Origin of the sequence: Roseovarius sp. MMSF_3281, assembly GCF_030733685.1 — a bacterium.
Classification (GTDB): Bacteria; Pseudomonadota; Alphaproteobacteria; order Rhodobacterales; family Rhodobacteraceae; genus Roseovarius.
Genome location: NZ_JASHIM010000003.1, coordinates 112283 through 168870 on the forward strand (window position 1 = coordinate 112283; position 56588 = coordinate 168870).

Annotated in this window: 56 protein-coding genes and 1 tRNA gene (2 of these 57 running past the window's edge); 27 read left to right on the forward strand and 30 right to left on the reverse strand. The window is 61.6% G+C overall.

Going from position 1 to position 56588, the window contains the following annotated elements; translation table 11 throughout:
• The 13 genes from RBB32_RS05595 to RBB32_RS05655 all read left to right on the forward strand — a co-directional run.
• Positions 1–535, forward strand: partial view of an FMN-dependent NADH-azoreductase gene (locus RBB32_RS05595; RefSeq protein ID WP_306151707.1) — the 3' portion only. It extends 53 nt beyond the left edge of the window; the window shows 535 of its 588 coding nt (coding positions 54–588); the start codon falls outside the window, past its left edge; the stop codon is at positions 533–535.
• 222 nt (positions 536–757) lie between these two features.
• Positions 758–2242: a signal recognition particle protein gene (gene ffh / locus RBB32_RS05600; RefSeq protein ID WP_306151708.1), complete on the forward strand. Its 1485-nt coding sequence runs from the start codon at positions 758–760 to the stop codon at positions 2240–2242.
• A 99-nt stretch (positions 2243–2341) separates the two neighbouring features.
• Entirely contained in the window at positions 2342–2893 is a 552-nt protein-coding gene (locus tag RBB32_RS05605; protein WP_306151709.1) for a GNAT family N-acetyltransferase, read from the forward strand.
• Entirely contained in the window at positions 2893–3498 is a 606-nt protein-coding gene (locus tag RBB32_RS05610) for a GNAT family N-acetyltransferase (RefSeq protein WP_306151710.1), read from the forward strand. The genes RBB32_RS05605 and RBB32_RS05610 overlap by 1 nt, the downstream gene beginning before the upstream one ends.
• Before the next feature lie 131 nt (positions 3499–3629).
• Entirely contained in the window at positions 3630–3929 is a 300-nt protein-coding gene (locus RBB32_RS05615) for a chorismate mutase (protein ID WP_306151711.1), read from the forward strand.
• 48 nt (positions 3930–3977) lie between these two features.
• On the forward strand, positions 3978–4382 hold the full coding sequence (rpsP, locus tag RBB32_RS05620) for a 30S ribosomal protein S16 (protein ID WP_306151712.1): 405 nt from the start codon (positions 3978–3980) through the stop codon (positions 4380–4382).
• A gap of 18 nt (positions 4383–4400) precedes the next feature.
• A complete protein-coding gene (gene bluB, locus RBB32_RS05625; protein ID WP_306151713.1) occupies positions 4401–5030 on the forward strand; it encodes a 5,6-dimethylbenzimidazole synthase in 630 nt (209 codons plus the stop codon).
• Between the two features lies 1 nt (position 5031).
• Positions 5032–5175: a hypothetical protein gene (locus tag RBB32_RS05630; RefSeq protein WP_306151714.1), complete on the forward strand. Its 144-nt coding sequence runs from the start codon at positions 5032–5034 to the stop codon at positions 5173–5175.
• The gene (rimM, locus tag RBB32_RS05635; protein ID WP_306151716.1) at positions 5172–5696 is read left to right on the forward strand and encodes a ribosome maturation factor RimM; all 525 of its coding nucleotides are present in this window, start codon (positions 5172–5174) and stop codon (positions 5694–5696) included. The genes RBB32_RS05630 and rimM overlap by 4 nt, the downstream gene beginning before the upstream one ends.
• Positions 5693–6490, forward strand: coding sequence for a tRNA (guanosine(37)-N1)-methyltransferase TrmD (trmD, locus tag RBB32_RS05640; RefSeq protein WP_306151717.1), 798 nt, complete (start codon positions 5693–5695; stop codon positions 6488–6490). Before rimM ends, trmD begins: the two co-directional genes overlap by 4 nt.
• Positions 6491–6765: 275 nt before the next feature.
• A complete protein-coding gene (gene rplS / locus RBB32_RS05645; RefSeq protein WP_306151718.1) occupies positions 6766–7149 on the forward strand; it encodes a 50S ribosomal protein L19 in 384 nt (127 codons plus the stop codon).
• A gap of 11 nt (positions 7150–7160) precedes the next feature.
• Complete coding sequence (rpmE, locus tag RBB32_RS05650; protein ID WP_306151720.1) at positions 7161–7382, forward strand: 50S ribosomal protein L31; 222 nt, start codon at positions 7161–7163, stop codon at positions 7380–7382.
• A gap of 230 nt (positions 7383–7612) precedes the next feature.
• Entirely contained in the window at positions 7613–8422 is an 810-nt protein-coding gene (locus RBB32_RS05655) for a division plane positioning ATPase MipZ (protein WP_306151721.1), read from the forward strand.
• Positions 8423–8452: 30 nt separating this feature from the next.
• Here the strand turns inward: RBB32_RS05655 and RBB32_RS05660 are convergent, their stop codons facing one another.
• Both RBB32_RS05660 and RBB32_RS05665 read right to left on the reverse strand, forming a co-directional pair.
• On the reverse strand, positions 8453–9352 hold the full coding sequence (locus RBB32_RS05660; protein WP_306151722.1) for a DMT family transporter: 900 nt from the start codon (positions 9350–9352) through the stop codon (positions 8453–8455).
• A gap of 345 nt (positions 9353–9697) precedes the next feature.
• Positions 9698–10438 (reverse strand): methyltransferase domain-containing protein, encoded by a 741-nt coding sequence (locus tag RBB32_RS05665; protein ID WP_306151850.1) that lies wholly within the window; start codon positions 10436–10438, stop codon positions 9698–9700.
• Between the two features lie 63 nt (positions 10439–10501).
• Between RBB32_RS05665 and gloB the strand changes: the two genes are divergently transcribed.
• The 4 genes from gloB (at position 10502) to RBB32_RS05685 (ending at position 14970) form a co-directional block, all read left to right on the forward strand.
• Positions 10502–11269 (forward strand): hydroxyacylglutathione hydrolase, encoded by a 768-nt coding sequence (gene gloB / locus RBB32_RS05670; RefSeq protein ID WP_306151723.1) that lies wholly within the window; start codon positions 10502–10504, stop codon positions 11267–11269.
• Between the two features lie 157 nt (positions 11270–11426).
• Complete coding sequence (clpA, locus tag RBB32_RS05675; RefSeq protein ID WP_306151724.1) at positions 11427–13760, forward strand: ATP-dependent Clp protease ATP-binding subunit ClpA; 2334 nt, start codon at positions 11427–11429, stop codon at positions 13758–13760.
• Positions 13760–14722 (forward strand): M23 family metallopeptidase, encoded by a 963-nt coding sequence (locus RBB32_RS05680; RefSeq protein WP_306151725.1) that lies wholly within the window; start codon positions 13760–13762, stop codon positions 14720–14722. The genes clpA and RBB32_RS05680 overlap by 1 nt, the downstream gene beginning before the upstream one ends.
• A 125-nt stretch (positions 14723–14847) precedes the next feature.
• Positions 14848–14970: a hypothetical protein gene (locus RBB32_RS05685; protein WP_306151726.1), complete on the forward strand. Its 123-nt coding sequence runs from the start codon at positions 14848–14850 to the stop codon at positions 14968–14970.
• Positions 14971–15082: 112 nt separating this feature from the next.
• Here RBB32_RS05685 and RBB32_RS05690 read toward each other — a convergent pair whose 3' ends face one another.
• The 3 genes from RBB32_RS05690 to RBB32_RS05700 all read right to left on the reverse strand — a co-directional run bounded on the left by RBB32_RS05690 (position 15083) and on the right by RBB32_RS05700 (position 18821).
• Complete coding sequence (locus RBB32_RS05690) at positions 15083–16978, reverse strand: peptidoglycan -binding protein (RefSeq protein WP_306151727.1); 1896 nt, start codon at positions 16976–16978, stop codon at positions 15083–15085.
• 3 nt (positions 16979–16981) lie between these two features.
• The gene (locus RBB32_RS05695) at positions 16982–18220 is read right to left on the reverse strand and encodes a biopolymer transporter ExbB (protein WP_306151728.1); all 1239 of its coding nucleotides are present in this window, start codon (positions 18218–18220) and stop codon (positions 16982–16984) included.
• Between the two features lie 70 nt (positions 18221–18290).
• Positions 18291–18821, reverse strand: a complete 531-nt coding sequence (locus RBB32_RS05700; RefSeq protein WP_306151729.1) for a gamma-glutamylcyclotransferase — start codon at positions 18819–18821, stop codon at positions 18291–18293.
• A 69-nt stretch (positions 18822–18890) separates the two neighbouring features.
• Between RBB32_RS05700 and RBB32_RS05705 the strand changes: the two genes are divergently transcribed.
• A complete protein-coding gene (locus RBB32_RS05705) occupies positions 18891–19898 on the forward strand; it encodes a DUF2125 domain-containing protein (RefSeq protein WP_306151730.1) in 1008 nt (335 codons plus the stop codon).
• 126 nt (positions 19899–20024) lie between these two features.
• On the opposite strand, the gene RBB32_RS05710 is transcribed toward RBB32_RS05705, so the two are convergent.
• The 8 genes from RBB32_RS05710 to RBB32_RS05745 form a co-directional block, all read right to left on the reverse strand.
• Complete coding sequence (locus RBB32_RS05710; protein WP_306151731.1) at positions 20025–20630, reverse strand: extensin family protein; 606 nt, start codon at positions 20628–20630, stop codon at positions 20025–20027.
• Positions 20631–20633: 3 nt separating this feature from the next.
• On the reverse strand, positions 20634–21557 hold the full coding sequence (locus tag RBB32_RS05715) for a prephenate/arogenate dehydrogenase family protein (protein WP_306151732.1): 924 nt from the start codon (positions 21555–21557) through the stop codon (positions 20634–20636).
• Entirely contained in the window at positions 21554–22639 is a 1086-nt protein-coding gene (gene hisC, locus RBB32_RS05720; protein WP_306151733.1) for a histidinol-phosphate transaminase, read from the reverse strand. The genes RBB32_RS05715 and hisC overlap by 4 nt, the downstream gene beginning before the upstream one ends.
• A gap of 116 nt (positions 22640–22755) precedes the next feature.
• The gene (locus RBB32_RS05725; protein ID WP_306151734.1) at positions 22756–23382 is read right to left on the reverse strand and encodes a hypothetical protein; all 627 of its coding nucleotides are present in this window, start codon (positions 23380–23382) and stop codon (positions 22756–22758) included.
• Positions 23383–23531: 149 nt separating this feature from the next.
• Positions 23532–24152 carry a 30S ribosomal protein S4 gene (rpsD, locus tag RBB32_RS05730; RefSeq protein ID WP_306151735.1) on the reverse strand — a complete coding sequence of 207 codons (621 nt, stop codon included), beginning with the start codon at positions 24150–24152 and terminating at the stop codon, positions 23532–23534.
• 256 nt (positions 24153–24408) lie between these two features.
• Entirely contained in the window at positions 24409–25473 is a 1065-nt protein-coding gene (locus RBB32_RS05735; RefSeq protein WP_306151736.1) for a Hint domain-containing protein, read from the reverse strand.
• Between the two features lie 90 nt (positions 25474–25563).
• Complete coding sequence (locus tag RBB32_RS05740) at positions 25564–26496, reverse strand: lipid A-modifier LpxR family protein (protein WP_306151737.1); 933 nt, start codon at positions 26494–26496, stop codon at positions 25564–25566.
• 115 nt (positions 26497–26611) lie between these two features.
• The gene (locus RBB32_RS05745; protein ID WP_306151738.1) at positions 26612–27754 is read right to left on the reverse strand and encodes a Xaa-Pro peptidase family protein; all 1143 of its coding nucleotides are present in this window, start codon (positions 27752–27754) and stop codon (positions 26612–26614) included.
• Positions 27755–27894: 140 nt separating this feature from the next.
• On the opposite strand from RBB32_RS05745, the gene RBB32_RS05750 reads away from it, so the two are divergent.
• Both RBB32_RS05750 and RBB32_RS05755 read left to right on the forward strand, forming a co-directional pair.
• On the forward strand, positions 27895–28671 hold the full coding sequence (locus tag RBB32_RS05750) for an arylmalonate decarboxylase (RefSeq protein WP_306151739.1): 777 nt from the start codon (positions 27895–27897) through the stop codon (positions 28669–28671).
• A 300-nt stretch (positions 28672–28971) separates the two neighbouring features.
• Complete coding sequence (locus tag RBB32_RS05755) at positions 28972–29157, forward strand: hypothetical protein (RefSeq protein ID WP_306151740.1); 186 nt, start codon at positions 28972–28974, stop codon at positions 29155–29157.
• Positions 29158–29159: 2 nt separating this feature from the next.
• Here the strand turns inward: RBB32_RS05755 and RBB32_RS05760 are convergent, their stop codons facing one another.
• Positions 29160–30023 carry an N-formylglutamate amidohydrolase gene (locus tag RBB32_RS05760; protein WP_306151741.1) on the reverse strand — a complete coding sequence of 288 codons (864 nt, stop codon included), beginning with the start codon at positions 30021–30023 and terminating at the stop codon, positions 29160–29162.
• A gap of 146 nt (positions 30024–30169) precedes the next feature.
• Between RBB32_RS05760 and RBB32_RS05765 the strand changes: the two genes are divergently transcribed.
• The 4 genes from RBB32_RS05765 (at position 30170) to RBB32_RS05780 (ending at position 33778) form a co-directional block, all read left to right on the forward strand.
• A tRNA-Val gene (locus RBB32_RS05765) sits at positions 30170–30244 on the forward strand.
• An 81-nt stretch (positions 30245–30325) separates the two neighbouring features.
• Entirely contained in the window at positions 30326–30451 is a 126-nt protein-coding gene (ykgO, locus tag RBB32_RS05770; RefSeq protein ID WP_008562923.1) for a type B 50S ribosomal protein L36, read from the forward strand.
• A 302-nt stretch (positions 30452–30753) separates the two neighbouring features.
• On the forward strand, positions 30754–32427 hold the full coding sequence (locus RBB32_RS05775) for an alpha/beta hydrolase (RefSeq protein ID WP_306151742.1): 1674 nt from the start codon (positions 30754–30756) through the stop codon (positions 32425–32427).
• A gap of 115 nt (positions 32428–32542) precedes the next feature.
• Positions 32543–33778 (forward strand): FAD-binding oxidoreductase, encoded by a 1236-nt coding sequence (locus tag RBB32_RS05780; RefSeq protein ID WP_306151743.1) that lies wholly within the window; start codon positions 32543–32545, stop codon positions 33776–33778.
• An 18-nt stretch (positions 33779–33796) separates the two neighbouring features.
• Here the strand turns inward: RBB32_RS05780 and RBB32_RS05785 are convergent, their stop codons facing one another.
• The 8 genes from RBB32_RS05785 to RBB32_RS05820 all read right to left on the reverse strand — a co-directional run bounded on the left by RBB32_RS05785 (position 33797) and on the right by RBB32_RS05820 (position 42774).
• Positions 33797–35017, reverse strand: coding sequence for a phenylacetate--CoA ligase family protein (locus RBB32_RS05785; RefSeq protein WP_306151744.1), 1221 nt, complete (start codon positions 35015–35017; stop codon positions 33797–33799).
• 148 nt (positions 35018–35165) lie between these two features.
• The gene (locus tag RBB32_RS05790) at positions 35166–35990 is read right to left on the reverse strand and encodes an ABC transporter ATP-binding protein (RefSeq protein ID WP_306151745.1); all 825 of its coding nucleotides are present in this window, start codon (positions 35988–35990) and stop codon (positions 35166–35168) included.
• Positions 35991–36086: 96 nt separating this feature from the next.
• Positions 36087–37370, reverse strand: coding sequence for an ABC transporter substrate-binding protein (locus RBB32_RS05795; protein WP_306151746.1), 1284 nt, complete (start codon positions 37368–37370; stop codon positions 36087–36089).
• A gap of 88 nt (positions 37371–37458) precedes the next feature.
• Positions 37459–38535: a branched-chain amino acid ABC transporter permease gene (locus RBB32_RS05800; protein WP_306151747.1), complete on the reverse strand. Its 1077-nt coding sequence runs from the start codon at positions 38533–38535 to the stop codon at positions 37459–37461.
• Positions 38535–38792 (reverse strand): hypothetical protein, encoded by a 258-nt coding sequence (locus RBB32_RS05805; RefSeq protein ID WP_306151748.1) that lies wholly within the window; start codon positions 38790–38792, stop codon positions 38535–38537. The genes RBB32_RS05800 and RBB32_RS05805 overlap by 1 nt, the downstream gene beginning before the upstream one ends.
• 2 nt (positions 38793–38794) lie before the next feature.
• The gene (locus tag RBB32_RS05810) at positions 38795–39781 is read right to left on the reverse strand and encodes a branched-chain amino acid ABC transporter permease (RefSeq protein ID WP_306151749.1); all 987 of its coding nucleotides are present in this window, start codon (positions 39779–39781) and stop codon (positions 38795–38797) included.
• 83 nt (positions 39782–39864) lie between these two features.
• Positions 39865–40683: an ABC transporter ATP-binding protein gene (locus RBB32_RS05815; RefSeq protein ID WP_306151750.1), complete on the reverse strand. Its 819-nt coding sequence runs from the start codon at positions 40681–40683 to the stop codon at positions 39865–39867.
• Between the two features lie 99 nt (positions 40684–40782).
• Positions 40783–42774, reverse strand: a complete 1992-nt coding sequence (locus tag RBB32_RS05820; protein ID WP_306151751.1) for an AMP-binding protein — start codon at positions 42772–42774, stop codon at positions 40783–40785.
• A gap of 183 nt (positions 42775–42957) precedes the next feature.
• On the opposite strand from RBB32_RS05820, the gene RBB32_RS05825 reads away from it, so the two are divergent.
• Both RBB32_RS05825 and RBB32_RS05830 read left to right on the forward strand, forming a co-directional pair.
• The gene (locus RBB32_RS05825) at positions 42958–44865 is read left to right on the forward strand and encodes a PAS-domain containing protein (protein WP_306151752.1); all 1908 of its coding nucleotides are present in this window, start codon (positions 42958–42960) and stop codon (positions 44863–44865) included.
• Positions 44862–45563, forward strand: a complete 702-nt coding sequence (locus tag RBB32_RS05830; protein ID WP_306151753.1) for a response regulator transcription factor — start codon at positions 44862–44864, stop codon at positions 45561–45563. Before RBB32_RS05825 ends, RBB32_RS05830 begins: the two co-directional genes overlap by 4 nt.
• Positions 45564–45639: 76 nt before the next feature.
• On the opposite strand, the gene RBB32_RS05835 is transcribed toward RBB32_RS05830, so the two are convergent.
• The 7 genes from RBB32_RS05835 to RBB32_RS05865 form a co-directional block, all read right to left on the reverse strand.
• Positions 45640–47025 (reverse strand): M20 family metallopeptidase, encoded by a 1386-nt coding sequence (locus RBB32_RS05835; RefSeq protein WP_306151754.1) that lies wholly within the window; start codon positions 47023–47025, stop codon positions 45640–45642.
• Positions 47026–47028: 3 nt separating this feature from the next.
• Complete coding sequence (locus tag RBB32_RS05840) at positions 47029–48606, reverse strand: gamma-glutamyltransferase (RefSeq protein WP_306151755.1); 1578 nt, start codon at positions 48604–48606, stop codon at positions 47029–47031.
• Between the two features lies 1 nt (position 48607).
• Positions 48608–49606 carry an ABC transporter ATP-binding protein gene (locus RBB32_RS05845; protein WP_306151756.1) on the reverse strand — a complete coding sequence of 333 codons (999 nt, stop codon included), beginning with the start codon at positions 49604–49606 and terminating at the stop codon, positions 48608–48610.
• Positions 49603–50601: an ABC transporter ATP-binding protein gene (locus tag RBB32_RS05850; RefSeq protein WP_306151757.1), complete on the reverse strand. Its 999-nt coding sequence runs from the start codon at positions 50599–50601 to the stop codon at positions 49603–49605. The genes RBB32_RS05845 and RBB32_RS05850 overlap by 4 nt, the downstream gene beginning before the upstream one ends.
• Before the next feature lie 4 nt (positions 50602–50605).
• Positions 50606–51508, reverse strand: coding sequence for an ABC transporter permease (locus RBB32_RS05855; RefSeq protein WP_306151758.1), 903 nt, complete (start codon positions 51506–51508; stop codon positions 50606–50608).
• A gap of 1 nt (position 51509) precedes the next feature.
• On the reverse strand, positions 51510–52427 hold the full coding sequence (locus tag RBB32_RS05860; RefSeq protein WP_306151759.1) for an ABC transporter permease: 918 nt from the start codon (positions 52425–52427) through the stop codon (positions 51510–51512).
• A 115-nt stretch (positions 52428–52542) separates the two neighbouring features.
• A complete protein-coding gene (locus RBB32_RS05865) occupies positions 52543–54060 on the reverse strand; it encodes an ABC transporter substrate-binding protein (RefSeq protein ID WP_306151760.1) in 1518 nt (505 codons plus the stop codon).
• 172 nt (positions 54061–54232) lie between these two features.
• Between RBB32_RS05865 and RBB32_RS05870 the strand changes: the two genes are divergently transcribed.
• Positions 54233–55042 carry an IclR family transcriptional regulator gene (locus tag RBB32_RS05870; RefSeq protein WP_306151761.1) on the forward strand — a complete coding sequence of 270 codons (810 nt, stop codon included), beginning with the start codon at positions 54233–54235 and terminating at the stop codon, positions 55040–55042.
• Between the two features lie 140 nt (positions 55043–55182).
• Here the strand turns inward: RBB32_RS05870 and fdhF are convergent, their stop codons facing one another.
• Positions 55183–56588 carry the 3' portion of a formate dehydrogenase subunit alpha gene (gene fdhF, locus RBB32_RS05875; protein WP_306151762.1) on the reverse strand. It continues 1375 nt past the right edge of the window, so the window shows 1406 of its 2781 coding nt (coding positions 1376–2781); the start codon falls outside the window, past its right edge; it ends in the stop codon at positions 55183–55185.

Below are 56588 nucleotides of genomic sequence, written 5' to 3' on the forward strand. Positions count from 1 at the left end.
CCGCGACCTGACCGCCCGCATCACCAAGGCGTACCCCGACGCAAAGGTGATTCATCGCGACCTTGCGCAAACCCCGGTGCCGCAAATCACCGAAAGCTGGGTCACCGCCAATTTCACCCCGCCCGAGGACCGCACCGCGGCCCAGGTCGAAACCCTCGCTTTTTCCGAAGAGCTTCTGGCCGAGCTTGAGGCCGCCGATACCATCGTCATCGGCCTGCCGGTCTATAACTTCGCCCCCGCCGCCGCGCTCAAGGCCTGGATCGACAACGTCGCCCGCGTCGGCCGCAGCTTTCGCTACACCGCCGAGGGGCCCGAAGGCCTGCTGAAAGGCAAACGCGCGATCCTCGCCATGGCCTCGGGCGGCACCGGCGTTGGCTCCGAGATCGACTTCGCCACCACCTACATGCGGTTCATCCTTGGCTTCATCGGTATCACCGACGTCACCGTCGTGGCCGCCGATCAGATGGCCATGGATGCCGAATCCAGCCTCAGCCGCGCCAACGACCAGATCGCGCAACTCACCCAAGCCGCCTGAGCGCACCACCGGGCCCGCCCCCACGCGGGCCCGGCTTGACTCCGCCCCTCGCGCACAGTAAAGCCTCCTCAAATCTCCGGAAGTGCGCAAAACTTCCGGTCCCATGGGCACAGGCCCGGGATCGCCCCCCACCAGCGAGTTTCGCCCGTGGGGGCCTTTGTGATTTGAAACATGCTTCCTACCTTGGGGGCAGAACCTGAAACCGGCGAAGGAGGCCGCGACATGTTTGAAAATCTGTCCGAACGCCTGTCCGGTGTCTTCGACCGGCTGACGAAACAGGGCTCGCTCACCGAGGAAGACGTCAAAACCGCCCTGCGCGAGGTGCGCGTCGCCCTGCTTGAGGCCGACGTTTCGCTGCCCGTCGCCCGCGACTTCGTCAAGAAAGTGCAGGAACAGGCCACCGGCCAGGCGGTCACCAAATCGGTCACCCCCGGCCAACAGGTGGTCAAGATCGTCCACGACGCGCTTGTCGAAACCCTCACCGGCGCCGAAGACCCCGGCACCCTGAAAATCGACAACCCGCCGGCCCCCGTTCTCATGGTCGGCCTGCAGGGCGGCGGGAAAACCACCACCACCGCCAAGCTTGCCAAGCGGCTCAAGGAAAAAGACGGCAAGCGCGTGCTGATGGCCTCGCTCGACGTCAACCGCCCCGCGGCCATGGAACAGCTGGCGATCCTGGGCACCCAGATCGGCGTCGATACCCTGCCCATCGTCAAGGGCGAAAACCCGGTGGCCATCGCCAAACGCGCCAAGACGCAGGCCAGCCTCGGGGGCTATGACGTCTACATGCTCGACACCGCCGGTCGCCTGTCGATCGACGAGGAGTTGATGGCACAGGTCGAAGCGGTGCGCGATGTCGCCAACCCGCGCGAAACCCTGCTGGTGGTCGACGGCCTGACAGGTCAGGACGCCGTCAACACCGCCCAGAACTTCGATGACCGGATCGGCATCTCCGGCGTGGTTCTCACCCGGATGGATGGCGACGGGCGCGGCGGTGCCGCCCTTTCCATGCGCGCCGTCACCGGCAAGCCCATCCGCTTCGTCGGCTTGGGCGAGAAAATGGACGCGCTTGAGACGTTTGAGCCGGAGCGTATCGCCGGCCGCATCCTTGGCATGGGCGACATCGTCAGCCTTGTGGAAAAAGCCCAGGAAACCATCGAGGCCGAACAGGCCGAGAAGATGATGAAGCGCTTCCAGAAGGGGCAGTTCAACATGAACGACCTCAAGATGCAGCTGGAACAGATGCAAAAGATGGGCGGCATGGAAGGCGTGATGGGCATGATGCCCGGCATGGGCAAAATGGCCAAGCAGATGGAAGGCGCCGGGATCGACGACAAGATCATTTCGCGCCAGATCGCCCTGATCCAGTCGATGACCAGGAAAGAACGCGTCAACCCCAAGCTCTTGCAAGCCTCGCGCAAGAAACGCATCGCCAAGGGCGCAGGGCTAGAAGTGTCGGAACTCAACAAACTGCTCAAGATGCAGCGGCAGATGGGCGACATGATGAAGAAGATGGGCAAGGGCGGTATGCTCAAACAGGCCATGAAAGGCATGTTCGGCAAGGGCGACCCCTCCCCCGAGGACATGCAGGGCATGGACCCCAAGGCACTGGAACAAGCCGCCAAGCAGATGGGCGGCGGCTTGCCCGGCATGGGCGGCGGCAAGGGCCTCCCCCCCGGCCTCTCCGGTTTCGGCAAGAAGAAATAAGGCCCGGTCGCACCCCATGCTTTCATCTTTCCCCAAATACTCCCGCCGGAGGCTCCCCCGGCCGACACCCGCTCAGGCGGCGGGAAACGGGGTGCGCCCGTGACCGCAAGTCTCTCCATCCCCACGCTTGAGACCAAGCGCCTGATCCTCCGCGACCCCCGCGAAAGCGATTTCGAGGCCGAGCGCGATTTTTACGCCTCGGATGCCTCGCGCTTTGTCGGCGGCCCGCTGCCCGAACAACAGGTCTGGCGCAACCTCGCGATGCTCATGGGCCACTGGGCCTTCCGCGGCTATGGTTTCTGGGGTGTGGAAGACAAGAAAACCGGCACCTATCTGGGCCGCGTCGGCCTGTGGTTCCCGCATGGCTGGATGGAACGCGAAATCGGCTGGACGCTGATGCCCTACGCCACCGGCCAGGGCTATGCCACCGAAGCCGCCGAGACCGCCCGCGCCCATGCCTATGACATCTTGGGTTGGGACACCGCGATCAGCCAGATCGACCCGGCGAACGCTCCCTCCAAGGCCGTCGCCCGCCGCTTGGGCGCCCGCTTTGAACAAATGTACGACGATCCCATTTACGGGCCGGTCGAAATCTGGCGTCACCTTGCGCCCGCCGATCTGGAAAACGGTGGCATGGAGGCCTACGCCTGATGGCCACGCAAAACATCCCCACGCTGGAAACCCGGCGGCTCGTCCTGCGCGGGCCGGAACCGGATGACTACCCCAACTTCAAGGCGACCTTTTCCTCCTATCGTTCGCGTTTCATGGGCGGGCCGCTCAATGCCTACGAGACATGGATGCTCTATGCCGCCGAAATCGGCCATTGGAACATTCGCGGCTTCGGCATGTGGATGATCCACGACAAACAGACCGATGAAACCTACGGCATGGCCGGTGGCTGGTTCCCCGCCAAGTGGCCCGAACGCGAAATCGCCTGGATCATCTGGCCTGAAAAATCCGGGCACGGCTACGCGCTTGAGGCCACCGATGCCGCGCGCACCTATTTCTACGACAAGCTCGGCTGGGATGGCGCGGTCAGCTACATCGACCCCAAGAACCTCGATTCCATCCGTCTGGCCGAACGGCTCGGCGCGGTTAAGGATAAAGAGGCGGCCACGATTGACGGCAACGATGCGGTCTATCGCCACCCCTCGCCCGAAACCCTCAAGTCGGGGCAGATCGCCGACGGGATCGAGCTTGAGATCAGCCATTATTGCGACCCCTTGTTTCAACCGAAAGGGCTCCCGATTGACTGAGTTTCGCCGCCATATCACGCCGCATTCTGTACATTCTGTACAGAGCCACGCCGGACCCGGCCGAATTCTGTACAGAACCCGGGGTCTTTATGTACAATCTGTACAGCGCGGCCTTGCCTTCGGAGGGACCCATGTCTGATGACGCAACCGCCCGCGCCGCGGCCCTGCTCAAGGGGCACCGCGAAAGCATCGACCGCCTTGATGCGATCCTCGTCTATACCCTGGGCGAGCGTTTCAAGCACACCCAGGCCGTGGGGCAACTCAAGGCCGAACACGACCTTCCCCCGTCCGATCCGGCCCGCGAAGAGGCCCAGATCGCGCGGCTCGAAGATCTGGCAACCCGGGCCGACCTGGACCCGGAATTTGCCAAGAAGTTCCTGAACTTCATCATCGCCGAGGTGATCCGACATCACCGCCAACAGCAATCGTAAGCCGGGTATAAATCCGGCTAACCCACGCCATTCAAAGGAGAAATCACAATGGCCATGAAAATCCGCCTTGCCCGTGCAGGTAGCAAAAAGCGCCCCTTCTACCGCATTGTCGCCGCCGACAGCCGCATGCCGCGCGACGGTCGCTTCATCGAGAAACTGGGCACCTACAACCCGCTTCTGCCGAAAGACAGCGAAGAGCGCGTGAAGATGAACATGGAGCGCGTTCAATACTGGCTCGACCAAGGCGCACAGCCCTCGGACCGTATCTCGCGCATGCTGGAAGCCGCCGGTGTTGTCGCCAAGAAAGAGCGTAACAACCCCAACAAAGGCACCCCCGGCAAAAAAGCCCAGGAACGCGCCGAAGAGAAAGCCGCCAAGGCAGCAGAAGCCGCCGAAGCCGCTGCTGCCCCGGCTGAAGACGCGCCCGCCGAAGAGGCCGCCAGCGAAGAGTAAGCTGGTTAAGGTACTGGAATGTCTGACTTTTCACCTGACTTCCAGAACCGCCTTCGGGATCTGATGCGGTGGCGGCGCGACGTGCGCCGCTTCCGCTCGGACCCGGTGGACGAGGACGTGCTTGCCGCCTGCCTCGACACCTTTTGCCTCGCCCCCTCGGTGGGCTTAAGCGAGCCTTGGCGTGTTGTCCGCATCGAAAGTGCCGCGGCCCGCGCAGCCGCGCTTGAGAATTTCAGCCAAGCCAACGACGCGGCCCTTGCCGGATATGATGGCGAAAAAGCCAAACTTTACAGCAGCTTGAAACTTTCCGGCATGCAGGAAGCCCCGGTTCAACTGGCCATTTTCTGCGACGAAAGCACCGGCAAGGGCGCGGGTCTGGGCGCAGGCACAATGCCCGAGATGCGCCGCTATTCCGTCGTCGGGGCCATCACCCAATTCTGGCTTGCCGCCCGGGCCCATGGCCTTGGCGTCGGGTGGGTTTCGATCCTTGACCCCGACCGCCTGAATATAGACCTAAATATCTCGAAAGATTGGGTTTTGGTGGGATACCTATGCGTCGGCTGGCCGGAAGAAACCAGCGAAACACCCGAACTTGAAACAGCCGGCTGGGAAGACCGCCGTGGCCACCTGCCGATCGAGGGCCGCTAGGATGTTCCGAATTGTCCGCCTTGTCGTGCTTTGCCTCATTGCCTTTGTCGCGGGTATCCTCTTTGAACGCCAATCCCACGGCGAACGCTGCATAGCGCAGGGCGGCACCATGAATGGCCCCATCTGCACAGGAGCGGCCCAATGACCGATCAAATCTGCCTTGGTGCAATCGCCGGCGCCTTTGGCGTCAAAGGCGAAGTGCGCCTTAAAAGCTTCACCAGCCATCCCGAAGATGTGGCCGCCTATGGCGCCCTGACCACCGAAGACGGCAGCCGTGAGTTTACCGTCACTCTCAGCGGCCAAACCGCCAAAGGCGCTTTGGTTGTCAGGCTTTCGGATGTGCTGACCAAGGAACAGGCCGACGAATTGCGCGGTGTGCGCCTGTTCGTGCCGCGTGATCGCCTGCCCTCGCTTCCCGATGACGAGTTTTACCATGCCGACCTTATAGGCCTTGAGGTTTTTGATACCGCAGGCGGCAGCCTTGGCCGGGTCAAGGCCGTGCTCAACCACGGGGCGGGGGATTTGCTCGAAGTGCATGGTCCCGCGCTCAAATCCACGGTTCTTCTGCCCTTCACGCGTGAGGCCGTGCCGACCGTCGACCTTGGCCAAGGCAGGATCATCGCCGACCCGCCCGAGGGCCTTTTCCCCGCGCCGGAGGGGTCATGACGGACGCGCCCAAATCCCATGGCCGCAAATCCATCTCGGCCAGCCTGAAACCCCAGGACCTGATGGCGGAAACCCCGCGTCTGGCCAAGGCATGGCGCACACAGATCATCACGCTTTTCCCACAGGCGTTTCCCGGTGTTCTGGGCGAAAGCCTGACCGGGCGCGCCCTAAAGGACGGGCTTTGGCAGCTGGATACCGTTGATTTGCGCCGCTTCGGAGAAGGCAAGCACCGCAATGTCGATGACACGCCTACAGGCGGCGGCGCAGGTATGGTCCTGCGCCCCGATGTCATGGGGCGCGCCATCGACGAGGCCCGCGCCGCCATGCCCCCCGCCGCACCGCTTGTATACCTCAGCCCGCGGGGCCGCCGCTTTGATCAGGCCATGGCGCACAGCCTGTCCCAGACACCCGGCGTCACGTTGATTTGTGGCCGGTTCGAGGGCATGGATGAACGGGTAATCCAACACTACGGCATCCAAGAGGTCAGCCTTGGCGACTTCGTCCTGACCGGCGGGGAAATCGCCGCGCAAGCGTTGCTGGATGCCACCGTGCGCCTGATCCCCGGGGTTCTGGGCAATGCCGACTCGACCGAGGAAGAAAGCTTTTCCGAGGGCCTTCTGGAGCATCCGCAATACACCCGCCCTTCCGAATGGAAGGGCCACAAGATCCCCGATGTCCTGATGTCGGGCCATCACGGCGAGATCGCCAAATGGCGCCACGAGCAGGCCAAGCAGATCACCAAAACCCGCCGCCCCGACCTTTGGGCCGCGTACCAAAAACGCGACGCGGAATAAGGCGCCTCTGCCCTTGCCAGACAGGTAATTTTTGCCTAAAAGCCGTCCATCCCGCTCAGGATTCTGAGTCGGGCGTGTTTTCTGTCGCGCTTATGCCTTCGGGTTTCTTCATCCGAACAGGCAAGACCGCACCGAAACAGGCGACACGAAACAGCAGATAACGCCGATCTGATCTCTGGCGGGCGCGACATGCGGACCCGGACGAAGACCAAGAGCTCTCAGACCGCATCACACCTTTGCGGGCCAAACCGCAAGCAATGTTAGGAGATGATCAGATGGACCTGATCGCACAACTCGAAGCCGAGCAAATCGCAGAGCTCGGCAAGACGATCCCGGATTTCAAAGCCGGGGATACCGTCCGCGTCGGTTTCAAAGTGACCGAAGGTACGCGTACCCGTGTTCAGAACTTCGAAGGCGTCTGCATCAGCCGCAAGAACGGTTCGGGCATCGCCGGTACGTTCACCGTGCGCAAGATTTCCTTCGGTGAAGGCGTGGAACGTGTGTTCCCGCTCTACTCGACCAACATCGACAACATCACCGTGATACGCCGTGGCCGCGTGCGCCGCGCCAAGCTGTACTACCTGCGTTCGCGCCGCGGCAAGTCGGCCCGTATCGCCGAAGACACCACCTACAAGCCCAAGTCCGGCGCATCGGCATAAGGAGCGGCACGATGAGAAAAGACATCCACCCCGACTACCACTTCATCGACGTCAAACTGACCGATGGCACCGTTGTTCAAATGCGCTCGACCTATGGCGCAGAGGGCGACACGCTGTCCCTCGACATCGACCCCTCGGCACACCCAGCATGGACCGGTGGCGGCACCCGCCTGATGGATACCGGCGGCCGCGTGTCGAAGTTCAAAAACAAATACGCCGGTCTGGGCTTCTAATCACCCTTTCCGAAGTAATGCCAAAGGCGCCGTCCCCCCTGGGGCGGCGTCTTTTCGTTTGGCATGGCGGCGCGCAGCAATCGCTTGGCTTCACACCGCATGACGAAACCGACCGGGCCGCGAAGAACCCACCTCAAACGCATCATCTGGGGCTTTCCAATTCAGCACCCGGCATATACTGTAGCGCCACCGTCACGGGCTAACACGTGAGATGAAGGGGTTCGGGGGACATGGCGCATATTATTGTCGTCGGAAACGAAAAGGGCGGCGCGGGCAAATCCACCGTGTCCATGCATGTGGCAACCGCCCTTGCACGCATGGGCCACAAGGTCAGCGCGCTGGACTTGGACCTGCGCCAAAAGACCTTTGGTCGCTATGCCGAGAACCGTCGGAAATTCCTCGAAAAATCCGGGCTTGGACTTGCCAGCCCCTACTATCACGATCTTCCCGAGGTTGACCCCGAGACCCTGAAGCAGGGCGAAAACATCTATGACCGCAGACTTTCTGCCGCCGTGGCCGAATTGGAGCCTGACAGCGACTTCATCGTCATTGACTGTCCCGGCTCGCATACGCGGTTAAGCCAGGTGGCACACAGTCTGGCGGACACCTTGGTAACGCCTCTGAACGACAGCTTCGTCGATTTCGACCTTCTGGCGCATGTGGATGACGACGGAAAAAAGATCATCGGCCCCTCAGTCTATTCCGAAATGGTGTGGAATGCCAGACAGTTACGCGCCCAAGCCGGATTGAGGCCGATTGATTGGGTGGTGGTGCGGAACCGGTTGGGGGCGCAGCAGATGGTTAACAAGAAAAAGATGGGCGACGCGCTGGAAAACCTGGCCAAGCGCATCGGTTTCCGCACCGCGCCCGGTTTCAACGAACGGGTCATCTTCCGTGAGCTGTTCCCGCGTGGCCTGACCCTGCTGGACCTCAAGGACGTGGGCGTGAAGCAGCTCAATATCTCGAACGTGGCCGCGCGGCAGGAATTGCGCGACCTGATCAAGGCCTTGGACCTGCCCGGGGTCGAGGTGGATTTCTAAGCCGCCAAAAAACCTACAGTTTTCAACCTGTTAAACAGGCGGCCCCGTGCGCGGCTGTGGCCGGGTGTGCATCCGGCGGCGTTGCAGAAGCACCCAAAGATTGGACACGAACAGCACCCCGATGACCACAACCCCGCCCAGAAGCGCCCAAGGGCCGGGGTCTTCGCCCACGACATACCAAACAAGGATCGGGGCCAGCACCGATTCGAGCAAAATCAGCAACGCCACCTCGGCGGAACTGATGTAGCGCGGCCCAAGGGTTAATAGGGTGGTCGATCCGGTAATGAAGGCCCCGTGCGCCAAAATCAGGTTCCACTGCGCCTGCCACGCGGGCAGCGGATCGGCCAAGGGCCAGACCACCAATGAGGCCCCGATATAGGCCAGCGGAATGGCCGGAACCATAGATGTTGCGCGCACCTTGCGCACCGCGGTCATCGCGGCGGCAAAGCTGGCCGAGACACAAAGCGCCACCAAATCGCCCGACCAATGGGCGCCGTGGGTCTCGCCCGAGCCCTTGGCGATGATGCCAAGGCCCACGAAAACGCCCATCATCGTTAACACCATGCGGCGGCTGACCGTTTCACCCAGAAACACCCGGCTGAAAATCGCGGCGAAAACCGGCATCGAGGCGATGATGAAGACAACATTGGCAACGCTGGTCCAGGTCACCGCCAAAACGAAACCCGGCGCGGTGGCGGCAATCAGGACGGTGTATATCAGCCCCGGCACACCGGTTTTCAACACCGGCTTGAAACCGCTAACCCCTTGAAAAACCAACAGTCCCAAGAGGATCAAACCGCCCGAAACCACCCCGCGCCAAAAGGTGATCGTGGGCGCGCTGGCCTCGATCAGCCGGACGAAAAGCGAGTCCGGGACGACGAAGAGCACCCCAAGCGTGGTAATCAAAAGGCCTTTGACATGATCGTTCATGGCCCGCATCAGTTCAGGTTTTGGCAAGAAAAGTAAAGACGCCCGAAAAAAGAACCAGCGTACGAGTCGTACGTTTTAACCCCGAATTTCGTACGAAAACCGGGGGGTCGCTGACAACTATCGTACGAGTCGTACGTTTCGTACGAAACTCGGGGCCAAAGCCGCGTTGAAGGAGCACGCTCTCCTCTGCCGTGATCACGCGCAGGTTAACGCGATGGGGGATGAAAACTTAACGACGTGGGCGCAGAGCCAGTACATGATGGACGTGAGAGCCCTTGCCGGACATTGAGATAATGAGCCGCGCGGGGGTAATATCCGCTGTGGGCCGCGCGGGTTTTGAAATCTTCAAACCGGCTTGGCCTCGGGCTTGGGCTTGAGGACGTCCAGCGGCCGCCGCACGGTTTCGCGCAAACCCGGGCCTGAGGGCGCTTGCACCCGCTTGGTCGCCTCGACCATCAGCACCCCGCCCGCCGCCACCGGCGACAGTTGCGTGCCCAGCCGTTCCCACATTCCGGAGGTCTTGCGCCAGAAGCGGCGCGACGATGGCGGTTGATAGAGCGTCGTGCGATGGCGCAACGGCATGAATTGATGCGCTTTGAGCTGATTTTCCAACTGCGATTGCGAATAGGGGCGGCCAAAGCCGAACGGCGTGGCATCGCTGCGCGACCAAAGGCCCGCACGGTTGGGCACGATAAACAGGACCGAGCCGCCGGGGCCAAGCACGCGCCAGCATTCTTCCAGAAGCGGCGAGGGCTGTTCGCTGGTCTCAAGCCCATGCACGACGAGCAGCTTATCGACATGCCCGGTTTCCAAGGGCCAGCGGGTTTCCTCGCAAAGGACCGAGACGTTTTCCATCCCCTGGGGCCAGCCAATCACCCCCTGCGGCCCCGGCATCAACCCGATGATCCGCCGCGCATCGGGCAGGTAGGGGCGCAAGAATGGCACGGCAAAGCCATAGCCCACCACGGTCTGTCCCTGTGCCTCGGGCCACAATCCAAGCACGGCTTCGCGCACGGTTTTCTGGGCCGCACGGCCCAGTTGGCTGCGGTAATAGAAATTCCTGAGGTCTTGCACATCGAGATGCATTGCAGCCGGGCCCATGATCCGTCACTCTTGAACGTAACAATAACCGGCAAATGGGGAAACACCATGACATTAGAGTTTGAGACCGTACCCTGCCTCTCGGACAATTATGCCTACCTGGTGCATGATCCCGCGACCGGGGCGACGGCGGCCGTGGATGTGCCCGAGGCCGCGCCGATCCTTGAGGCGCTGACGCGGCGGGGCTGGACCTTAACGGACGTTTTGCTGACGCATCACCATTGGGATCACGTGGACGGCTTGGCCGAACTTTTGGATGCGGCCCCGGCGCGGGTGATCGGGGCCAAGGCCGATGAACATCGCCTGCCGCCCCTGAACCTGGCGGTGAGTGAAGGCGACAGCGTGACGATCGGTGACGAAACCGGGGTGGTCATGGATGTCTCGGGGCACACCGTGGGCCATATCGCCTTTCATTTCCCCGACTCGAAACTGGCCTTTACCGCCGACAGCCTGATGGCCCTTGGCTGTGGCCGCGTGTTCGAGGGGACCATGCCGCAGATGTGGAAAAGCCTGTCGAAGCTGGCCGCCCTTCCGCCCGAGACAGTGATCTGTTCGGGCCATGAATATACCGCCGCCAATGCAAAATTCGCGCTGAGCATTGATCCGGACAATCCGCGGCTTATATCGAGGGCTGAGGCGGTTGAGGCCGCAAGAACCAAGGGGCAGCCGACCGTGCCTTCGGTCCTTTCCGAAGAATTGGCAACCAATCCGTTCCTGCGCGCCGGTGATCCGGGCCTTCAGGCCGGGCTTGGCATGGCCGGGGCCGACCCCGGGGATGTCTTTGCCGAAATTCGCGCCCGCAAGGACCGGTTTTGACCTGCTGCCTGACGCAAAATGCGCATCCGTCACGAAAAGTGAGCGGGTGTGACCAGAAAATCCTTGAAGCCATGGCAATATCGACCAAACTTTAAGGTTATGAGGCCAAGGTTGGTGGGCACCCGCCCATCGACCCCAGATCAGAAGGAGCACCAAAGTGCCTTCATTCTCGAACACATTGGAGCAAGCAATTCACGCGGCCCTGGCGCTGGCCAATGCGCGGCAGCATGAATTCGCAACACTGGAACATCTGCTTCTGGCGTTGATTGACGAACCCGACGCGGCCCGCGTGATGAAGGCATGCAGCGTCGATACCGAGGAATTGCGCGGCACGCTTGTGGAATTCATCGACGAGGACCTGTCGAACCTCGTGACCGAGATCGAAGGCTCAGAAGCGGTGCCGACGGCGGCCTTCCAGCGGGTTATTCAGCGCGCGGCGATCCATGTGCAAAGCTCGGGCCGGACCGAGGTGACCGGGGCGAATGTGCTGGTCGCGATCTTTGCCGAGCGCGAAAGCAACGCCGCCTATTTCCTGCAAGAACAGGACATGACGCGCTATGACGCGGTGAATTTCATCGCCCATGGCGTGGCCAAGGACCCCGCCTTTGGCGAGGCGCGCCCGGTGCAGGGGGCCGATGGCATGGGCGACGACAACGAAAGTGCCGCGCAAGAGTCGGACGCGGTGGAAGCCGGGGAATCGGCGCTGGCAAAGTATTGCGTGGATTTGAACGAGAAGGCCCGCGCGGGGGACGTGGACCCGCTGATCGGTCGCGACTCGGAGGTGGAGCGCTGTATCCAGGTGCTGTGCCGCAGGCGCAAGAACAACCCGCTTCTGGTGGGCGATCCGGGCGTGGGCAAGACGGCGATTGCCGAGGGGCTGGCGCATAAGATCATCAAGGGGCAAACGCCCGAGGTGCTGTCGAAAACCACGATTTTCAGCCTTGATATGGGCGCGCTGCTGGCCGGCACGCGCTATCGCGGGGATTTCGAGGAGCGTTTGAAGGCCGTGGTGACGGAATTGGAGGATCACCCCGACGCGGTTCTGTTCATCGACGAGATTCACACGGTGATCGGGGCCGGGGCCACATCGGGCGGGGCGATGGATGCCTCGAACCTTTTGAAGCCCGCGTTGCAGGGCGGCAAGCTGCGCTGCATGGGATCGACCACCTTCAAGGAGTTCCGCCAGCATTTCGAGAAGGACCGCGCGCTGAGCCGCCGGTTCCAGAAAATCGACGTGGTCGAACCCACCACCGACGATGCGATCAAGATCCTCAAGGGCCTGAAACCCTATTTCGAGGAGCATCACAGCGTCAAATACACCAATGACGCCATCAAGTCGGCGGTGGACCTTTCGGCGCGTTACATCAACGACCGCAAACTGCCCGACAAGGCGATCGACGTGATCGACGAGGCGGGTGCGGCGCAACACCTGATGGCGGCCTCGAAACGCCGCAAGAGCATCGGGGCCAAGGAAATCGAAGCCGTGGTCGCCAAGATCGCGCGCATCCCGCCGAAGAACGTCAGCAAGGACGACGCCGAGGTTCTGAAAGACTTGGAAACCTCGCTCAAGCGGACGGTCTTCGGGCAGGACACGGCGATCGAGGCGCTGTCGGCCTCGATCAAGCTGGCGCGCGCGGGCCTGCGGGAGCCGGAAAAACCCATCGGCAACTACCTGTTTGCCGGGCCGACGGGCGTGGGCAAAACCGAGGTGGCCAAGCAATTGGCCGACCTTCTGGGCGTGGAACTGCTGCGCTTCGACATGTCGGAGTACATGGAAAAACACGCGGTCAGCCGGTTGATCGGTGCGCCGCCGGGATACGTGGGCTTTGACCAAGGCGGCCTGTTGACCGATGGCGTCGATCAGCACCCGCATTGCGTGCTGCTTCTGGACGAGATCGAAAAGGCGCACCCGGATGTCTTCAACATCCTGTTGCAGGTGATGGACCACGGCAGCCTGACCGACCATAACGGGCGCACGGTGAACTTCCGCAACGTGGTCTTGATCATGACCTCGAACGCGGGCGCGACCGAGCTTGCGAAATCGGCTGTCGGCTTTGGCCGTGAAAGCCGCGAGGGTGAGGATACCGCCGCCATCGAACGGACCTTCACGCCGGAATTCCGCAACCGCCTGGATGCGGTGATCTCCTTCGGGCCGCTACCGAAAGAGGTTATCCTGCAGGTGGTCGAGAAGTTCGTGCTGCAACTTGAAGCGCAACTGATGGATCGCAACGTGACCATCGAGCTGACCAACCCCGCCGCCGAATGGCTGGCCGAAAAGGGCTATGACAGCAAGATGGGCGCACGGCCACTTGGCCGGGTCATCCAAGAGCACATCAAGAAGCCACTGGCCGAGGAACTGCTGTTCGGCAAACTGGCCAAGGGCGGTGTGGTCAAGGTGGGCGTCAAGGACGGCAAGATCGACCTGAAAATGTCGGGCCCCGACCGCCCGCGCCTTTCGGGCAAGAAACCCCCGCTTCTGACCGCGGATTGATGCGGGCGCTTGTCGCGCTGATATTGACGGTCGCCGCCCCGGCGGCGGCCGATCCCCCTGCCCTGAGCCTGCCGATTGACTGCACGCCGGGCAAATCCTGTTACATCGAAGATTACGTTGACGCGCGTCCCGGCGAAGGGCAGCGTGATTATACCTGCGGCCTGAAATCGCGCGACGGGCATCGCGGCACCGATATCGTGCTGTTGTCCTTCGAAGATATGCAACGCGGCGTCGATGTTCTGGCCGCCGCGCCGGGCGTGGTGGATGCCACCCGCGACGGTATGGCCGACGTGGCGGTGACGTCCGAGACCCGCGATGCCATTCGCGGGCGCGAATGTGGCAACGCGGTGCGGATCGACCACGGCGACGGCTGGCAGACGCTTTATTGTCATTTGCAAGACGGCAGTTTGCAGGTGGAAAACGGCACGCGGGTCGAGGCCGGGGATGTTCTGGCGCGCGTGGGCTTGAGCGGGCTGACCAACGTGCCGCATGTGCATCTGAGCGTTTTGAAAGACGGCGAGGTGGTGGACCCTTTCAACCCCGAAACCAGCGAGACCTGTGGCACGGCACAAGGCGATGGCTTGTGGCAGGATGCGCCGGACTATGACCGCGCGGGCCTGTTCACCGCCGGATTTTCCGGCGATGTCCCGAGTTTCGACGCGGTGAAATCGGGCCGTGCGCGGTTTGAAAGCGCGCGGGGTGGGTCGAACCTCGTGCTCTATGGACTCGTGTTTTACGCACAGGCCGGGGACAGGCTGAACTTTGTGATCAGCGGGCCGGAGGGCGAGGTCTTTCGCAACGAAATCGCCCTGGACGCCCCGCAAGAACAGCTTTTCCGCGCCATGGGCCGCAAGGCGCCCGAGGGCGGCTGGCCCGCCGGGGATTACCGGGGATACGTGACCCTATCGCGGGAGGGGCGCATCCTTGCGGTGCGGCATGCGGATGTCGAGGTGATGCGATAGCGACGCGGGGCACGTCGGGACGAAGCGGGCGCTCCATCAAGTGTGACAAGCCGCGACAGCGACGGGCCGCGGCGCGGCGAACCAACCCCGGTTCGGCAGGGCTTTATCCAAGTTACTGGCGCGCGATGAATAATCTGCTTACCAAGGCCGACCCAATCGCCGGGCCGAGGGTGCGGCCCGACGATGGCGCGGCGGCCTTCGGCCTTGAGTCCGCGCCTTGGGTTTCTGCCGAATGCCGTTGTCAGTAAACTCGGGAATGCCCCGCAAGGGCTTGCAAAGGGCGAATTATAACGCGGAAGGGCAAATGCCCTGATTATCGACAGTTGCCCAAAAGCCGCCGCGTCCAGGGCGCGGCGCAGGTTATTTCCCGGTGAATTTCAATTCGATCCGCCGGTTTTGCGCGCGGGCATCCGGCGTGTCGGCACCGTTCACCGGCTGGTACTGACCAAAGCCATTGGCCGAAAGCCGTTCGGGCGGCAGGCCAAGGAAGTTGATCATGTAGCGCACCACCGACAGGGCGCGCGCCTGGCTGAGTTCCCAGTTGTCGGCGAATTCCGCGCCGGCGCGCACCGGCACGTTATCGGTATGACCATCCACTTGCAGCACCCAGTCGATACCCTCGGGAATCTCGCTGATCACGTTGCGCAGGATGTCGGCCACCTTGGCGATTTCACGTTCCCCGCTGGTCGAAAGTTCGGCCTCGCCGGGGGCGAAAAGCACCTCGGAGGAAAAGACGAAACGGTCGCCGACGATGCGCACGCCTTCCTGCGCGCCCAGAAGGTCACGCAGGCGGCCAAAGAATTCCGAGCGGTATTTTTCGAGATTCTGGTTTTGCTCTTCCAGAAGCTTGGCGCGGGCGCGTTCCTCGGCGGCGACACGGGCAAGGGCGGCGTTGAGATCCCGGCCCAGTGATTGAATTTGGACATCCTGCGCCGCTTCGCGCGCCTTGGCATCGTCCAGCAGCGCCTGTAGCTGGCCCAGTTGGTCGCGCAGGGCCGAGACCTGACGGTTGAGCAGGGCCTGCTGTTTCTGGGCCTCGCTGGCGATTTCCTCTTGCTCGGCCAGTTCGGCGCGGGCTTGGGCCAGAAGGGCGGCGCGTTCCTCGGCCTCGGTCATTGTTTCGGCGGCTTGGGCTTCGGCAGCTTCCTTGGCGGCAAGGGCGCGGGTCAGCTGGGCGCGCACCTCCTCGGCCTCAAGGGCCTGGGTTTCGGCGATGGTGCTTTGCGCGACAACTTCGGCAAGGCGCGCCTTGGTGGCGTCCAGTTCGGCGCGCAGGGTTGCAAGATCGGCGTTGGCCTCGCTTGCGCCGGTTTCGGCCTTGCGCAACTCTTCCTCCAAAGCGGCGATGCGGGCGTCGCGGTCGGCAAGGCTTTGGCTGGTTTCCTCCTGGTCCAGAAGGGCGGCGGCCAGCCGGGTATCAAGATCCTCCTGCGCGTCGCGGGCGGCGGCCAGAAGGGTCAGGGTTTCCTCGGCGCGTTTGCGCTGTTCTTCCAGTGCCAGCGTCATCGCGGAGAGTTCGCTATCGGCGTTTTGCAGCTTTTCGCGCAGGGCTTCGGCGGCGGCGGCCTCGGCCAGGCGGGTCTTTTCGGCCTCGGAAAGCTCGGATTCGAGGGTTTCGATCTGGGCGGCCATCTCGTTTTGGGTCTCTTCCGAGGATTGGCGCAGATCGGCCACGAGGGCCTCAAGCGCCTCGCGGCGGGCGGCGGCAAGGCGGGCGGCCTCGGATTGGGCGTCGACCTCCTCGCGCAGGGAGGCAAGGGTAAGTTCCAGCGCCTCTTGCTCGGACAAAAGCGCGTCACGCTCGCCTTCCAGCTCGGCCACCTGGCCAAGGGCGGTGTCACGCTCGGACAACAGGCCCGCGACCTGTTCCTCGAAGCTGGCGATACGAGACTGTGCGGCGCTGAGGGCCTCGGCCTGCTGGGCGGTCTGGTTTTGCAATTGCGCGATCAGGGCGGCCTGTTGCTGTTCGCGTTCGCGGGCATCGCCAAGGGTGCTGGTCAATTCGCCCACCCGGTCGGTGAGCGTGGCGTTGCGATCCTGTTCCAGCCCGAGGGCCTGCGCCAGGGCGGCCACTTCGGCGGACAGTTCATCCAGTTTGCTGGCCTGCCCGGTGATGGTTTCGCGCAGGACGAATTGCACCACCATGAAGATCGTCAGCACGAACATCAGCACCAGCAGAAGGCCGGTCATCGCATCGACGAACCCGGGCCAGATCGAGGCTTGAAACCGTGTGCCTGTGCGCCGCGAAAGGGCCATGGATCAGCCCTCCTGCGTTGGGGGCGTATGGCGCGATGATTGCCCGGTGCCGCGGGCGCGTTGCGGGCCGCCGCCACGCGGCAAGGAGCGGATCGCGGAGGACAGCGCGGCAATATCGGTGCGCAACTCGGTCATGGTTTCCTGACGGCCGGCGCTGATTTCTTCGAGGATGCGCAGCATCTGCACGTCGATCGAGCGCAGGCGCATCCGGCTTTCGGCATCCAACCCGGCCTCGCCCGCGTGTTCGCCTTGGCGTTCCATCAGGTCGATCAGGCGCTCCTGCCCCTCGGCAACGCGGGTCAGCGCGTTGTTCACCGGGTTTGCGTCGCTCATCCGGTGGGTCAGGCGTTCGACGGAATCGGCCAGAACGCCCAGCTTCTCATCGACCATCGAGCGGCTGACATCCGATTGCGTCAGCATCATTTGCAGGCTTTCCATCTGCTCGGCCATGTAATCGACGACCGGGGCCATCGCCGCCGCCTCGCCCGAGGCGTCGCCATCGCTGCCGGCAAAGCCGACGCGGGTGATGGTGGACATCCATTCCTCAAGCTCGCGGTAGAACCGGTTTTGTCCGTGACCCGCGAAAAGCTCCAACAGCCCCACGACAAGCGACCCGGCCAAGCCCAGAAGCGAGGAGGCAAAGGCCACGCCCATGCCGCCAAGCTGTGCCTCAAGCCCGGTCATCAGGCGGTTGAACACCTCGACCCCGCCTTCGCCGTCTTGCGGTGCGAGGCTGCGGATGGTGTCGACCACGGCAGGCACGGTGGTTGCCAAGCCGTAAAAGGTGCCCAACAGCCCCAGGAAGATCAGCATGTTGACGATATAGCGGGTGATCTCGCGCGCCTCGTCGATCCTTTGGGCGACGGAATCGAGGATCGAGCGCGCCGAGGTCTGGGCGATCTGCAGCCGCTGTTTGCCGCGTTGCCGCAAAAGCGAGGCCAAGGGCGCCAGAAGCTGTGGCGCCTTGGTCATCTCGTGGCCCGGGGTTTCGGCGGCGAAACCTTCGATCCAGCGGACCGACCCGATCAGTTGAAAGACCTGCCAGAAACAGGCGACCACCCCGATCAGGAAGACAAAGACGATAAAGCCATTGAGATAGGGGTTTGCCTGAAAGACGGGCAGCACCCTTGGCAGCGCCAAGAAGGCCCCGAAACATGTCAGCCCCAGCACGATCAGCATCAGCATGATCTGGCGGAAGGGATGTGAAAACTTGGGCTCGACCTCACGGTCCGGCTGCGCCATTGGCACGGGCTCCCGGCGGTGGTTTTTTGTTGCGCCAACCCTACGCGTCAAAACTCCTCAAGCCAAGGTTTTATGCGCATAAATGCCGGACACGCGCGGCCAGCCAATCGAGTTCCGCATCACGAATGCCCAACTCGTGCAAATGGGCGGCAGTATTGTAAAGGTATTCGGTATTCGGGCCGCGCCCGCCGACGGCATTTGCGATGATCCGGGCCTGTTCCTCGAGGTCCAGACCACCGCAATATTGCACATGGTCGGCGTCGATCACATAGGTCACCGCCTCGACCACCCGGCCATCGGCCAGTTCGATATCCAGCATCCTTTCCAGATAGGCCGCCGAGACGAGTTCACGCTCGCGCAAATAGTCCAGGGTCGCCGCCTCCTCGCCCTTGGCCACTGAAAGCGCCACGCCGTGACAGCGCGCCCCTTCCATCGCATCGAGCGCCAGCACAAGGCCCGGGTCCTTTTCGGTGCCGCGATGGTGAATCGAGCGCATGCAAAAGCTACGGTGATAATCCGGCAAGGTGGCAATCACCCGCTCCGCGACATTGAACCCCGGATTCCACACCAAAGAGCCATAGCCGAAAACCCACATCGTCATTTTACTGTTCCTTGTGTCATAGAGGCCTTAAACACCAACCCGAGAGAGCAGAAAAGGGGGCCTGCGCCCATGCGTTTACTGGGGACACTTTTGATCGCGGTTGTCGCGCTCTGGTCGGGGTACTGGTTCATCGGATCAAGCGGCGTGCAATCGGGGTTTGCCACGTGGTTCGAGGAACGGCGCACCGAAGGTTGGGTGGCCGAATACAGCGACCTGACCGTGCAGGGCTTTCCCAGCCGTTTTGACACGGTGATCGCGGATCTGGCGCTGGCCGATCCCGACACCGGGCTGGCATGGGAGGCCCCGCGGTTCCAGATCAATGCGCTAAGCTATAACCCCGGGCATGTGATCGCCGTCTGGCCCGAGACACAATTGATCGCCACACCCATGGAAAAATACAATCTGGAAAGCCGCGACATGCGTGCCAGCGTGGTTGTGGGCGTCAATTCGCAGCTTCCGCTTGAGCGCAGCACCTTGACGGCGGAGGCTTTGGAAATCTCCCCCACCCGCCGGGACGAACCAACACGGGTTGCCGCCTTGAGCCTTGCGATTGAAACCGTGCCGGCCAGTGACGACCCGGTGTATCGTCTGGGCCTGCGGGCCGATGGGGTGGCGCCTTCGGTACCGGTGCGTGCGCGGCTGGATCCGCGCGGCAGCCTGCCCGAAACACTTGAGGCCTTGCAGGCCGACATGGTGGTGGAGTTCGACAAACCCTGGGATCGCAGCGCCATCGAAGAGGCCCGCCCGCAACCCCGCCGGGTCAAGGTGAAACTGGCGCAGGCGCGTTGGGGGCGGCTGGAGCTTCAGGCGGCAGGCGAGGTGACGGTGGACGCGCGCGGCGTGCCCACCGGCGAGATCACCGTGAAAGCGCGCAACTGGCGCGAAATTCTGGAATTGGCGGTGACGGCGGGGGCGATCCCGGAAGGCTTTGCCGGGACGCTGGAGGATGGGCTTTCCCTGCTGTCGCAGATGGCGGGCAACCCCAAGACGCTGGATATTCCGCTTGGTTTTCGCGGGGGCCGCGTGATGCTGGGGCCGGTGCCGATTGGCCCCGCGCCGGTCATTCGGTTGCGGTAGGGGATTGGGGGCTTTGCCCCCGACGTTGAAAATCACGATTTTCAACGCCTCCCCCAGGATATTTTTGAAAAGAAGAAAGCCGGAATGGCGGGATTGTAGGGTGCGCATTACTGCGCACCGCAGACCTCAGCGGCAATAGGGCCCATAGCCGTGTTCTGCCGTGTCGAAGTGAAAGTGATCCTGGTGGTGGCGGTCGGAATTCGGGCCGAGCACCGTGCCGAAGGGGCCGCAGGCGCTTTTGTGCAACTGGCGCAGGATGCGGCCCTTGTGGCCGCTGTTCCAGTCGCCGAGGACGGTGATGTCATCGCCGTCGCGCAACTGGATCGCGGCGATGTCGATGGCATTGCCCTTGGCGTGTTCCGACAGGCGCGCGCCGGGTTGGTGGTTACGGGTGCGGCAGGCGTAATGCGCCGCCACCTTGAGCCCGGAGACGCCGCCGCCCATCTTGCCGACGGCGGGGGTCAGGCCGGTATCGACCCAGCCCTTGAGGGTGCGCGCGGTGCGGCAGTTCATCAATGACGATTGGCTGAGCGTAATCCCGCCCACCGAGGTTACGCGCACCGCCGCGTCGATGCCGCAGGCCCCGTTTCCGGGCACCGATCCGACGACCACGCCCTTGATCGTGGGATCGCCGCAGACCGAGCCCTTGGAGGAAACGACCGGCTTTTCCGAGCCTCCGCCAATCAGGGAACATCCCATTAGAATCAAGGGGATAAGGAAAGCTACACGCATGGATCAGCCCTTTTTCACACGTCCGAAATCAGGGGCATCGGTATCCTGCCCCGCCTCGATGATACCGCGCCGGATGGCGCGCGTGCGGGTAAAGTAATCGAACAGGTGGTCGCCGTCACCCGTGCGGATGGCACGTTGCAGGGCAAAGAGTTCCTCGGTGAAGCGCCCGAGGATTTCCAGCGTCGCCTCCCTGTTGGTCAGGAAGACGTCGCGCCACATGGTGGGGTCGCTGGCGGCGATGCGGGTGAAGTCGCGAAAGCCCGCGGCGGAGTACTTGATCACCTCGCTGTCGGTCACGCGGCGCAGGTCATCGGCCACGCCGACCATCGTGTAGGCGATCAGGTGCGGCGCGTGGGAGGTGACGGCAAGCACGAGGTCATGGTGTTCGGCGTCCATCTCATCGGTGAGTGCGCCCATGCCCTGCCAAAGCTGCTCGACCCGCTCCACCGCCGCGCGGTCGCTGCCCTCGACCGGGACGATCAGGGACCAGCGGTTTTCGAAAAGTTCGGCAAAGCCCGAGGTGGGGCCGGAATGTTCGGTACCCGCCAGCGGGTGGGCGGGAACGAAATGCACGCCTTCGGGCAGATGCGGGCCGACGGCCTCGATCACCGCTTTCTTGACCGAACCGACATCGGACACCGTGGCGCCGGGTTTCAGGGCCGGGGCAATCTCGGAGGCGACACCGCCCATAGCCCCCACCGGGACGCAAAGCACCACCAGATCGGCGCCTTCCACGGCGTCAAGCGCGCTGTCGCAGACGCGATCACACAGGCCGATCTCGCGCGCCGTGGCGCGGGTTTCCTGGGAACGGGCAAAGCCCGTGACCTCACCGGCCAGCCCATGTCGCTTCATCGCCCAGTACATCGACGAGGCAATGAGGCCCAGACCGATCAGCGCGACGCGTTTGTATATCGGTGCGCCGCTCATCTTGCGTTGCCCATGAACTGACCCACCGCGTGGGCCACGCGGCGGCAGCTTGCCTCGTCGCCCACAGTGATCCGCAGGCAATGGGGCAGGTTGTAGCCCGCCACCGGCCGCACGATCAGGCCTTCGGACTTGAGGTGGGCGTCACAGCCTTCGGCCTCTTCGCGGCTGGCAAAGCGGGCAAGGATGAAATTCGCGGTCGAGGTGTCCGAGGGCACGCCGTGTTCGGCCAGGGCCTCGGCCAGCCATGCGCGCAGGCGGGTGTTGTCCTCGCGGCACTTGGTGGCCCATGACTCATCGCGCACCGCCGCTTCGGCGGTGACGAGGGCCGCTTGGGAAAGGTTGAAGGGGCCGCGCATGCGGTTCAGAACATCGACGACATGCTGCGGGCCATAGCCCCAGCCGACGCGCAAACCGCCCAGCCCGTAAAGCTTGGAAAAGGTGCGGGTCATGACCACGTTCTCGCGACTGTCCACAAGACCCGCGCCGCCATCGTAGCCTTCGACATATTCGGCATAGGCCCCATCAAGGACCAAAAGCACGTGATCGGGCAGGTTTTCGGCCAGACGCGCGACCTCGCCCTCTCCGATCATTGTGCCGGTGGGGTTGTTGGGGTTGGCGATGAAGACCAGCTTGGTGTTCTTGTTACAGGCGGCAAGGATCGCGTCCACATCGGTGACGCGCTCGCGCTCGGGCACTTCGACGGGCGTGGCGCCATTGGCCTTGGCGCTGATCTTGTACATGGCAAAGCCGTGTTCGGTGTGGATCACCTCGTCGCCCGGGCCGGCGTAGGCCTGGCACAGGAAGGCGATGATCTCGTCGCTGCCCACGCCGCAAACCACGCGCGCCGGGTCAAGCCCATGCACCTCGCCAATCGCCTCGCGCAGGGCGCGGTGGTCGGTGGGGGGGTAGCGGTGCAGGTCATAGGCGGCCTTGCGGAACGCCTCCTTCGCGGCCTCGCTGGGGCCGAAAGGGTTTTCATTCGAGCTGAGTTTCACCACGTTCGAAAGGCCCGCCACGTGGCTGGCCCCGCCTTGGTAAAGCTCAATATCCATGATCCCCGGCTGGGGTGTGATCTTGGTCATGTGGACATCTCCCTTGGCGAGGTTCTAGCCCTGCCCCTTGGCCTTGACCAGAAGCAAAAACCTATGGCTGATAATGTGTCGCCTTGCTGCATCCATTGGGTGGCTCGACACCCTGATCAATCGTGAGGCAGATTGGATTTAATCATCTCAAGCAGCTCAGCGGCATTCGGAACTTGCTCGAACGCGACTGGCACGGTGATCTTCCCCCAATGAACCGGTTGACCGAGATGCGATAGCCCAAATCCAAATGGATTAAGCTCCTGTTGATCCATCAACGCCCCTATTTTCAGGGATGGGTGGGGCCGGGTCAAAAGGACTTCATACGGGTAGGTCGCGGAATGCGCATTCGACACCACGTAAAGCCGGATGCCAGCGTGCCAGTTGCGCCCACGGCGACAAACAATGGAGCGTTTATTGGTCACAAAATAGACCAAGGTACAAAGAACAGTTTGCCTTTCATGGGCCGACCACATCGCGGCAAATATGAAAGCAAGGGACGCCGCGCCATACACCCATATGGCATCAACCCGCCCGAAGAGCGCCTTATCCGGGATGAAAGGCAAGGTACTCCACATTGCCAGGGCTCCGAATACCATCGAGATAAGGAGAGTCCGCTCGGTGCCGATAGGCTGAAAGAACCGGCGTCCATATTCGGGCCGTCCTGTCCAGACCACGCGTTCATCGGCATCCAGAATGGTGTTAAGCTCACCATGCGGAAAAACGTCGATTGAAACACCACTCATTCTGCAAAACATCCATTAACCGAAGCACAGACCAGACGTGCCACAAATCCGTAAGCAACTACGTCGTTTATACTACATCCCCAACACCAAAAAGAAAAAGCCGCGGCGGGTTTCCCCGTCGCGGCCTTGGATCCTGTGGCGCAGAGGTCTTAGTTCTGCGCGTAGAATTCGATGACGAGGTTCGGTTCCATCTGCACGGGATAAGGCACATCGCCCAGACCCGGGGTGCGAACGAATTTCGCGGTCATTTTCGAATGGTCGGCCTCGATATAGTCGGGCACGTCACGCTCGGGCAGTTGGGTGGCTTCGAGAAGCGCGGTCATCTGCTTGGAACGGTCGCGGACCTCGACAACGTCGCCCTCTTTCACACGGTAGGAGGGGATGTTGACCTTCTTGCCGTTCACACGGACATGGCCGTGGTTCACGAATTGACGGGCGGCAAAGACGGTGGCCACGAACTTGGCACGGTAAACAACCGCGTCCAGGCGGCTTTCCAGCAGGCCGATCAGTTGCTCACCGGTGTCGCCGCGCAGACGCTCGGCCTCGGCAAAGATGCGGCGGAACTGTTTTTCCGTCAGGTCGCCGTAGTAGCCTTTCAGCTTCTGCTTGGCACGAAGCTGCAGGCCGAAGTCGGACATCTTGCCCTTGCGGCGCTGACCGTGTTGGCCGGGGCCGTATTCACGGCGGTTGACGGGGGATTTCGGACGACCCCAGATGTTTTCGCCCATCCGGCGGTCAATCTTGTACTTGGCAGACGTGCGTTTGGTCACGGCTGATCTCCTTTATGGTGGCAGTTCAGCTTGATCCGAAAACCGGTTCCCACTTTTCGGGCTGAAATCGCGTTTCAGCTTGAACCATGGGGCCGTCAGGCGGATCGCCTCGTGCCGTTGCTAAAGGGCGTTGTCCTTTGGTCTTACCCGGTTGCCCGGCGCCCGACAGGCATCCCCTTGCGGGGGCCGCCAACACCAATGAAGCCGCGCTTATACGCGCGTCATGTGCAGAGTCAACCGCACAAATGCCACTGTCTCAGGCCGCGTCGTGCAGCAGGATGGCCGCCTCGGAACTGTTCAGGCTGCGCCGTGCGAAACTGCCGTAGGTATGCGGCTCGGATTCTAGGTGCGGGTTGAGGCCCAGAAGCCTTGCGCGATCCTCGTCCGCCAGGGTGGCCAAGGATGTGCTGGCGGGGTGGAAGCTTTCGGTTTCCACGCCATTGGCCCAAAGCACCTGGTGGCGCGGGAGCATGAGGTGGATATAGGTCACCTCGCGCAGGGCGGCATCCACCGTTACCGTGGACTGGTTCACCAGATCGCGGGCGGTGACCAGAACCTCGGGCGTGTTGAACAGCGCGCGGGCCTCGTCACCGTCCAGAAGCATGCGGTGACTGGGCGAGACCAGCAGTTCCTCGTCCGGGCGGTCGCCGCCAAAGGCCCCGGCCTTGATCCGGATGGGCCGCAGGTAGGGCATGGCAAAGAGCCGCGCACCACTCATCCGGCGGCTGCCGATCCACTGGATTTCCTCGGCCCCGTTGTCCTTGGTTTGCACCATGTCGCCTTCGCGCAGGTCCTCGACAAGGCGCGGCCCGTCGGGGGTATGGATGCGCGTGCCGAGGGTAAAACAGATCACCCCGCCGGTTTCCGGCCCGGTCGAGGGATGCCGCAACCCTTCCAGCGATTGGTGCACCACCCACATTTCCGTATCGCGCGGAGGGATTTCATCCACGAACAGCAAAAGCGGCGGTGCCCCGCCGCCCACTTCGATCAAGGTTACGGTGAAGCTGCGCGCGCCGTCGGTGACAACGAAACCGCTGTCCATCAAAGGCTCGTTCACCTCGACGCTGTGAATATCCTTGGTGTTGGTTCGCGCCGCCCCCACGAGGCGCCGCACAAGTCGTGCCGCCCGTTTGCGGCAATTTGTTTCGTCGTCTGCCCGTTCCAGTCGCAGGACCTCGCTGGGTCCGTCGACGCGTACTGCATCGCCACGCCAAGACCACGCGGCCCCCACACTGAGTGCTTGTACGGGGCCGGATTCGAGTCCGTCCACTTCCGTCTGCGACCAGGAGATGACAAACGCGCCACGAAAGCCCGTCTTCATTACCCGTATGCCTGCCTATTTTATTTTTTTATTAACCAATAATTTAACAAAAACGAATCACCCTGAGAAGCCCTCAAGAATCACTTTTGGTTAGAATTTCAGGTCTAAACGTATAGATCCTACAACCTGTGATTGGCGTTGGGCCTTGAATTCCTTGTCAAGCCACGTCACGCCATAGAACAGCTTGCTGCCCCCGGCCCCCTCCCAATGGACGCCCGCACGCAGGCGGTTGCGCGTATCGGTCAGGCGATAGCCACGGGATGAGGGCAGGAAGATACTGTCGGCCACATAGGCCAGGTCGCCGCCCAGAACGAATTTCAGGCCCTCGGTTTCATCGTCAATCCCCTTGTAGAGGTGCCCGGTCACCGGCTCGCGCAGCATCAGCCCCCCTGCCCCGAGGCCGTCGAACATCACGTCCGCCCCGGCGCGCAGCATGGACTCGGCCCCAAGCCGCGCTTCGACAAAGGGGCGCAGGGCGGTGCCGCCCGATCCAAGCCGATAGGTCCGGCCCAGTTCCATCACCGCCGTGGCGTGAACATCGTTGCCGATCTGCGCCGCCTTGGTGGCGGGCGCAGGGTCCAGCCCGCCCAGCGCATCGTGCAGCGCCTCCTGCACCGTATCCAGGCCCAGTTGCGGCCCCGTCACCGTCACATCAGCGCCCAGCGCCACCTCGGAGGCCCCCGCCATGAAATGGCTGTGCAGGCCCATGGTCAGCATCTGCGCATAGGGCCGGTCGCCCGCGGCGGGGGCGGCAAGGTTTTCCGGCCCCATGATTTCGGCGTTGAAGCGCAATTCCAGCATCCGGCCGAAGGCATCGGGGCGCTGCCCCTGCCATTCCGGCCCCCAAAGATAACTGAGCGCAATCGAGCCTGTGCGCCACCTGTCATAGCCATCGCCGATCACGTCATTGGTGATCAGGCGGCCATGGCCCAGATACCCGCGCCCCTCGGCCTGTGCGGAGTTTACGGCAAAGCCGGCCAAGGCAAGGGCCGTGGCCAGCACGGCGGCGAAAAGGCGCGTCATTGTAATCCATCCCGAATTCATCGCCCCCCGGCACAGGCCGGGATACCATCCTGCCGGGGATCTGACCAGTTGGCAGATGACACTCGCCTGCCGGGTGTGTCCGGTTTGCGCCGCTTCAGGCGATATGCGGGCCGGTCGGCGTGGTGGTCAGGCATTCCGCCCCGTCCGGCCCCAAAAGCACGGTGTTGGAAACAAAGAAATTGCCGCGCCCGGTTTCGGTGAACCATGACATCAGGTGGAAGGTCATGCCCGCTTCCATCAGCAGATCGGAATCATGCCGCAGGCCGGTCACCCGTGGCCCACCCGTCCACGAGGGCGGAAAGCCGATGCCCACCAGGTAGCCGCAGTGATGGCGGCGATACTCGGGCATGCCTGCCGCATCCACCACCGCCTGCCAGCCGTTGTAAACATCCTTGGCCGTGACCCCTGGCTTGAGCGCCGCCAGCGTGGCGGCAAAGGCGCGTTGCGCAAGATCGGCCATCTCGGCGTCCTCATCGGAGATTCCGCCGATATTCACCAGCCGCCCCATGGGCGCGTTATAGCGCGCGACACATCCGGCGATTTCCAGGAACACCGCCTCGCGATGCACCCCCTCGCCCCAGCTTGTGTGCTCTTCGGCCATCCGCGCGGCGGGGCGCAGGAAGGGGCCAAAGCCGGGCGGCGTTCCGCCCGCGCGGGTCATGGCGGAGAGGCATTCGGCAGCCACATCGGCCTCGGCCGCGCCATCGTGCACGGCGGCAATCGCGGCTTGCGTGCCTGCATCGGCGGCCTTGGCCGCGCGCCGCATGAAGCCCTGCTCCTCGGGCGATTTGACCAGCCGCAGGTGATCGACCATGCCGGTGATGTCCTGCCACGCGCCCACCTCAAGCCCCGCCTTGATCCGTGCGCCCATGCCATAGGCAAGGCCCGGGGACATTTCCTCGACCCCCACGGTCTTGCCCGCCGCCCTGCCCGCCATATGGCGCAGCAAAACGTCTGCGGCAGACTCGGAATCGCTGTGGCCCAGGAAGGCGGCATTGCGCACCATGTTGCGAATGGCCACGTGCTCCATCTGTCGTGTGATCAGGGTCATATCGCCCGTCGCCGGTACGATCAGGACATGCGGCGCGAAATACCCCCAGTGGTCCAGCCCGATCAGGTAAAAGATATTCTCGGGCGAGGACAAAAGCGCGATATCAACGCCCCTTTCCGCCATGGCCTTGCGCGTCGCGGCGAGGCGGCGATCCAATTCGGCGTCACAGAACGGGTTGCTGTGCATGCTGCTGATCCTTCCTGTTTCGCGGGAAATGGTCGGCGGGGGCCTGCGGCAGACCTGTCCTGATTGCGCCTTTTCCCGGCCACTTCGCGACAAAGTACAAGCGCATTTACAAATGGCTTCACCCGTCGGAATATAGCCCCATGGCCAAGGATCTTGATCAGGCAGAACGCGAGGCCATCCTCGCACAGCCACGCTTTGACGACGGGTTGAACGCCCGCGCCAAGATCGGCTTTGTCCTCATTCCCAACGAACAGACCACCGAGGCCGAGATGACGCGCCTCGTGCCCGAAGGTGTCGGCACCTATTTTTCCCGCGTGGTCATGCCGCGCGAGATTTCCACCGAAAGCTTGGGCCAGGTGCGCGGGTCGCTGGCCGAAACGGCGGCCCGTATCCTGCCCGACGATGGGCTGGACGTGGTGGCCTATGCCTGCACCTCTGGCACCGTGGCCTTGGGCGAGGATGTCACCCACGCCGAACTTGCCCGCGCGGTGCCGGGGGCCAAACCCACTTCGCTTGCGGGGGCGGTGCGCAAGGCGCTTTCGGCGATGGGGGTCAAGCGGTTGGTCCTTGGCAGCCCCTATATCCCCGAGTTGAACGCCAACGTGGTGCGCTATCTCGAAGGGGCCGGGTTCGAGGTGCTGGCCGCCCATGGCATGGGCTTGCATTACGACACCGAGATGACCCGCGTAGCACCCGATTACATCGCCGATTACGCCCGCGCCATCGACCGCGCAGAGGCCGACGCCGTACTGCTGAGTTGCGGTGCCCTGCGCAGTATCGAGGTGGTGGACCGTATCGAGCAGGATCTGGGCAAGCCGGTGATCTGCTCCAATCAGGCCCTTCTCTGGGATTGCCTGCGGCTGGCCGGGATAGGTGATGCCCTACCCGGTTTGGGGCGGCTCTTTCGGGAACATTGACCGGCCCCCGGGGTGCGCGGGGCATGTTTGGTCATGAGGGAGAATTTTTAGCTTCATCCCGCCTTGTTTGCTCCGCAAGGGGTGTTCGACCACCCGGCGCTTTGAGCAAGGTGGAGGCCCTGCTGAAGGCGACCCACGGCAAGCGGCGCAGGCATCAAGGCAAGATATGTCGGATACCCGGCGTCCTCACCATTCTCACCGTGCAAACAGGGGGGTTCGCCGCGGTCTCGCTTCAGAACTCATTGCCTTTGTCAGCCACTTCATGGCCCCATCGCGCTCACCTTCGCGCGCCAGGACGAGGTGTTCACAAAACTCCTCGAAGATGCGCCTTTCCGCAAAGACATCTCCGCCGGGCTTCTGGGCGAAGGCATACAGGCCTTCGCCATTCAGGCCCTCGCCCTGGACTTCTGCACGATCAACAATGAAATGCCCTTGGAAGACCGGCTGTCGGTTTATCTGGAGGCTTGGTTACTGCCCCAAACCTGATGTCATTCGGCCGCGAGGGGCGTCGATTTCGGGCTGCCGATCTGGACCAATTCCGCGATCACCCCTTCCAGCAATCGCTTGAAGCCTTCGAAATTGCCGTTCGGGCGGATCAACTGCTCGTTCATGTAAAGCGCCCTGTCAATCTCGATCTGCACGGCATGGCGACCGCGCGAGGGGCGGCCATAACGCTGCGTGATATAGGCACCGGCAAAGGGCGTGTTACGCACCACGATAAGCCCCGCCGCCTGAAAGGCCGCCTCGATCCGGCTGACCACCTCGTCACTGGCCGAGGCGCCGAAACGATCGCCCAAGACCACTTCGGGCCGCCTGGCCCCCATGCGCACCACCGAATCCATCGCCTCGTGCGGCATCGAATGACAATCCAGAAGAACCGACTGCCCAAAAATCGTTTGCGCCTGATCCAGTTGCCCGGCCAAGGCCTCGTGGTAGGGCCGCCAATAGGTGTCAATACGCCGCTCGGCCTCGGCGCGTTGCAGTTTGCCGGTATAAATCGCGCGACCGTTGGCCACGACGCGCGGGATCACCCCCAGCCCCGAGGCAACGCGCGGATTATGCCGTAACTTGCCAACCCCTTCGATCAGTGCCGGGTCCAGTTCATCGGCGCTCCGGTTCAAATCCACGTAAGCGCGCGGCGCTCCTGCCTTCAGCAAAGGCGCACCGAAACGGGGCGCCGCCTCAAACAGGTCATCCACGAAAGCATCTTCCGATGACCGCACCTGGTGCTGATCAAGGGCCGTCTTGCGCAGGAAAGACCATGGATAATCCCGCCCGCTGTGGGGCGAGGCAAAGACCACGCTGGTGGTCCGTCGCTCGGGGTGCGTCAGATGAAATGCGGCCTTTGGCATCCGTCCCTCCTGTTGCATTGCATCATAGACTGAAAATGTGTTTCTAAAAGCCCTTGATCCCCCCGCCGACTCCTTTTATAGACCCGGCCTACTGGCGCGGGATTCCGCGCCCCTATTCGTTGGGGCGGATCCGCAAAGGTATTCATGGGCGATTAGCTCAGCGGTAGAGCACTTCGTTGACATCGAAGGGGTCACTAGTTCGAACCTAGTATCGCCCACCATGAATTCACTGTTTCGCCTCTCGCGCGGAACGCCCGTAACCCCAGGCGCTGGCCCGCGCCGCGACAAAGTAGGAGAAGACCATGAAGGTCAAGAACTCGCTCCGCTCGCTGAAGAACCGGCACCGTGACTGCCGGGTCGTGCGCCGCAAAGGCCGCGTCTATGTCATCAACAAGACTCAGCGTCGGTTCAAAGCCCGTCAGGGCTGATCCGGACGGATCCGAATTTCAAGGCCTCGCCACCCGGCGGGGCCTTTTCTTTTGGCGATGATAACGTGATCGCCCGCAACTCCGAACAGCAATCAGACGGTATTGCCGATTCCGTACTTGCGCGACGCGCTGCGCCGACCGTACCTTGACAACATGGAGCCATCACAGGGACGCGTCATGTATTTGCGGGCCTCAGCCATCCCCGCAACACTTGTCGCCACTGGCGGGGCGATATGGGCACTTGCCGAAGGTGGCGGGTATATTCGTGGGAAACTCAATCCTACCGGGCCAGGAGTTGCTTGATGAAACACGTGAAAGTCATGGCGCTGATCCTTGGTGTCATCTGGGCCGGAAATGCCACGGCGCAAGAGGCCACGAAACTTCCGCAAATCGCGCTGATCGAAGCATTTGCCGAGTATGAAGCACTGTACCAGGACGATCCACAGGCCGCGTTTGCCATGGCCGACACCATCTTGGCACAGGCGGATGATCCTGATCTCAGGCTGATCTTTGGCCGTGCTGCCCTGGATGCCGGCGAGGGATTGCGCGCAAAAGACTATCTGGACCCGTTGGCCGATCAACTTGCGCAAACCGATCCGAGGTTGACGCAGGCCCTGGACTTGTTGGTCGCGGTGCACGATCTGCTTGGGCAAGAAGCCGAGGCGCTGACATATGCCTTGCTGGCCTTTGACACGGCTGCGGCGCGATTGGGCGAGGAAAACCCGGCTTTGCTGGCGCGGTTGGAAAACCTGGAGCCGCGTGCGGAAAAACTGCGGCCCAACTTGCTGCCACGCATTGCCGATTTTCGTGCCGCGATACTGGCGGGGCCACGGCAACTCCGGGACGTTCCGAACAAACGTGAACCAACTGCGATTGACCTTTGGTACGGGACCAACCGGGTGGCAACCGGTTCAACCGACCCCTCGCAGTTTTACGGCACGGATCTGGGCGGTTTGAGCCTCGGCAAGCTCACTGTTACGATTCCCCCGGGGCATCTGGCAGGGCTTATCGAGCGGCCGTCGGGTTGGTTTTTTACGGACCATCTTGATCCGAACAAGCACGTCGTTCTGGCCAAGCTGGAAGAACTGACCAATGATGCCTTTGCCGAAGGCTGTTGTGACGAGGCCGACCGGTTGCTGTTTGTGCACGGGTATAATGTGTCGTTTCACGATGGCGCGTTGCGCGCGGCGCAACTGGCCTTTGACCTCGAATTTCCGGGGCAGGCGATGTACTATAGCTGGCCGTCGAAATCTTCGATCTATGGCTACCTCAACGATGCCAACAACGTGGTGCCCTCGCGCTCGGCCATGGAAGAATTTCTTGAGATCGCCACGCGCGGCGAAGGTAAGCTTCACATCATCGCGCACTCCATGGGCAATCGCTACGCCCTGGAGGCGCTGGAAACCTTTCTTTTGCGCAATCCGGATCGGCGGATCGGGCAACTGATCCTCGCTGCACCGGATGTCGATCGCGCGGGGTTCCAGGCACGTTTCAGCAGCATTCGTGACAATGCGGATGGCATCACCCTCTATGCCTCGCGCCATGATTTGGCGTTGCAGGTCTCGCGGCGGCTAAACGGGGGGTATAGATTGGGTGATGCCAATGGCGAGATCATGCACTTGGCCGGGCTCGACACGGTGGACGCCTCGCAGATCGAAGCCGACGCGCTTGGGCATTCCTATTTCGGCGATGCCCCCCAGTTGCTGGGCGATATCCTTGGGGTTGTACGGCTTGGTTGGGCGCCACAGGAACGCTGTAGCGTGGCAATGCGCAACACCGGCGAGGCCAGCAATATCTGGGAGGTCCGCGAGGATGGATGCCCGGTGGAACAAGTCCGCGTTGCAGGTGACCTGATCCGCAAATTCGGCGGCAAGGCCCTGTCCGAGGCGCAACAGCGCTTCAACAAAGCATCGGACGACCAGGTGGATTTCTGGCTGGGGGTACTCGACGTGGTGGAATCGCGCCTCGAAAAGTGACGTCGGCAAGGGGTTTTCCCGTTAAAGCAATGACTTACCCCCGATGGCCACTTCCCCGCTTGCCGTGCCTTGCAACCTCCGCTTAGATGCCCCCGAACCACCACCCCGAGGGCCCATGACCCACCCAAAGAAAATCGTCGTCATCGGCGCAGGTATCTGCGGCCTCAGTTCCGCCATCTGGCTGCGCCGCGCGGGCCATGAGGTTACTTTGGTGGATCGGGACCACCCCGGGGCCGGGGCCTCCTTTGGCAACGCGGGGCTTCTGGCACAATGGGCCGTGGTGCCCGTCAACACGCCCGACATCATCACGACGGGCCTGAAATACCTCGCGAACCCCGACTCTCCATTGTTCATGCAATGGTCCTACCTGCCTCGTATGCTGCCGTGGCTGGCACGCTTTGTGGCCAAGTCGCGCGATTGCGATCACATGGTCCAAAGCCTGATCCCACTTTTGACCGACAGCGTTGACCAACACCGCGCCCTGACGCGCGGCACCCGCGCCGAACACTGGATCGCCAGCAGCAATTTCAGCTATGCCTATGAAACCAAGGCAGATTTTGAGGCTGACAAGTTTGGCTGGGACTACAAGCGCAAGGCCGGTTTCATCCCCGAGGTTCTGGAAGGCCCCGCCGTGCAAGAGGCCGAACCGATCCTCGGCCCCCGCATCCAGTGCCTTGCCACCCTAAAGGGCCACGGCCATATCCTTAATCCGGGCGCCTACATGGCCGATCTTGCGCGCGTGCTGGAGGATGAGGGCGGCACATATGCCCGTGCCAAAGTTACTGATATCACTTTGGAAAATGGCCACATCACCCAAGTGGAAACCGATACCGCCCCCCTGATTTGCGATGCCGCGGTGCTGGCCGCCGGCATCTGGTCCAAGCCCATACTGCGCAAGCTGGGGATCAAGGTGCCGCTAGAGGCCGAGCGCGGCTATCACCTGCATTTTTCGAACCCCTCGCAGATGGTCCGCAACCCGATGACGGTGGCCAAGGGCAAGTTCGCGGTAAACCCCATGGAAAACGGCCTGCGCTGCGCTGGCACGGTTGAACTGGGCGGGATCGAGAAAGGCCCTTCCAAGGCCCCCCTCGCACTGATTCACCAGCACGTCAAACGCGCCTTCCCGAATCTCAGCTATGACCATGTCGAGGAATGGATGGGCTTCCGCCCGTCCACGCCCGACAGCCTGCCCTTGATCGGGGAAATCGGCCAAACCGGGGTGCATGCGGCCTTCGGGCATCAGCACATCGGCCTGACGGCCGGCCCCAAGACGGGCCGTCTTCTGGCCGACCGCCTCGGCGGGCGACACCCCAATATCGACATGGCGCCCTACGACGCCAACCGCTTCTGATTAAAGGCTTTTCCTGGTTCAGTCGTAGCTGCGCTGATCCTCGATCACCTTGCCGTCATTGGGCAGGCTTCCGGGGGCCACGACCTCGATCTTGCCTTTCAACTTCAGGGCATCGGCCACCGACCCGGCATAGCACTCCGCATCGCCCCCCGCGGCCTCGATCTGCACGATCATCACGTCCATCTCGCCTTCGCGGCTGGCAATGACCCGCGCCTTGGCAATCTCGTCATGCTTGGCCACAAGCGCCGCCACCTGCTCGGGGCGTACGAACATGCCCTTGATCTTGGTGGTCTGATCGGCCCGGCCCATCCAGCCCTTGATGCGGGTATTGGTACGGCCACAGGGGCTTTCGCCTTCCATGATCGCACTCAAATCCCCCGTCGCAAAACGAATGAGCGGATAATCGGGGTTCAGCGTGGTCACCACGACCTCGCCCACCTCGCCGGGGGCGACGGGATCACCGGTGCCGGGGGTCACGATTTCGACGATCACACCCTCGTCGATGATCAACCCTTCCTGCGCCTCGCTTTCGTAGGCGATATTGCCAAGATCGGCGGTGGCATAACATTGCAGACAGGCGATTCCCCGGTCCGCGTATTCCTGCCGCAACGACGGGAACAGCGCCCCGCCGCCCACGGCGGCCTTGGTAATCCCAAGCGGCAGGCCCATCGCATCGGCCTTGTCCAGAATGATCTTCAGGTAATCGGGCGTCCCCGCATAGGCGGTCACGCCAATATCATGCGCCGCCCGCGCCTGAAGCTCGGTCTGGCCAGTGCCGGCAGGCAGAACAGCGGCGCCGACAGCGCGCGCGCCATTCTCGAAAATCATCCCCGCCGGCGTCAGGTGGTAACCGAAACAGTTCTGCACGATGTCGCCCTTGCCCACGCCACAGGCGTGCAGGAAACGGCCCATACGCCACCAGTCATGGCTGTCACCACCCGGTTCGTAAATCGGGCCAGGCGATTGAAAAATATGGGCAAACTGCGATGCCGCCCGCGTGGTCAGCCCGCCGAAGGGCGCCGAGGCCCCCTGCGCCTGGCCAAGGTCGGATTTGCGCAACACGGGCAACGCGGCCAAGTCAGCCACGCCCTTGACCGCCGCCGGATCAACCGCTTTCAACCGGTCGCCATAGCCCGCCAAGCCCTTGGCGCGCTCGATCTGTTCCGGCAGGGCGCGGGCATGGCTTGCGGCCCGCTCATCCGCGCTGCGACGTTCCAGTTCATCAAAATATTTGCTCATACCGTCATCCCCCAAGTGCCACTCTGCTCCACGTGGCGGAAACTTGACCTATTGATGTAAGGCACCTCATCGGCCCCCTTTCGAAATCCAGTTCAGCCTGGCCCACCCACGGCGACCGCCCCTGCACGGTAGCCACCGTTCGGCGCCCTTAGCTCAGCCACCGCTTGCGGCGGCGGTAGCTGCGCACATCGCGGAACGATTTGCGCCCCTCGTCCGACATGCCCAGATAAAACTCCTTCACGTCGGGGTTTTCGCGCAGGTCCTTGGCCGGGCCATCCATCACAACGCGACCCGACTCTAGGATGTACCCATAGTGTGCAAAACGCAGGGCGACGTTCGTGTTCTGCTCGGCCAACAGGAAGGTATATCCCTCTTCCTCGTTAAGCTTTTTCACGATGTTGAAAATCTGCTCCACAAGCTGCGGGGCAAGGCCCATGCTGGGTTCGTCCAGAAGGATGGTCTCGGGGCGGCTCATGAGCGCCCGACCGATGGCCACCATCTGCTGCTCCCCGCCCGAAGTATAGCCCGCCTGTGAGCGGCGGCGCTCTTTCAAGCGCGGGAAATATTCGTAAACCATGTTCAGATCGGCGTCGATCTCACCCCGGCTCGATCCGCGGGTATAAGCGCCTGTCAACAGGTTTTCCTCGACGGTCAGGTGCTCAAAGCAATGCCGCCCTTCCATGACCTGAATGACGCCCTTCTTCACCAGATCCGAAGGCACAAGGTCTTGCACCCGCGCGCCGCGATAGGTGATCGACCCCTTCGTCACCTCGCCGCGTTCCGATTTCAGAAGGTTGGAAACCGCCTTGAGCGTGGTTGTCTTGCCCGCGCCGTTGCCCCCCAGAAGCGCGGTGATCCCGCCCTTCGGCACGCTCAGGCTGACACCCTTCAGCACAAGGATCACGTGGTTATAGATCACCTCGATATTGTTGACCTCAAGCAGTGTCTCTTCTGTGCGTCCTGCGTCGAGCATGGTGTATCTCCGTCATGGTCCCCTGACCGGAACCTTGGTGTTTTAAGCTGTGGGTGCGGCGGCCGACCCGCCGCACCCGATCTCGTCACAACCTGATCAGTTGCAGCGCATTTCGATGCCGTTTTCCTCGGCAAAGGCTTTCGAGTCTTCCTCGACCAGCGGCGCAAGCACGTCTTGATCCGACTGGAAATACTCGGTGATGAGTTCGAACTCACCCGCCTCGGCATTCCACTGCGACACCGCGCCAAAGCCGTTCCCGCCGTGGTTTTCACAGCTCACCTTGAACTCGGGGCCAAAGTTCGGAAGGCCAAGTGCGGCCATCTTCTCTTCGGTCATTTCAAGGTTTTCCATGCCGTCGCGCATCTGGGCGGCATTGATCGCCGAAGTGCCGTGCATCTCCTGCGCGGTCTTGATCGCCTCGGCGGCCAGCATCGCGGCATACATCCCGCGGTTATACAGAACCGACCCGATCTGATCGCCCGCACCGGCGGCATTGCCGGTTTCGACGACGTGTTTCTGGATGTCGTCATAAACCGGGTAGTCGCTGCCGATGTTGTGGAAGGTCAGCGCCTTGTAGCCATCGGCACGCTCGCCCGCGGGTTTCACGTCGTTTTCCGACCCCGACCACCACACGCCGATGAAGTTTTCCATCGGATAGCGGATGTTCACGGCTTCCTGGATCGCAACCTGGTTCATCACGCCCCACCCCCACATGATCACGTAATCGGGCTTTTCACGGCGGATTTGCAGCCACTGGGATTTCTGCTCCTGACCGGGGTGATCCACCGGCAGCAGGGTCAGGTCGAAGCCATGCTTTTCGGACAGGCCCTCAAGGGTCCGGATCGGCTCCTTGCCGTACGCCGAGTTGTGATAGACAAGCGCGATGGTCTTATCGCTGATGTCGCCGTCGTTCTCTTCCACGATGTGGGTCACGGCATGGCTTGCCCCATCCCAGTAGTTCGCGGGATAGTTGAAGACCCACTCGAAGACCTTGCCGTTCTTGGCCGAAGTCCGGCCATAGCCCATGGTGTGAAGCGGGATGCCATCAGCAGTCGCTTTCGGGATCAGCTGATAGGTGATGCCGGTCGAAAGCGGCTGGTACACGAGCGCGTCTTCGCCCTTGGTCGACTCGTAGCATTCCACACCCTTCTCGGTGTTATAGCCGGTCTCGCATTCCACGAGGTTGATCATCTCGCCACCGATGCCGCCATCACGCTGGTTCAGCAGGGTGAAGTAATCCTGATAACCGTCCGAGAACGGGATACCGTTCGCGGCATAAGGCCCGGTGCGATAGCTGGTATCGACGATCGTCAGATCCGCCAGCGCCGGGGCTGCGGCCATCACGGCCGCCACGGCTGTGCCAAAGATTGTCTTTTTCATCGGTTCATTTCCTCCCTTGGTGTTGTTCCGATGTTGCGATGTGCCGGGGTTTCGCGCCCCCGATCCATTTTCTCCTCTCGGGCCCGTCCTAGTGCGGGAAGGGCCAAAGCCTCAGTTTCTCTTTCGCCACGCGCCAAAGCTGCGCAAGGCCATGGGGCTCGGCGATCAGGAAGATCACGATAAGGCCCCCGACGATCATGAATTCCAGATGTGCCGCCAAATCCGTGGGCCAGCCAAGCGTGCCGACCAGAAGGTTTTTCAAGAGCACCGGCAAAAGCACGAGAAAGGCCGCCCCGGCAAAGCTGCCAAAGATCGACCCAAGCCCGCCGATGATCACCATGAACAGAACAAGGAACGACTTGGTGATGCCAAAGGCCTCGCCGACCTCGACCGCGCCAAGATAGACGGCGAAAAACAAGGCCCCCGCGATCCCGACGAAAAAGCCCGAGATGCCAAAGGCGCTTAGCTTTGCACGCAGCGGGTTCACCCCGATAATCTCGGCGGCAATGTCCATATCCCGAATGGCCATCCACTTGCGGCCCGCCATGCCCCGCGTCAGGTTTCGCGCCAGGATCGCGCAAGCCACGGTAAAGACAAGACAGAACAGGTAGGCCGCCCAAGGTGCCGTTTCCGCGCCGGTCACAGCCGTGCCAAACACAGTACGTTCCGGCGCGTTGATCTGCCCCGAGGCCGAATAGTTGTAGAACCACGACACCCGGTTGAACATCCAAACAAGGAAGAACTGCGCCGCCAGCGTCGCCACGGCAAGATAGAACCCCTTGATCCGCAAGCTGGGCAGGCCGAACAGCACGCAGACTCCGGCGGTGATCCCGCCCGCGCATATGACATGAAAGAAGATGTTTACTTCGGGAAAGGCCGTCATCAACTTGTAACAGGCATAAGCCCCCACGGCCATGAACCCCCCGGTCCCAAGGCTCACCTGCCCGCAATAGCCGACAAGGATATTCAGGCCAATCGCCGCGATCGAGTAGATCAGGAACGGCAGGAAGACCGCGTTCACCCAATAGTCATTGATGATAAAGGGCACCACGGCAAAGGCCGCGATCAGAACCGCGTAATACCGGTAACGGTCGAATTTGATCGGGAAGGTCTGGCCGTCCTCGACATAGGAGGTTTTGAAATCCCCCGCCTCACGATAGAACATTACAGAACCTCCCCATGAATTTCGTCGTCATCCTCGCGCTTTTCCGCGCGGTTTGCGGGCTTGGCATATCCCGTCTGCTCCGAGTGGCGCACCAGCCAGAAGAAGGCCAGCATCCCCACCCCGCCACCAAAGGCGGCCAAAATCGCGGCCGTCACCATCTGGCCGGTCTGGTCCACACCCGCCGTCAGGGCGAGATACCCAAAGGCCCAGAACCCCGACCACGCGATGACATTGGCAATCGCAATCAGCTTTTGCATCGCTACACCCTCTCGATGATCTTCTCACCGAACAGGCCCTGCGGCCGGAACACGAGGAAGATCAGCGCCAGAACATAAGCAAACCAGTTCTCGGTCGCCCCGCCCAGCATCTGGCCGAACGAGAACTCGAACAGCTTCTCACCAACCCCGATGATCAGGCCACCCACGATGGCCCCGGGGATCGAGGTAAAGCCGCCCAGCATCAGAACCGGCAGCGCCTTCAGGGCGATCAGCGACAGGCTGAACTGCACACCCGATTTCGTGCCCCACATGATGCCCGCGACCAGCGCCACGAAGCCGGCCAGCGACCAGACCATCACCCAGATGAAGTTCAGGCTGATACCAACCGAAAGCGCCGCCTGGTGGTCATCGGCAACGGCCCGCATGGCGCGGCCCTGTTTGCTGTACTGCGCGAACACCACCAGCGAGAACACCAGCGCCGCCGCGATCGCCGTGGCAAAGAGGTCAAGATTGTCGATGAAGAAACCGTAGTCGAAAATCTGGTAGGTGAACTCGTCAATGCTGGTGTTAATGCCCTGCGGCAGGCCCACGTCCAGATTCTTGATGTCACTGCCCCACATCATGTCGCCAAAACCTTCAAGGAAATAGGCAAGGCCAATGGTCGCCATGAACAGGATGATCGGCTCTTGGTTCACCAGGTGGCGGAACACGAACTGGTTCACCGCCCAAGCCAGTAAGACCATCACCGCCATGGTAAACAGGATCGCCAACACCGCTGGCACGTGCCAGCCAAAGTGGTGAATCTCGGTACCCAGAACGGCGTTGATCAGGTGACTGAAAGGCACTTGCCCTTCCATGATCCCCACCAAGGTCAGCGCCGCGAACAGCGCCATGACCCCTTGGGCATAATTGAAGATACCGGACGCCTTGTAGATCAGGACGAACCCGAGCGCGACGAGGGCATAAAGAACGCCCGCCATCAGGCCATTCAGGAAGACCTCCATTCCCCAGACAAACTGTTCAGGCATGGCTCAAGCCTCCGTTTTGCGTGTTTCCCTGCGGCACTGGCGCCATACCGGCGCGATACCGACGTGTTTCCGAAATTGAAAAATCAATCATGCGCCACCCCCAGATAAGCGTCGATCACGGCCTGGTTGTTGCGCACTTCATCGGGCGTTCCGTCACCGATTTTCTTGCCGTAATCCATCACGACCACCCGGTCGGAAAGGTCCATGACCACGCCCATGTCATGCTCGATCAGGGCAATCGTGGTGCCGAACTCGTCGTTCACGTCCAGGATAAAGCGGCTCATGTCTTCTTTTTCCTCGACGTTCATACCCGCCATCGGCTCGTCCAAAAGCAGGATCGACGGCTCGGCGGCCAGCGCCCGTGCCAGCTCAACCCGTTTTTTCAAACCATAGGGCAACCGGCCCACGGGGGTTTTGCGGATGTGCTGGATTTCCAAGAAATCAATAATCTTTTCAACGGTTTCGCGGTTCTCAACCTCTTCGCGCTCGGCCTTACCCTTCCAGATCGCCTGCGCGAAAATACCGGCATCCATTTGCCGAATACGGCCGGTCATGATGTTGTCCAGCACAGACATACCGTCAAACAGCGCGATGTTCTGGAAGGTCCGCGCGATCCCTTGGCGCGCCACTTGGTACGGCTTCATCTGCGGGCGCAATGCCCCCTTGTAGAAAACCTGACCGTCTTGCGGGTTGTAGAACCCGCTGATCACGTTCAGCATCGAAGATTTCCCGGCCCCGTTCGGCCCGATGATGGCGCGGATCTCGCCCTCGCGAATATCGAAACTGATATCCTTGATCGCCACCACGCCGCCAAATCGCAGCGTGATGTTCTTCATCTCCATCACCACCCCGCCGATCTTGCGGCCATCCTCGGTGGTATACCCTTCTGAGGCGTCAAGCATTTGTTCTCTCCTTCGGCGAGGATGCGTTCATCACGCCCATCCGGGCTTTCTTCACGAAGAAGGCCGTCAGGCCTGATAAGTGGTGCGGGCGCAACTGCATCATTCCGCAGCCACCTTGCCCGGGGCCTCCACGGGCACCACCTCGGCGTCGATGATTTTCAAGGTCGCGCTGATAGACCCCTTGCGCCCATCCTCATAAGTCACTTCGGTCGTGGTAAATATCTCGTCCGACCCATCGTAAAGCGCCCCCAGAAGATCCTCGAACTTCTCGGCAATCACCCCTCGGCGCACCTTGCGTGTGCGGGTCATTTCGCCATCGTCGGCGTCCAACTCCTTGTGCAGCACCAGGAAGCGATGCACTTGGCAATGCGCCAGCATCGGATCGTCCGAGAGGCTGCGGTTCACTTCCTCGACATGCTCTTTCACGGTTTCAAGAACACGCGGATGACCGGCCAGTTCCTGGTACGAGGCATAGCCGATGTTGTTCCGCTCGGCCCAGTTGCCAACCGCCGTCAGGTCGATGTTGATAAAGGCCGTGCATTGCTCCCGCTGGTTGCCGAACACCACCGCTTCCAGAATGTTGGGGAAGAACTTTAGCTTGTTTTCCACGTACTTGGGCGCGAACATCCGGCCATCGGCCATTTTGCCCACGTCCTTGGCGCGGTCGATGATCCGCAAATGCCCGCTGCCTTCTTCGAAAAAGCCCGCATCGCCCGTGGCAACCCATCCTTCGGGGTCCTTGGTGCTCTTGGTGCTTTCCTCGTTCTTGTAGTAATATTCGAAGGTGCCGGGGCTGCGATAGAAAACCTCGCCGCGCTCATCAATCCTGATCTCGACCCCGGGGGCCGGAACGCCGACGGTATCGTTGCGCACCTCCCCATCGGGTTGAACGGTGATAAAGACGCTGGCCTCGGTCTGGCCGTAAAGCTGCTTCAGGTTGATCCCCAGCGAGCGGTAGAATTCAAAAATTTCCGGCCCGATCGCCTCGCCCGCGGTATAGCCCACACGCACGTTGCCAAACCCAAGCGTATCCTTGAGCGGCCCGTAAACCAACAGATTGCCAAGGGAATACTTCAAACGGTCCCAACCACCCACGGCTTTTCCGTCCAGAATGGCCGGGCCCACCTTGCGGGCATGCTCCATGAAGTGGTGGAACAGCCATTTCTTGAAACGGCCGGCATCTTCCATCCGGATCATCACGTTGGTCAACTGCGTTTCGAACACACGCGGCGGGGCAAAGTAATAGGTCGGCCCGATCTCGCGCAGGTCGGTCTGCATCGTATCGGCACTTTCCGGGCAGTTCACGCAAAAGCCTGTCCAATAGGCCTGCCCGATGGAAAAGATGAAATCGCCCACCCATGCCATCGGCAGATAGGCCAGAACCTCGTCATCCTTGTTCAGGTTGTCGAACTCGGCCGAGGATTTCGAGGCCTCGATGATATTGCGGTTCGACAATACAACGCCCTTGGGCTTGCCCGTCGTCCCCGAGGTATAAAGCATCACGCAAACGCTGTCATACGTCAGCTTCTCGCGCCGTTCCCTGAGGTCCTCGATGAACTCCCAATAGGCCGCGCGCCCCTGTTCCTGAACGCCGGTGAAGGTGTGCAGCTTGTGGTGATCGTATTTCCGCAAACCACGCGGATCGACATAGATCATATGCTCGAACTGATGCAGGTCGTCCTGAATATCGATCAGTTTATCGACCTGCTCCTGATCCTCGACAATCGCAAACCGCGCGCCGCAGTGATCCATGACATAGGCCATCTCCTCGGCGGCCGAGTCCTGATACAACGGCACCGGGATCGCCCCAACCGATTGCGCGGCCACCATCGACCAATAGAAATGCGGGCGGTTACGCCCGATCACGGCGACGAAATCGCCTTCCTTGATGCCCAGATTGATGAATCCAAGCGCAAGCGCCTCGATCTCTTTCTCGGTTTCCGCCCAGGTCCAGCACTGCCAGATGCCGTATTCCTTTTCGCGATACGCCATCTTGGATGCGTATTGCGTGGCGTTGCGTTGCAATAGCGCCGGAATGGACGCAAGTCCTTCCGCCGCCTGAGACGACTGTACCAAGTTTTCTCCTCCCATTGTCCGCCAAGCGAACCGCGCGCCCTATGCTTGGGCGATTCTTGCGTCCCTTAAGGGTGCTGACGGAAACCTTGCCGTCAACTTTTACCTGATGTTTTCGCAATCCTTTCGAATTGTAACAGCGGCGGAAACGGCTTTGCGCCACCCCTTTATGGTGCTAGCCAGTTTTCGAAGGAAAACCCGATGAGTTCGCACAAGACAGATACCAATGCCATGACAATGGCGGGCCTGAACCTGATCCAGCAGGCCATCTCGATCTATGATGCGGACCTGCAACTGGCTGTCTGCAATCATCGGTTTCAGGAAATGTTCGATCTGCCCGACTGGCTGGTGACACCGGGGGCCGCCTTTGCCGATACCATCCATTTTCTGGCCAAACGTGGCGATTACGGCAAAGTGACGGACCTGGACGAATTCGTGCGCACCCGTGTCGAACAGGCCCGCGCGTTCGAGCCGCATTACATGGAACGCACCCGCGCCAATGGCCGGACAATCAGCGTCGAAGGCACCCCATTGCCGCAAGGCGGCTGGGTGACTGTCTATACTGACATCACCCGCACCAAACGGCAGGAAAGCCTGCTGCGCGCCCGGTCCGAGGAACTGTCGGGCCAGCTCCTGACCTATTCCGAAGAAATCGCCGCCACCAACCGCGAACTCTCCTCCACCATCACAGCGCTGGAAGAAACCAAGCGGCAGCTGACCGCGTCTGAGGCGCGCACACGCCTGACCACCGAGATGATGCCGGCCCACATCGCGCATGTCGGGGCCGACCGGCGCTATACCTATTCAAACCGACGGCTCAGCGCCGTCATGCCCGGCAGCAAATCCGACATCATCGGCCTGCCCATCGAGGAGGTTCTGGGCGCGCAACCCTATGCCACGATCAGGCCCTATCTCGACGATGCCTTCTCCGGCAAAGCTTCGGTCTTCGAATTCACCCACGAGCCCAGTTCCCGCCGCATCCGCGTGGCCCTTACCCCCGAGGATGCCCAGGGCGGGATCTACATCCTGTCGATGGACATTACCGAAGAGGTGCAGACACGCTCGGCCCTGCAACAGACACGCCGCCGCGAAATGGCCGCGCAGCTGACCAGCGGGCTGGCGCATGATTTCTCCAACCTGCTGACCATCATCCTCGGGATGCAATCGAAACTGCAACGCATGGATTTGGGAGAAGAGGCCGAAACCCTGATCTCTGCCACCCTGGGCGCGGCACGGCGCGGCGGCGGGTTGCTCAACCGCATTGCCGATATGACCGGCCCGCGTGAACACACCCCGGCGGCCACCGATCTATCGGCCTTCCTGAACGATCTGGAAACTCTGGCCCGCTCCACCCTGCCCGACGACGTGGAGTTTACCATCAACAATCTCGCTCATCCGGGCCATTACTTGCTGGATGCGGGCATGTTGCAGGATTCACTGCTGAACCTGGTGATCAACGCCCGCGATGCCGTGGGCCCGAACGGGGCGATCAGGCTCACCACCACCTGTTTGCAGGATACCTGGCTGGAATTCACCGTCACCGATACCGGCCCCGGGTTTTCGAAATCCGCGCTGACTCATGCGCTTGATCCCTTCTATACCACCAAGGGCGGCGAAGGCTCTGGCCTTGGCCTGTCGATGGTTTATGACATGACCAAATTGGCCGGCGGTCGCGTGAAGCTGTCGAACACCGACACCGGCGGGCGCGTATCGCTCCGGTTGCCCATGCGCCGCGCCGAAGCCGTGGACACCACGGGAATGGTCCTTCTGGTGGAAGACAGCCCCGATTTGCGGGACACCATCCGCGACATGCTCCGCAATCGGGGCCACACGGTGATCGAGGCCAGCTCCGCCGACGAAGCCGCCGCGCTCTTGCAAGAACTGCCCGAGATATCCGCGCTGCTGTCCGATATTTCGCTGGAAGGCGACAAGACCGGCCTTGACCTGATCAAAGCCTTGCCCAAGGGGCATTGCCCGGCTTACCTGATGACCTCGCTGCCCCCGGGCGACCCGCTCTACGAGGCTGCCTGCAAAACCGCGCCAGTCCTCCGAAAGCCCTTCGACGCGGCGCGCCTTGATGCCTTTCTCAATCCGGATGCCCCACAATGACACAACCGCTTGTCGCCATCCTCGATGACGAACCGGCCATTCGCACCATGCTTGCGGATGCACTCGAAGAGGCCGGGTTTCAAACCATGGCCTTTGGCCGCGCCACCGAGTTCGAAGCCGCCCTGCGCAGCGCAACGCCCGATGTCTGCCTTGTGGACCTCTCGCTGCCCGACCGCGACGGGCTGACGCTGGTTCACCGGCTCGCGCTGGAACAAGGCGCCACCGTGATCATCATATCGGGCCGCGCCGAGGTGCAGGACAAGATCACCGGGCTGGAACTGGGGGCCGACGATTACATCATCAAACCCTTCGATCCGGCCGAGGTGGTGGCCCGCATCCGCGCCCGCCTGCGCCGCGAAAGCAGCACGCCGCAAACCGGCGAAACCGCCCGCTTCAACGGCTGGACCGCGCATTTCGACCGCTACGTGCTTGAGGATGAGACCGGCGCGGAAACCCCCTTTTCCCACGCCGAGGGCGAGGTGCTGCGCCTGTTCCTGGAGCGCCCCAAGCGCCTGATTTCGCGCAATGCGATGCAAGAGGCACTTGGCGGCGCGGCGGGCGAAAGCTTTGACCGCGCGATGGACGTACGCATCTCGCGCCTGCGCACCAAGCTGCGCGAAGACCCGAAAAACCCGCGCCTGATCAAGACGATCTACGGCGCAGGCTATATTTTCCTGGGCGATATAAGCTGGACCTGACAGGTGTCACCCGCCCCGATATTCCGCAGAGACAGGGGAATTCGCCAGACATTCCCCTGCCCCTAAATCACCTGCTTCACCGCGGCGCGCCGCCTTCACCGACATCCCAGAAAAGGCCGGCCATCAACCTGAGTGCATCGCGGCACACCGGCTTGAGTACATGTTCGTCGGGCGCGTGCTGTGAGCATCCTCGATAAGAATGGGGCACCCACACGGTGGGCAGGCCAAGGATGTCGACAAAGGCGTCATTGGGCAGTGATCCGGCGAGGTTCGGCAGGATATGCGGATTCTGTCCCGAGGTTTCTTCAAGCGAGTTGGCGACGAATGTCACCCAAGGGTGATCCGGGGCAAGCCGGGTCGCGCGAAAGAAACCACGGTCGTGCGGTATGATCTTCACGGCCTCGAACCCCAGTGCATCAAGGTGGCGTCGCAGCGCAGGAATGATGTCTTCCGGGTCGGTTCCGACGACATAGCGAAGTTGACAGGTGGCGCGGGCGTGGGCCGATATCGCGTTGACCGGCGCCTCGGGCACGCCGCTTTTCATGGCGAGGATGGCAAAGCTGTTCCAGCCATAGGCGCGTTCTGTCGGGGTCAGGCTTTCTTCGCCCCAATCCTCGTCGATCGTGGGACCATCGCCCCCGGCGATCGGCAAGCCGTCAAGGGCGGCGCGTACATCATCGGTAAGGCTATCCGGACGCCATTCGGGGATGCGTATCTGACCGCGCGCATCTGTAATGGTGGCCAAGGCCTGCGCCAGGATCATCGCAGGGTCCGCCAGAAGCCCCCCCCAGTTGCCCGAGTGATGCGCGCCGTCACGCAGGTCAACGACCAGATCAAAGCTTACACCACCGCGCGAGCCCATGAACATCGTGGGGGTCTCAGGCTGCAGGCGCGGCCCGTCCGAGGCAATCAGGACATCGGCGGATAGGTCATCCTTATGCGCCTCGAAGAACTCGGCCAATCCGGGGGATCCGGTCTCTTCACCGGTTTCGATCACCACCCGACAGTTGAAGCCAAGTTTGCCACGGGTCTGCAAGACCGCATCAAGGGCCGCGATATTGATTAGGTGCTGCCCCTTGTTGTCGGCGCTTCCTCGCCCATACAGGCGGTCACCCTCTTCGATCAGTTTGAAGGGATGCAAGCCTTCTCGCCACTGGTCGGTCTGGGCACGGATCACGTCACCATGCCCATAGGTCAGAACGGTGGTCAGGTCATCGCCCTCGTGGCGTTCGGCCACAAGGATCGGCCCCGCGCCCTCGACCGGGTTGGGGTGTATTTCACAAGCAAAGCCCATGGCGGTCAGGCGTGCGGTCATCGCCTTATCGAGATAACGCGCCAATTCCGGGGCCTGATCGGGGTTTTGGCTTTCTGTTTCGTAGGCAACCAGGTCACCCAATTCGGCCTGAAAGCGGCCGTCGTCGAAATATGCGGAAACGGTGTCGATGGCGGAATTGCGTGTCATGGTTTACCTGTCTGGTTCTTCACAAATGGCATCGCCCCAAGGCGACATGATTTCGGTGCAGCCGCTGTTGATGCGGCCTTGGCGCATCACACCTGCCGGGCAGGCAAAGGCATAGGGGAACGGACTGCGGCGTGTGGTGACAACCGGGTGCCGGGCTTTCAGGGCGTCTGTCACCTCGGCTGGCAGCGTGTCGTCCGCGACAATGGTATCGCCCCCCGAGACATCTATACGCGGGTGGTGGAACGCGGCCTCGGCATCCATTCCGAAATCGGCAACGAACGAGGCCATCTGCGCCATGGCCGAAACGATCTTGCGACCACCCGAAGCCCCGAATGCAAAACGCGTATCGCCCGTTTCGCCCAGAACTGGACAGACATTCATCAAGCAGCGCTTGCCCGCCTCAAGCGAATTGGGACGCCCCTGAACCGGATCGAACCACATGATCCCATTGTTCATCAGAAAGCCGGTCGAAGGCGAAATTATGCGTGCCCCGAAGATGGATAGAAGAGTCTGGGTTTGGCTCACCATGTTGCCGTCCCGGTCCACGACCGAGAAATGCGTGGTACAGCCTGCATGGGTTTCAGTCTCGCCAGTGTCACCCATGGTTTGAAGGCGGGCCTCATAGGCATTGAACAGCCCCTCGGAGGCCGCCACGAAGGAGGTCGCATCGGGTGCGCTGCCAAACTCCGTAGCTTCCATGGTGGCAAGCGCCTGGCGGAAAGTCGGCCCGGCTGTCAGGCCGGGAACGGCATGAAGCCGCGCGTTGCGATAGTCAAAGCTGAGCGGTTCGGAAAACTCCGCGCGATAGGCGCGCAAATCCTCGTGGCTCAGGCTGCCGCCCTTGGCCTGTATATCCGCGGCCATGGCGGCGCCAAGGTCACCGTCATAAAACTCCCGCGCCCCTTTGAAAGCCAGACGCTCAAGGCTGTCGGCCATTTGTGACTGATCCAGACGTTGTTCCGCCAGTGCGGTCCAGCCGCTGATCTTGGGCCATTGCCCATCGTCCAGAAATAGCGCGGCGGCGTCCGTATCCTTGGCCAGTTCGCGGGTTGCCGAGGCAATCACAAGTGCCGCGTACCAATCCACGAGAAGCCCTTCCCGCGCATAATCCACGGCGGGCGACAGCAGATCGGCCCAGGGCAACCGGCCATAGCGTTCATGCATCTGGCCCATACCATCCACGACACCCGGCACGGCAACTGCGGTTGCGCCTTGCACATTGCGGTTGCCCTCGACCTCTTGCCACGGAAACAGGTCTCCCGCGACGCCGTTGCCGGTCAAAGGATAATCCGCCGGGTTCAGGCCTGCCGGGGCACGCATCCCATAGTTCAGGGCCTCGGCCCGGTCCTCATCAGCACGCCAGAGCATCAGCGCCCCGCCCCCCGCCGGGCCACTCATCCAGGGTTCCAGCACACCGATAGCAAAAGAGGTTGCAATCGCCGCATCCACGGCATCGCCGCCCGCGGCAAGAACATCCGCCCCGGCCTGGGCGGCCAGCCTGTGCTGGGCCGCGACAACGCCGTGTTCGGTTTCAATAACGGTTTTCCGGGTCTTCGCAGTGCGCGAAAGGTTTACCGACATCTCAGGCCACCTTCGCGTCATGCATGGGGCTTTGCGGATCAAACAGATGGCACTCCACCCGGCCGCGCGCGGTTTCGACAGGGCGCGGCGCCACGCGCTTGCAGTGATCCGTGGCCACGGGACAACGCGGATGGAACTGGCATCCCGAAGGTGGGGCGATCGGGTTGGGATAGGCCATGCCAAGCTGTGTATCGGGAACGCCCAGTCCCGGTTCGGGTGTCAGGACCGATTTCAGCAACGCTTGGGTATATGGATGCCCCGCCTCGTCGAAGAGGCCGGCCACATCCGATTCCTCGACGATCCGGCCAAGATACATCACCGCGACACGTGTCGCGAGATGCTCGACGACGGCAAGGTCGTGGCTGATGAACAGATAGGTCAGGCCGAATTCACGGCGCAAGTCGCCAAGCAGGTTCAGAATCTGGCTTTGCACCGACACGTCCAACGCCGATGTGGGTTCGTCGCAGATCACGATTTCGGGCTTCATGATAAGGGCCCTTGCAATCGCAACGCGTTGGCGTTGCCCGCCCGACATCTGGCTGGGGTAAGTGTTCATAACCCGTGCCGGCAATCCGACAATATCGAGAATTTCGCGCACCTTGCGGTCCCACTCCTGCGGGTCGCCTACGCCATGGACGCGCAAAGGCAACGATACGATGTCGAAGATGCTCTTGCGCGGGTTCAGCGAGGAATAGGGATCCTGAAAGATCGGCTGAATGCGGCGCGCAAGGCTAAGCCTGTCTTGTGCCAGGATTTCCTTACCGTCGATCAAGACCTGACCGCTTGTCGGCGTTTCCAGCCCCAGCAATATCTTGGCGAGGGTGGATTTGCCGCAACCCGATTCCCCCACAAGCCCAAGGACTTCGCCACGAGGCAGGGACAACGAGACATCGTTGACGGCTGTCAGGGGCTTTGCCTTGCCGAAAATACCCTGTTTGACGCGGTAGGTCTTGGTAACGTTACGCAGTTCCAGAACGGGGGCTGAGGTCTCAGGGCTCATGCGGGCACCTCCTCTTCGGCGTGGCGTTTGCCGTCTGCATGGATGCAGCGGAATTCGTGGCTGTCATCGCCATGCATCGGGATCGTGTCCTGACAGGCGGCTTCGGCATAGGGGCACCGGGTCCGGAAGGCGCATCCATGCACATCGCCGACCAAGGAAGGGACGATGCCCGGTATCGTGCCAAGCTCGCTGCCACGCTCGGTCTTGCCGGGCAATGGAATGCAGCGCAAAAGGCCCCGGGTGTAGGGGTGCGAGGGCGTGTTGAAAACCTCGGCGGCCGGTCCGGTCTCGACCAGTTCACCGGCATACATCACCGCGACCTTGTCGGCCACGCGCGCCACCACGCCCAGGTCATGGGTGATCAGGATCATCGCCATGTTCATTTCGCGGCCCAGATCGTACAGCAGCCGCAGGATTTGGGCCTGAATGGTCACGTCAAGCGCGGTGGTCGGCTCGTCGGCGATGATCAATTCGGGCTCACACATCAGGGCCATGGCGATCATCACCCGCTGGCGCAACCCACCCGAAAGCTGGTGGGGATATTGCGACAGGCGGCTTTCGGCGGCGGTGATCCCGACCTTCTCCAGCAGTTCCACGGCACGGGCGCGGGCCGCTTTGCGGCCAACGGGCTTGTGCAGCAAAAGTGCCTCAACAAGTTGATCCCCGATCGTGTATGCCGGGTTGAGCGAGGTCATCGGCTCCTGGAAAATCATCGACATCCGCCCGCCACGCAGCGCGCGCATGGTGCGCGGGCTGGCGGTGGTCAGGTCGGTCCCGTCGAACTCAAGTTGGTCGGCGCTGCGGCGGATGTTGTTTCCCAACAGGCCCATCACCGCCAAAGACGTCAGCGATTTTCCCGATCCGCTTTCACCGACGATGCAAAGAGTTTCGCCGCGATCGAGGTCAAAGTCGATTCCGCGCACAGCATGAAGCGTGCCAGATCCGACCGGGATGTCGATTGTAAGATTGCGGACGCTCAGCAAGGGTTTGCTCATTGTGTCAGCTCCGGTTTTCCGGGGCGGTCACGTCACGCAGACCGTCCCCCATGAGATTGATCGCCAGCACCAGCAGGAAAAGCACTGCCCCGGGGATAAGCACCATCCACGGTTCAAACAGCATCATGTTCTTGCCCTCCGAGACCATGAGGCCCCAGCTTGGTGTCGGTGGCTGAACGCCCAGGCCCAGGAAGGACAAGGCCGCTTCAAGCAGGATGGCATGCGCCATCTCCAGCGTGACCACGACGATCAGGTTGTTGGCGATATTCGGCATGATTTCGGACAGGATCACCCGTGGCGTCGAAGCCCCGATGGCCCGGGCGGCGGCAACGTATTCACGGCCCCGCACCTGAAGCGTCGAGGCGCGCATGACCACGGCGAACCGATCCCACAAAAGAAGCCCGAGAACGACGATAACCACCTGCAACGATCCACCAAGGATCGCCACGACCGCAAGGGCCACCAGAACCACGGGCATGGCCAGCCGCACGTTGATCAGGAAGGTCACCACCATATCGACACGGCCACCGAAATACCCGGCGGCCACGCCCATCGCGGTGCCGATCACCCCCGAGATAAGCGCCGCAATGGCCCCGATCATCAACGAGACACGCGCACCGTAGATCAGGCGCGACAGGTAGTCCCGCCCAAGATGGTCGGTGCCCAAGGGATGCTCCCAGCTTCCGCCAAGGAACACGGGCGGCTCCATCCGGCTCATCAGGCTTTGCGCATAAGGGTCATGCGGTGCTAGAAGCGGCGCGAAGATCGCCACGAAAAGCAGAACGCCCAACACGCCTGCGCCGATCAACAGGCCCTGGTGCCCGAAAACGCGCTTGCGCAGCATCTGTGCAGGCGTCGGGCCGGTGATCTCCTGCAAAAGAGGGTCATTTGTTTCGGTCGTCGCCATGTCAGCTACTCCGCATCCGGGGGTCCAGCCACGCGTTCAACACGTCTGCCAGAAAGGTGAAAACGATGTAGAACATCGAGAAAACGAGGATCAGCGCCTGCACCGTGGGCAGGTCATTCCGTGCGATGCTTTCCCATGCCAGATAGCCGGCCCCGTGCAGGGCAAAGATCGATTCAACGACGATCGAACCGCCCAGCATGAAACCCATCTGAACAGCGGCCAGCGAAACCACCGGAATGATGGCATTACGCAGGGCGTGCCGGAACAGCACTCTGCCCTCGGACGCCCCCTTGGCGCGTGCCGTCCGGATATACTCGGACGACAAGACCTCAAGCATCCCGGCCCGTGTCAGGCGCATGATGGCGGGCATGGCATAGTAGCCCAGAACGATGGTCGGCATGATGAAATGCATGGGCGACGATGCACCCGAAGGCGGCAGCCATCCAAGTTGAATGGCAAAAATCACGATCAGGATCAGGCCGAACCAGAAGCTGGGCATCGCCTGTCCGGCGACCGACAGGAACAGGGCCATCCGGTCAATCAGGGAATTCGGCCGGATCGCGGCAGCCACACCAAGCGGCACTGCCGTGAGCAGGGCAAAGGTAATCCCGCAGACACCCAGCGTCATGGTCACGCTGAGGCGCTCCACGATCAACGACGACACGGGCAAGCGGAAGTAATAACTTTCGCCAAAGTCGCCCTGGACCGCCGAGAGCAACCAGTCGAGGTATTGCACCAGCATGGGGCGGTCAAAGCCGTAAAGCTTTCGGATGGCTTCGATGTCTTCGCCACTGGCGGTTTCACCGGCCAAAGCCGCGGCCGGATCGCCCGCGAGAAAGAGAAGCGTGAAGCTGATGAAGGAGACGGTGAAGGCCACAACAATGGCCAACCCCAGTCGTTTGGCAATAAAAATGAGCACGGGCAAACCCTTTATGCATTGCTCGCACCAGTGCGAGGAGTCTGTCAGGTGTCAGGCTGTTCGGAAGAGTGTGGCGGGGGGGGGGGGGCGCGGGGTTATCCCGCGCCCGGTCAGGTCACTTCCAGGACATGGTCGTGAAACGCAGGACCTCGTCGGCCGTCGGCGTATACTCGACTTCTTTGGTGAACACGTAGTTCGTATTGTACGAGAACATCGGTGCCCAGTAGGCCTGTTCGGTGATGCGCTTGATCGCCTTGGAATAGTGCTCGATCCGCTCTTCGGGGTCGGTCGAGCTGTCAGCCACGTTCAGATCCGCCAGCACCTGATCGTCTCGCGCATCGTCCAGCGAGCCATGCTTGAAGAACTGGCTGACCATGGCAGACGCGTCGTTGATCGAGAAGCTGCCCCAGGTCAGGAAGGCCAGCGGCACCTCGCCCTTCATGTTCATTTCACGCAAAGCGGAATACTGAAGGAATTTGAAGTCCGTCTTGATGCCGACCGCGTTCAGGTAGCTGATGATGGCCTCGGCGTACTCGCGGTTGCGATAGGCGTAAAGCTCGGTTGTGAAACCGTCGGAATACCCGGCCTCGGCCAGAAGCGCCTTGGCTTTCTCGGGGTCGTACTCATAGGTCTGCGCCGCGTCTTCGTCGCAACCGAACTGGCTGGGGAAACACGGTGTCCAGACGACTTTCGACTTCCCTTGCAAAAGCGCGTCGACCAACTCCTGACGATTGATCGCGTGGTTCACGGCCTGCCGCACACGCAGATCCGAGAACGGCGTATCGCCCGACCGGCTGGCCGCATCCATCGACAGATAACCGACCCGCATCGTGGATTCGTTCTTCACGGTGAACTGGCCCATCTCGGACAGCTTCTCGGCCTGATCGGCAGGCACTTGCCAGATCACGTCGAGAGAGCCGCTGAACAGTTCGGCCATCTGCGTGTTCACGTCGGGGATTGTCCGAATATCGACATTGCCAATTTCGGGCTGCCCCTTGGGGCTGTCGTGGTAGTTCTCGTTTTTCTCAAGCACAAAATGCTGCCCGGGCACGACCGAGACAACCTTGTAGGGGCCGGTCCCTACCGGCTCAAGGCCCATGCCGCTGGGTCCGACTTCGGCATAGTACTGATCGGGGTACATCGACACCGGGCCGGACAGGAATTCGATGGCCGCCGGGAACTTTTCCTTCAGGTTGATGCGAACGGTGTAGTCGTCGACCTTCTCGGCTGATTCCATCCAGTTCACGTTGCGCTGTGTCTTAACGCCGTTTTCCTCTTTCGAGACGAAATTGACGGTATAGACGACGTCGTCGGCGTTGAACGGCTCACCGTTGTGAAAGGTGACGCCCTCGCGCAGCTTGAGTTCCAGCGTGGTGTCGTCAATCCATTCCCAGGACGTTGCCAGGTTGCCGGTATATTCGTTGGTCACCGGATCGCGATAGATCAGGCCGTCCCAGATGGCGCGCTGCAGAACAACGCCTTCGCGCGACGAGTTGAAAAAGCTGTCGACATTCTCAAGCTCCTTCGTGAAAGCAACGCGCAGCGTGTCATTGGCCTTTTCAGCCGACGCAGCGCCCGCCACGGCGCACAGCGCGAGGCCAGCGATTGAGGATTTCAACCAGGATGTTTGCATTGTTGTCTCCCTGTAGTCTGTTGTGCCCATTTTTGTTGCGGGCAGTGGATTTGCTTCTTGATCATTGTATTACATTACAATACGAATAACCTTTATATGATCCATTAACGCGTTTCGTCATAAAACCGTCAACCCTTTTCCGCTGTTTCGCGGTAAGCTTTTTGGTAATTGCATGAAATCAAAACAGAACACGCTCTATGTCGCTTCGGTTGCCAAGGGGTTGCGCCTTTTGCAGGCATTTGACGAAGGTCATACCGAACTCTCCTTGGGCGAGCTGGCACAGCGCAGCGGCCTTGACAAAAGCGCGACTCAGCGTCTGGCGAATACGCTTCACATGGAAGGAATGCTGGACAAGGATCCCGATACACGGCGCTTCCGGCCATCCCACGCATGGCTGCAATTGGCCTATGCCTATTACTGGTCGGACCCCCTTGTCGGACAAGCGATGCCCAAGCTGATCGACCTGTCACAGGATTTGGGCGAAACGATCAACCTTGCCGAACTGTCCGGTGATCACATTGTTTATGTCAGCCGCCTGCCGTGCAAACGCACGTATTTTGCCGCCACGGTCATCGGCCGCCGTCTTCCGGCACTGTCCACCTCGGCAGGGCGCGCGATGCTATCGACTTTTCCGGAAAACGAACGCAAGCACGCGGTTGAAAACTGGCCGATCAAGCGCTTCACGCCAAGCACGACGACAGATCGTGTCAAGATACGCGAAAAAGTTGAGCAGGCCGTTGTTGATGGTTTCGCGATCTCGACGGGGCAGATGATCCTAAACGAAATCGGGATCGCAACCCCGATTACCAGTCATGACGGCCGCGCCTACGCGGCGGTGCAATGCTCAGTTTCCGCTCACACCTATACCCAAGAGAAAATCGAGAAAGACCTGCTCCCCAAGCTTCAGGATGCTGCAAACTCGATTTCTCCCTCTTTCCAACTAAATCGCGAAAATCACACCAAACCACCGGTTGGAAGTTAAGGTACCAGAACCGTCGATTGCAGAGCACCGAACTGAATCGACGCCCCCCGCAGCAGAGATTTAAAATGGGCCAAGTCCATCGGACTCGGCCCAACGTCTTTCCAACGCATTCAACACCGATGACCGGTGCAGGCGGCAGGTTATTGCGCCGCCATCTGCGCCCCTGCCGCCTCGACCCGGACAGCCGAGTATTTGAACTCGGGGATTTTGCCATAGGGGTCCAGCGCGGGGTTGGTCAGGATATTGGCCGCCGCTTCAACATAGGCAAAGGGCAGGAAGACCATGTCGGGGGCCACGGCGCGGTCGGCGCGGGCCATGACATTGACGCTGCCGCGCTTGGTGGTCAGGCGCACCATGCCGCCCGGCTCTACCCCCAGCCTGCGCAGGGTCGAGGGGTGCAGGGAACAGTTCGCCTCGGGCTCCACCGCGTCCAGCACGCTGGCGCGGCGCGTCATCGACCCGGTGTGCCAATGCTCCAACTGCCGCCCCGTGGTCAGAACCATGGGATAGTCCTCATCGGGCATGTCATCGGGCGGAATGACACTGGCGGGCGTGAACCGCGCACGCCCTTCGGGCCGCGGGAAGCCATCGCCGAAGACCACCGGCTCGCCCGGCCCTTCGGGATCGTTGCAGGGGTAGGTCACAGCGTTTTCACGCTCCAGCCGCGCCCAGGAGATATTGTTGAGCGATTTCATGTTCAGCTTCATCTCGGCAAAAACGTCCGCCGGGCTGTCGTAGAACCAGTGCAGGCCCATCCGGTTGGCAAGCTCCACCGTGATCACCCAATCCTCACGCGCCTCGCCCGGGGGCGTCACGGCGGGGCGGCCCATCTGGACCTGCCGGTTGGTGTTCGTGACCGTGCCGGATTTTTCGTAAAAGGCCGAAGCAGGCAGGATCACGTCGGCATAGTTCGCGGTTTCGGTGATGAAGATATCCTGCACCACCAAGTGATCGAGCTTGGCCAAGGCATCGCGGGCATGTTCTACATCCGGGTCCGACATGGCCGGGTTTTCACCAAGGATATACATCCCCTTGATCTGATCGTCGTGCACCGCATCCATGATTTCGGTCACGGTCAGGCCCTTCTCATCCGAGAAATCGCCCGACTTCCAGACCTCGGTAAAGGCATTGCGCACGCCATCGTCGGTGACCGACTGGTAATCGGGCAGGAACATCGGAACCAACCCCGCGTCAGAGGCCCCTTGCACGTTGTTCTGCCCGCGCAGCGGGTGCAGCCCTGCACCGGGCCGCCCAACCTGCCCCGTCATCAGCGCAAGACTGATAAGGCAGCGCGAATTGTCGGTGCCGTGGATGTGCTGGCTCACGCCCATCCCCCAAAAGATCATCGCGGCCTTGGCCCCGGCGAATTCGCGCGCCACCTCCCGCAGGGTTTCGGCGGGAATGCCGCAAAGCTCTTGCATCTTCTCGGGCGGGAACTGCGCCAGATGCTCTTTCTCGGCCTCCCAGTTCTCGGTGAAGGCCTCGATATATTGCTGATCGTACAGCCTCTCTTCGACGATCACATGCATGATCGCGTTGAGCATCG

Bases quoted from the DNA above. Each gene is read 5' to 3' on its own strand.
- RBB32_RS05840 (WP_306151755.1), bottom strand. From the start codon at position 48,606: ATGTCGGTAAACCTTTCGCGCACTGCGAAGACCCGGAAAACCGTTATT.
- RBB32_RS05750 (WP_306151739.1), top strand. From the start codon at position 27,895: ATGGCCAAGGATCTTGATCAGGCAGAACGCGAGGCCATCCTCGCACAG.
- RBB32_RS05825 (WP_306151752.1), top strand. From the start codon at position 42,958: ATGAGTTCGCACAAGACAGATACCAATGCCATGACAATGGCGGGCCTG.
- RBB32_RS05780 (WP_306151743.1), top strand. From the start codon at position 32,543: ATGACCCACCCAAAGAAAATCGTCGTCATCGGCGCAGGTATCTGCGGC.
- rimM (WP_306151716.1), top strand. From the start codon at position 5,172: ATGACCGATCAAATCTGCCTTGGTGCAATCGCCGGCGCCTTTGGCGTC.
- hisC (WP_306151733.1), bottom strand. From the start codon at position 22,639: ATGACCAAGATCACACCCCAGCCGGGGATCATGGATATTGAGCTTTAC.
- RBB32_RS05680 (WP_306151725.1), top strand. From the start codon at position 13,760: ATGCGGGCGCTTGTCGCGCTGATATTGACGGTCGCCGCCCCGGCGGCG.
- RBB32_RS05855 (WP_306151758.1), bottom strand. From the start codon at position 51,508: ATGGCGACGACCGAAACAAATGACCCTCTTTTGCAGGAGATCACCGGC.
- rpsP (WP_306151712.1), top strand. From the start codon at position 3,978: ATGGCCATGAAAATCCGCCTTGCCCGTGCAGGTAGCAAAAAGCGCCCC.
- RBB32_RS05805 (WP_306151748.1), bottom strand. From the start codon at position 38,792: ATGCAAAAGCTGATTGCGATTGCCAATGTCATCGCGTGGTCGGGGTTC.
- RBB32_RS05725 (WP_306151734.1), bottom strand. From the start codon at position 23,382: ATGAGTGGTGTTTCAATCGACGTTTTTCCGCATGGTGAGCTTAACACC.
- ykgO (WP_008562923.1), top strand. From the start codon at position 30,326: ATGAAGGTCAAGAACTCGCTCCGCTCGCTGAAGAACCGGCACCGTGAC.
- RBB32_RS05815 (WP_306151750.1), bottom strand. From the start codon at position 40,683: ATGCTTGACGCCTCAGAAGGGTATACCACCGAGGATGGCCGCAAGATC.
- RBB32_RS05775 (WP_306151742.1), top strand. From the start codon at position 30,754: ATGAAACACGTGAAAGTCATGGCGCTGATCCTTGGTGTCATCTGGGCC.
- RBB32_RS05760 (WP_306151741.1), bottom strand. From the start codon at position 30,023: ATGCCAAAGGCCGCATTTCATCTGACGCACCCCGAGCGACGGACCACC.
- RBB32_RS05610 (WP_306151710.1), top strand. From the start codon at position 2,893: ATGGCCACGCAAAACATCCCCACGCTGGAAACCCGGCGGCTCGTCCTG.
- rplS (WP_306151718.1), top strand. From the start codon at position 6,766: ATGGACCTGATCGCACAACTCGAAGCCGAGCAAATCGCAGAGCTCGGC.
- RBB32_RS05705 (WP_306151730.1), top strand. From the start codon at position 18,891: ATGCGTTTACTGGGGACACTTTTGATCGCGGTTGTCGCGCTCTGGTCG.
- RBB32_RS05690 (WP_306151727.1), bottom strand. From the start codon at position 16,978: ATGGCCCTTTCGCGGCGCACAGGCACACGGTTTCAAGCCTCGATCTGG.
- bluB (WP_306151713.1), top strand. From the start codon at position 4,401: ATGTCTGACTTTTCACCTGACTTCCAGAACCGCCTTCGGGATCTGATG.
- RBB32_RS05870 (WP_306151761.1), top strand. From the start codon at position 54,233: ATGAAATCAAAACAGAACACGCTCTATGTCGCTTCGGTTGCCAAGGGG.
- RBB32_RS05700 (WP_306151729.1), bottom strand. From the start codon at position 18,821: ATGACGATGTGGGTTTTCGGCTATGGCTCTTTGGTGTGGAATCCGGGG.
- RBB32_RS05715 (WP_306151732.1), bottom strand. From the start codon at position 21,557: ATGAGCGGCGCACCGATATACAAACGCGTCGCGCTGATCGGTCTGGGC.
- RBB32_RS05735 (WP_306151736.1), bottom strand. From the start codon at position 25,473: ATGAAGACGGGCTTTCGTGGCGCGTTTGTCATCTCCTGGTCGCAGACG.
- gloB (WP_306151723.1), top strand. From the start codon at position 10,502: ATGACATTAGAGTTTGAGACCGTACCCTGCCTCTCGGACAATTATGCC.
- RBB32_RS05740 (WP_306151737.1), bottom strand. From the start codon at position 26,496: ATGACGCGCCTTTTCGCCGCCGTGCTGGCCACGGCCCTTGCCTTGGCC.
- RBB32_RS05810 (WP_306151749.1), bottom strand. From the start codon at position 39,781: ATGCCTGAACAGTTTGTCTGGGGAATGGAGGTCTTCCTGAATGGCCTG.
- RBB32_RS05790 (WP_306151745.1), bottom strand. From the start codon at position 35,990: ATGCTCGACGCAGGACGCACAGAAGAGACACTGCTTGAGGTCAACAAT.
- RBB32_RS05785 (WP_306151744.1), bottom strand. From the start codon at position 35,017: ATGAGCAAATATTTTGATGAACTGGAACGTCGCAGCGCGGATGAGCGG.
- RBB32_RS05655 (WP_306151721.1), top strand. From the start codon at position 7,613: ATGGCGCATATTATTGTCGTCGGAAACGAAAAGGGCGGCGCGGGCAAA.
- RBB32_RS05820 (WP_306151751.1), bottom strand. From the start codon at position 42,774: ATGGGAGGAGAAAACTTGGTACAGTCGTCTCAGGCGGCGGAAGGACTT.
- rpmE (WP_306151720.1), top strand. From the start codon at position 7,161: ATGAGAAAAGACATCCACCCCGACTACCACTTCATCGACGTCAAACTG.
- RBB32_RS05795 (WP_306151746.1), bottom strand. From the start codon at position 37,370: ATGAAAAAGACAATCTTTGGCACAGCCGTGGCGGCCGTGATGGCCGCA.
- ffh (WP_306151708.1), top strand. From the start codon at position 758: ATGTTTGAAAATCTGTCCGAACGCCTGTCCGGTGTCTTCGACCGGCTG.
- trmD (WP_306151717.1), top strand. From the start codon at position 5,693: ATGACGGACGCGCCCAAATCCCATGGCCGCAAATCCATCTCGGCCAGC.
- RBB32_RS05685 (WP_306151726.1), top strand. From the start codon at position 14,848: ATGAATAATCTGCTTACCAAGGCCGACCCAATCGCCGGGCCGAGGGTG.
- RBB32_RS05745 (WP_306151738.1), bottom strand. From the start codon at position 27,754: ATGCACAGCAACCCGTTCTGTGACGCCGAATTGGATCGCCGCCTCGCC.
- RBB32_RS05630 (WP_306151714.1), top strand. From the start codon at position 5,032: ATGTTCCGAATTGTCCGCCTTGTCGTGCTTTGCCTCATTGCCTTTGTC.
- RBB32_RS05865 (WP_306151760.1), bottom strand. From the start codon at position 54,060: ATGCAAACATCCTGGTTGAAATCCTCAATCGCTGGCCTCGCGCTGTGC.
- RBB32_RS05850 (WP_306151757.1), bottom strand. From the start codon at position 50,601: ATGAGCAAACCCTTGCTGAGCGTCCGCAATCTTACAATCGACATCCCG.
- RBB32_RS05845 (WP_306151756.1), bottom strand. From the start codon at position 49,606: ATGAGCCCTGAGACCTCAGCCCCCGTTCTGGAACTGCGTAACGTTACC.
- RBB32_RS05835 (WP_306151754.1), bottom strand. From the start codon at position 47,025: ATGACACGCAATTCCGCCATCGACACCGTTTCCGCATATTTCGACGAC.
- RBB32_RS05830 (WP_306151753.1), top strand. From the start codon at position 44,862: ATGACACAACCGCTTGTCGCCATCCTCGATGACGAACCGGCCATTCGC.
- RBB32_RS05665 (WP_306151850.1), bottom strand. From the start codon at position 10,438: ATGCATCTCGATGTGCAAGACCTCAGGAATTTCTATTACCGCAGCCAA.
- RBB32_RS05660 (WP_306151722.1), bottom strand. From the start codon at position 9,352: ATGAACGATCATGTCAAAGGCCTTTTGATTACCACGCTTGGGGTGCTC.
- RBB32_RS05800 (WP_306151747.1), bottom strand. From the start codon at position 38,535: ATGTTCTATCGTGAGGCGGGGGATTTCAAAACCTCCTATGTCGAGGAC.
- RBB32_RS05710 (WP_306151731.1), bottom strand. From the start codon at position 20,630: ATGCGTGTAGCTTTCCTTATCCCCTTGATTCTAATGGGATGTTCCCTG.
- RBB32_RS05615 (WP_306151711.1), top strand. From the start codon at position 3,630: ATGTCTGATGACGCAACCGCCCGCGCCGCGGCCCTGCTCAAGGGGCAC.
- RBB32_RS05695 (WP_306151728.1), bottom strand. From the start codon at position 18,220: ATGGCGCAGCCGGACCGTGAGGTCGAGCCCAAGTTTTCACATCCCTTC.